General features: G+C 43.7%; 46 protein-coding genes and 1 pseudogene (2 of these 47 only partly in view). 33 read left to right on the top strand and 14 right to left on the bottom strand.

The window, feature by feature from the left end:
• The 21 genes from KUA46_RS09755 to KUA46_RS09655 form a co-directional block, all read left to right on the top strand.
• Nucleotides 1-1975, top strand: partial view of a PL29 family lyase N-terminal domain-containing protein gene (locus tag KUA46_RS09755; protein ID WP_218487592.1) — the 3' portion only. The gene continues 1580 nt to the left of window position 1, outside the view; the window shows 1975 of its 3555 coding nt (coding positions 1581-3555); its start codon lies off the left edge, out of view; the stop codon is at nt 1973-1975.
• Between the two features lie 96 nt (nt 1976-2071).
• Entirely contained in the window at nt 2072-2572 is a 501-nt protein-coding gene (locus tag KUA46_RS09750) for a hypothetical protein (protein WP_117695021.1), read from the top strand.
• 23 nt (nt 2573-2595) lie between these two features.
• A complete protein-coding gene (locus KUA46_RS09745) occupies nt 2596-3774 on the top strand; it encodes an Ig-like domain-containing protein (RefSeq protein WP_218487593.1) in 1179 nt (392 codons plus the stop codon).
• Between the two features lie 81 nt (nt 3775-3855).
• Nucleotides 3856-5433, top strand: a complete 1578-nt coding sequence (locus tag KUA46_RS09740; protein WP_218487981.1) for an IS1634 family transposase — start codon at nt 3856-3858, stop codon at nt 5431-5433.
• A gap of 148 nt (nt 5434-5581) precedes the next feature.
• Nucleotides 5582-7084, top strand: a complete 1503-nt coding sequence (locus tag KUA46_RS09735) for a hypothetical protein (protein WP_218487902.1) — start codon at nt 5582-5584, stop codon at nt 7082-7084.
• Nucleotides 7085-7102: 18 nt separating this feature from the next.
• Entirely contained in the window at nt 7103-8248 is a 1146-nt protein-coding gene (locus KUA46_RS09730; protein WP_218487901.1) for an OmpA family protein, read from the top strand.
• 182 nt (nt 8249-8430) lie between these two features.
• Entirely contained in the window at nt 8431-10182 is a 1752-nt protein-coding gene (locus tag KUA46_RS09725) for an ATP-binding protein (RefSeq protein WP_218487900.1), read from the top strand.
• Nucleotides 10183-10300: 118 nt separating this feature from the next.
• Nucleotides 10301-11386 carry a tryptophan--tRNA ligase gene (gene trpS, locus KUA46_RS09720; RefSeq protein ID WP_117695026.1) on the top strand — a complete coding sequence of 362 codons (1086 nt, stop codon included), beginning with the start codon at nt 10301-10303 and terminating at the stop codon, nt 11384-11386.
• A 188-nt stretch (nt 11387-11574) separates the two neighbouring features.
• Nucleotides 11575-13428 carry a transglutaminase domain-containing protein gene (locus KUA46_RS09715; RefSeq protein ID WP_434725790.1) on the top strand — a complete coding sequence of 618 codons (1854 nt, stop codon included), beginning with the start codon at nt 11575-11577 and terminating at the stop codon, nt 13426-13428.
• 35 nt (nt 13429-13463) lie between these two features.
• On the top strand, nt 13464-15614 hold the full coding sequence (locus KUA46_RS09710) for a DUF3857 domain-containing protein (RefSeq protein ID WP_218487898.1): 2151 nt from the start codon (nt 13464-13466) through the stop codon (nt 15612-15614).
• A 91-nt stretch (nt 15615-15705) separates the two neighbouring features.
• The gene (locus KUA46_RS09705) at nt 15706-17001 is read left to right on the top strand and encodes an MATE family efflux transporter (RefSeq protein ID WP_218487897.1); all 1296 of its coding nucleotides are present in this window, start codon (nt 15706-15708) and stop codon (nt 16999-17001) included.
• Between the two features lie 194 nt (nt 17002-17195).
• Nucleotides 17196-17375 (top strand): tetratricopeptide repeat protein, encoded by a 180-nt coding sequence (locus KUA46_RS09700; protein WP_006848323.1) that lies wholly within the window; start codon nt 17196-17198, stop codon nt 17373-17375.
• A gap of 69 nt (nt 17376-17444) precedes the next feature.
• Nucleotides 17445-17675 (top strand): 4Fe-4S binding protein, encoded by a 231-nt coding sequence (locus KUA46_RS09695; RefSeq protein ID WP_006848322.1) that lies wholly within the window; start codon nt 17445-17447, stop codon nt 17673-17675.
• A 3-nt stretch (nt 17676-17678) separates the two neighbouring features.
• Nucleotides 17679-18761, top strand: a complete 1083-nt coding sequence (locus KUA46_RS09690; protein ID WP_218487896.1) for a 3-methyl-2-oxobutanoate dehydrogenase subunit VorB — start codon at nt 17679-17681, stop codon at nt 18759-18761.
• Nucleotides 18758-19522, top strand: coding sequence for a thiamine pyrophosphate-dependent enzyme (locus KUA46_RS09685; RefSeq protein WP_006848320.1), 765 nt, complete (start codon nt 18758-18760; stop codon nt 19520-19522). The genes KUA46_RS09690 and KUA46_RS09685 overlap by 4 nt, the downstream gene beginning before the upstream one ends.
• Nucleotides 19523-19576: 54 nt before the next feature.
• The gene (locus KUA46_RS09680; RefSeq protein WP_153139913.1) at nt 19577-20122 is read left to right on the top strand and encodes a 2-oxoacid:acceptor oxidoreductase family protein; all 546 of its coding nucleotides are present in this window, start codon (nt 19577-19579) and stop codon (nt 20120-20122) included.
• A gap of 258 nt (nt 20123-20380) precedes the next feature.
• Nucleotides 20381-20662 (top strand): hypothetical protein, encoded by a 282-nt coding sequence (locus tag KUA46_RS09675; protein WP_218487895.1) that lies wholly within the window; start codon nt 20381-20383, stop codon nt 20660-20662.
• A 1-nt stretch (nt 20663) separates the two neighbouring features.
• On the top strand, nt 20664-21005 hold the full coding sequence (locus tag KUA46_RS09670; protein WP_118063927.1) for an addiction module toxin RelE: 342 nt from the start codon (nt 20664-20666) through the stop codon (nt 21003-21005).
• A gap of 296 nt (nt 21006-21301) precedes the next feature.
• Nucleotides 21302-21739 carry a transposase gene (locus KUA46_RS09665; RefSeq protein WP_089543290.1) on the top strand — a complete coding sequence of 146 codons (438 nt, stop codon included), beginning with the start codon at nt 21302-21304 and terminating at the stop codon, nt 21737-21739.
• Between the two features lie 2 nt (nt 21740-21741).
• Complete coding sequence (locus KUA46_RS09660; protein WP_153083943.1) at nt 21742-22644, top strand: IS3 family transposase; 903 nt, start codon at nt 21742-21744, stop codon at nt 22642-22644.
• A gap of 327 nt (nt 22645-22971) precedes the next feature.
• Nucleotides 22972-24312 carry an ATP-binding protein gene (locus KUA46_RS09655; RefSeq protein WP_218487894.1) on the top strand — a complete coding sequence of 447 codons (1341 nt, stop codon included), beginning with the start codon at nt 22972-22974 and terminating at the stop codon, nt 24310-24312.
• A 91-nt stretch (nt 24313-24403) separates the two neighbouring features.
• Here the strand turns inward: KUA46_RS09655 and KUA46_RS09650 are convergent, their stop codons facing one another.
• The 9 genes from KUA46_RS09650 to KUA46_RS09610 form a co-directional block, all read right to left on the bottom strand.
• A complete protein-coding gene (locus KUA46_RS09650; RefSeq protein ID WP_022121559.1) occupies nt 24404-25177 on the bottom strand; it encodes a glycerophosphodiester phosphodiesterase family protein in 774 nt (257 codons plus the stop codon).
• A 63-nt stretch (nt 25178-25240) separates the two neighbouring features.
• Nucleotides 25241-28417 (bottom strand): TonB-dependent receptor, encoded by a 3177-nt coding sequence (locus KUA46_RS09645; RefSeq protein ID WP_218487893.1) that lies wholly within the window; start codon nt 28415-28417, stop codon nt 25241-25243.
• A 111-nt stretch (nt 28418-28528) separates the two neighbouring features.
• Nucleotides 28529-29203, bottom strand: coding sequence for a hypothetical protein (locus KUA46_RS09640; RefSeq protein ID WP_022121557.1), 675 nt, complete (start codon nt 29201-29203; stop codon nt 28529-28531).
• A 184-nt stretch (nt 29204-29387) separates the two neighbouring features.
• A complete protein-coding gene (locus KUA46_RS09635; RefSeq protein ID WP_153073108.1) occupies nt 29388-30230 on the bottom strand; it encodes a CvfB family protein in 843 nt (280 codons plus the stop codon).
• Nucleotides 30227-30973, bottom strand: coding sequence for an ABC transporter ATP-binding protein (locus KUA46_RS09630; RefSeq protein WP_022121555.1), 747 nt, complete (start codon nt 30971-30973; stop codon nt 30227-30229). The genes KUA46_RS09635 and KUA46_RS09630 overlap by 4 nt, the downstream gene beginning before the upstream one ends.
• A 129-nt stretch (nt 30974-31102) precedes the next feature.
• Entirely contained in the window at nt 31103-33235 is a 2133-nt protein-coding gene (locus KUA46_RS09625) for a cation:proton antiporter domain-containing protein (protein WP_218487892.1), read from the bottom strand.
• 232 nt (nt 33236-33467) lie between these two features.
• Nucleotides 33468-36650 (bottom strand): efflux RND transporter permease subunit, encoded by a 3183-nt coding sequence (locus tag KUA46_RS09620; protein ID WP_218487891.1) that lies wholly within the window; start codon nt 36648-36650, stop codon nt 33468-33470.
• 19 nt (nt 36651-36669) lie between these two features.
• Entirely contained in the window at nt 36670-37725 is a 1056-nt protein-coding gene (locus KUA46_RS09615; protein WP_218487890.1) for an efflux RND transporter periplasmic adaptor subunit, read from the bottom strand.
• A 447-nt stretch (nt 37726-38172) separates the two neighbouring features.
• A complete protein-coding gene (locus KUA46_RS09610; RefSeq protein WP_256625107.1) occupies nt 38173-39453 on the bottom strand; it encodes a dicarboxylate/amino acid:cation symporter in 1281 nt (426 codons plus the stop codon).
• Nucleotides 39454-39630: 177 nt separating this feature from the next.
• On the opposite strand from KUA46_RS09610, the gene KUA46_RS09605 reads away from it, so the two are divergent.
• The 11 genes from KUA46_RS09605 (at nt 39631) to KUA46_RS09555 (ending at nt 51258) form a co-directional block, all read left to right on the top strand.
• Nucleotides 39631-41217: an ATP-binding protein gene (locus KUA46_RS09605; protein ID WP_218487888.1), complete on the top strand. Its 1587-nt coding sequence runs from the start codon at nt 39631-39633 to the stop codon at nt 41215-41217.
• Between the two features lie 475 nt (nt 41218-41692).
• Nucleotides 41693-41836 carry a protein tyrosine phosphatase gene (locus KUA46_RS09600; protein WP_218487887.1) on the top strand — a complete coding sequence of 48 codons (144 nt, stop codon included), beginning with the start codon at nt 41693-41695 and terminating at the stop codon, nt 41834-41836.
• Between the two features lie 3 nt (nt 41837-41839).
• Nucleotides 41840-42028, top strand: coding sequence for a type II toxin-antitoxin system HicB family antitoxin (locus KUA46_RS09595; RefSeq protein ID WP_218487886.1), 189 nt, complete (start codon nt 41840-41842; stop codon nt 42026-42028).
• A gap of 406 nt (nt 42029-42434) precedes the next feature.
• Nucleotides 42435-43577, top strand: coding sequence for an ISAs1 family transposase (locus tag KUA46_RS09590; RefSeq protein ID WP_211421283.1), 1143 nt, complete (start codon nt 42435-42437; stop codon nt 43575-43577).
• Nucleotides 43578-43824: 247 nt separating this feature from the next.
• Complete coding sequence (locus KUA46_RS09585) at nt 43825-44166, top strand: hypothetical protein (protein WP_218487939.1); 342 nt, start codon at nt 43825-43827, stop codon at nt 44164-44166.
• Nucleotides 44167-44687: 521 nt separating this feature from the next.
• The gene (locus KUA46_RS09580; protein WP_434725789.1) at nt 44688-45083 is read left to right on the top strand and encodes a hypothetical protein; all 396 of its coding nucleotides are present in this window, start codon (nt 44688-44690) and stop codon (nt 45081-45083) included.
• A gap of 426 nt (nt 45084-45509) precedes the next feature.
• Complete coding sequence (locus KUA46_RS09575; RefSeq protein WP_218487941.1) at nt 45510-46091, top strand: type IV toxin-antitoxin system AbiEi family antitoxin domain-containing protein; 582 nt, start codon at nt 45510-45512, stop codon at nt 46089-46091.
• 1 nt (nt 46092) lies between these two features.
• Nucleotides 46093-46959 (top strand): nucleotidyl transferase AbiEii/AbiGii toxin family protein, encoded by an 867-nt coding sequence (locus KUA46_RS09570; RefSeq protein ID WP_218487942.1) that lies wholly within the window; start codon nt 46093-46095, stop codon nt 46957-46959.
• Nucleotides 46960-47017: 58 nt separating this feature from the next.
• Nucleotides 47018-47809 (top strand): leucine-rich repeat domain-containing protein, encoded by a 792-nt coding sequence (locus KUA46_RS09565; RefSeq protein WP_022253092.1) that lies wholly within the window; start codon nt 47018-47020, stop codon nt 47807-47809.
• Between the two features lie 29 nt (nt 47810-47838).
• Nucleotides 47839-48669: a GLPGLI family protein gene (locus tag KUA46_RS09560; protein ID WP_218487943.1), complete on the top strand. Its 831-nt coding sequence runs from the start codon at nt 47839-47841 to the stop codon at nt 48667-48669.
• Nucleotides 48670-48687: 18 nt separating this feature from the next.
• On the top strand, nt 48688-51258 hold the full coding sequence (locus KUA46_RS09555) for a carboxypeptidase-like regulatory domain-containing protein (protein ID WP_256625112.1): 2571 nt from the start codon (nt 48688-48690) through the stop codon (nt 51256-51258).
• 544 nt (nt 51259-51802) lie between these two features.
• On the opposite strand, the gene KUA46_RS09550 is transcribed toward KUA46_RS09555, so the two are convergent.
• The 5 genes and pseudogenes from KUA46_RS09550 to KUA46_RS09530 all read right to left on the bottom strand — a co-directional run bounded on the left by KUA46_RS09550 (nt 51803) and on the right by KUA46_RS09530 (nt 56581).
• Nucleotides 51803-52153 carry a hypothetical protein gene (locus KUA46_RS09550; RefSeq protein WP_218487944.1) on the bottom strand — a complete coding sequence of 117 codons (351 nt, stop codon included), beginning with the start codon at nt 52151-52153 and terminating at the stop codon, nt 51803-51805.
• A complete protein-coding gene (locus KUA46_RS09545; protein ID WP_118163903.1) occupies nt 52150-53373 on the bottom strand; it encodes a site-specific integrase in 1224 nt (407 codons plus the stop codon). Before KUA46_RS09545 ends, KUA46_RS09550 begins: the two co-directional genes overlap by 4 nt.
• A 124-nt stretch (nt 53374-53497) precedes the next feature.
• Nucleotides 53498-54265, bottom strand: a pseudogene (locus tag KUA46_RS09540) (IS66 family transposase); the annotation flags it as partial.
• A gap of 21 nt (nt 54266-54286) precedes the next feature.
• Nucleotides 54287-55726 carry an IS4 family transposase gene (locus tag KUA46_RS09535; RefSeq protein ID WP_420377651.1) on the bottom strand — a complete coding sequence of 480 codons (1440 nt, stop codon included), beginning with the start codon at nt 55724-55726 and terminating at the stop codon, nt 54287-54289.
• Between the two features lie 132 nt (nt 55727-55858).
• Complete coding sequence (locus KUA46_RS09530; protein ID WP_434725788.1) at nt 55859-56581, bottom strand: hypothetical protein; 723 nt, start codon at nt 56579-56581, stop codon at nt 55859-55861.
• A gap of 652 nt (nt 56582-57233) precedes the next feature.
• On the opposite strand from KUA46_RS09530, the gene KUA46_RS09525 reads away from it, so the two are divergent.
• Nucleotides 57234-57671, top strand: partial view of a hypothetical protein gene (locus KUA46_RS09525; protein ID WP_153119525.1) — the 5' portion only. The gene runs 21 nt beyond the window's last position; the window shows 438 of its 459 coding nt (coding positions 1-438); its start codon is at nt 57234-57236; its stop codon lies off the right edge, out of view.

Genomic DNA, 57671 nt, shown 5'->3' with positions numbered 1-57671 from the left:
TGTTAACCTGAAGGAGATGTCATTAGAAGAAGGTAAGGATTGGGGCTTGACCTATCAGTTCAACCTCGTTGAATACAAGGTAGACGGTAACGCAACAATTGATAGCCGTTATGCTAAGTGGGTTAACAAGGATGCTGGTGTCCTCCGTGCATGGAATGTTGATGCAGACGGTAACCCTACTACCACAGAATCTTCTACAGCTATCGACCGTGAGCCATTGGTTCAGGTACTCGTTAAGCGTGGTGACCAGGTGGTTTTGGATGGTTACATCTTGATTCACATTACACGTCAGAACCCTGAGGTTGCTCCTAATAAGGCAATTGATTTGTTGACAAAGGATGCTAAGTTCGACCTCTGCAATGGTATTGATGATTTGAAGACTACATGGGCTCAGTTCTCTGCAACTGTATTGACAGAGGGTCTTGAGAATATGACAAAGAAGGACTTCGATGAGCAGTATACTATTGATGATAAGGGTAATTTCGGTTCTGATGCTGCTGGTAATACTACTAAGGATCTGAAGATGTTCAAGGCTGCTCCTGAGAAGGGTGGTACATACGACGCTGCTGATGATCTTGGTCATATTGAGTACTTCGCTAATACAGAGGGTACAACTAACCATGCGTTTAAGTGGCATTTGTCTGCTGAAGATCTTGAGAAGTTGACTCATGATCAGGCTAATCCTGTTCCTGTAGTTCGCTATGTACGTTACGTAGGTAATGCAAAGGCTAAGTATCCTTACATCTATGTTAAGTTGACTTACAACTTGTCACGTATCAATAAGAACCAGACATTCGGTGAGTTGATTCCTGAGTACTGGAAGGGACTTGATGGTTCTATAAATGGTAAGGAAGCAGTTATCTTCGATGTTAAGGAACCTACAAATGGTGGCGATATCCTTGGTATTAGCCGCAAGGTTACTTCTACTTTGAAGGGTAATGTTGCTAAGTTAGTAGGTCCTCACAAGTATTACTTCGTTCCTGAGCCTGTTGTAGTTGGTGGTTATACAATCACTCCACAGAGAAGTGCTGCTGATACCAAGTGGAACAAGTTGTTCTGCAAGTATATCATTGGTGACTCTCACGTATTCAGCAAGGCTAAGTTGCAGGAAACTCTTGAGGGTTGTGCTATTGACTACGCAGATGGTGCATTCATGAATGAAGATCTCTATGCAGTAAAGGGTACTTCTTATGTTAAAATTGCAACATTGGATCCTGCTACTAGTGAGATTACATTGATAAAGAATGAAACAACAAAGGCTGTCTTGAATGCGATTGGTTATGAACCAGCGAATGCTAATATCCAGAAGGAGCTTCGCTCTTGGGTAGGTGTTGTAACTGAGAATACTTGTGGTGTTGCTGAGTTTGTTAAGGATGGTATCTTCCTGACATCTTGGGAGCGTCCAATCAACTTGATTGATGTTGCTACAGAACCACGTATCGATGCTAACACCAATGGTAACGTTATCTACGCTCTTGATCTCTTCAAGTTGTACGACTGGCGTGGTTGGAATACTGCTACTGTTTCTGAGGCAGGTTGTGTAGCTAACCAGAGTAATATGTGGGGTGACCACCTCTGGTTCTGGGGTTACTACAATGTGAAGTCTATTACGATCGATACTACACCTGCTAACGTTGAGACAACTCTTGGCGGCGGTCATTGGACTACAATGGATAAGATTAGTGGAGACGTTGAACTCAGATGCGGTAATAGAAGTGGTGTTGCTACAGATTCTAAGACTAAGGGTAAGGTAACTTACACCAACGATTTGACTTCTTACAACTCTGCAAGTCAGAATGCTGCTTTGGCAACCTTCATGGAGGCTAATAAGGCTAAGTTCGGTACTATCTGGTACTACAACAATGGTGGTAACGTAGAAACCTTCAAGGTAAGAGTTCCTATCACTATCGCTTACGAGTGGGGTGAGTTTACTACTAAGGTTGAGTTCACAATCAACGGTACAATCGGTGATTAAGACATTTATTGAAAAGGAAATTAATAATTAAGCTCTAATTAGAGGGTGTGCCTAAAAGAGCGGCGCACCCTCTTTTTATTTAAAAATGTGACGGGTATGAAAAAAACTATATTATATTCTCTCTTGGCTATATTGGTCTTCTCATTATGTTCATGCGGTGAGAAAAAGAAAAGTCGCGAACAGCAGGTTGATGAATTCAGAAGCGAATTGACAGAAGAAGATACGGCTGCTATGTTGAAACTGTGTGATGATGCCATGGCGCAACTCAAGGCAAAGGATTATAACGCAGTGCTTGCCAATTTGCATGAATATACCGATTCTACGCAAGAAGTAAAACCTCTCACAGAAGAAACAAGACAAAGATATCTTAACAAGTTTAAGATGTTCCCTGTATTGGATTATACACGCGTATATTACTCATTCCAGTTGCAAGGCTGCAATGATGTGAAATATGATGTTACCTTTGCAACGGCAAAACAGGCTGGAACCGCTGAACCGGCAAAGACTGCTTATATGTTCAATCCGGTGAAAGTAGACGGCACTTGGAAACTGTGTGTAAAGACGGCTACTGACGAAATAGATATGAACATGCGCTAATAAAACATTTAAACTTACCTATTATGAAGAAATCATTGTTTGTCATATTACTGGCTTGTGTGTCTGCACCCGGTTGGGCTCAGATACAGCGCACTGCTGTATTTGATTTCAGTCAGCCACTCAGCCTTACTCCTTCCATAACTCCACCTGAAGGTAATAGTAATGAAGTTCCCGTTACTGATAATGTTTTCTCTAATGGCGACATTACTATTGATTTTGAGTGGGGTAATCAGGGATTGGGTACAGCCATCGTAAACTTTACTAATCGCTATACTCATGATATCTCCTATTATCTCAAAGTCAGTCAGCAGGCTTTGATGAAAGTGCATGCACCTGATATCGGACGTCTTGACAGAGTATCTTTCTCCGAAGGTAGTACTGTAGGTGATCTTCGAGTGACAGACGATGAATTAGGAAGTCAGGAAGATGGATACAAGACATGGATTAATGATAAAAAGCAGGATATCCATGACTTAATATATAAAAACAGTTTTTCGAATGCTCAATTAAAAAAGATTACGGTACTCTATACCATGCCGTCTACCATTTTGACTGCTACTAGTGATTTGGTGAATGGCAGTGTTTTAGAGTACTTTGAAAACATGCATCTTACATTCGACCGCAACATGCTGGTAAAAGATGCATCCAAAATCACACTCTCTGATGGAACGAGCAGCCAGACGCTTTCGGCTACTGTAAAAGACAATGTGGTAACCTTATCTGCTGCTAGCCAGATAGCAAAGAATGGTACATATACACTTACGGTTCCTGCAAAGAGTTTTGTTGATAAGGAAGGCTTTGAGAACAAGGAAATGAAATTCACTTTTGTCATCAAGGCTCCTTTTAGTCCTGTTTCGATTACTCCTGCAGCGGGAACCGTTGAAACTTTACCTCTTACTATTGCCGTAGACTTTGGAGAGAAGGTTGGATATGTAGATGAGGCTGCTAGCGTGAAATTACTGAAAGATGGTAACGACTATCTGACAGCAAAGGCTGTCAAGGCATCTGATACGAAAGTTAATTTTGAAATACAGGGCGCTGCAGGTGCTATTTCAAAGAAGGGTACTTATAAACTTATTGTTCCTGCTAATGTAGTTTGCAACGACAAGAAGGGCGATGCCGAATGGGAACGCTACAATAAGGCTTTTGATGTAGAATATGTTGTTGTCCTGACTTTGACAAAATGTGTACCTATAAAATAACATATCCTAATTTTCAGGCATTTAGCAAAAATAATCTCTGTAAATGGGTGACGCAACGACTATTTTTTGTATCTTTGCACCATGTTTGTACGTAAGAAGAAGCACCGCAGTGGGCATATCGGAGTGCTTGTGGTGGACAAGAGCAATGGCAAGTTCCGTGAAATCAAGAGTTTCGGTGTTGCGAAGACAGATGCCGAAGCGGATGCTCTGTGCCTAGAAGCGAACAAATGGATAAGAACTTATGGTGGACAGCAAGAGATTAACTTCACAGAACCAGACATCAAGCAAAACGAAGAGGAAGAGACAGAACGAGTACTGTCTAACATAGACTCCCTGCTTCTAAATGGACACCAAATTATCCTAAACCAAGTATATGACAGCATAGGTTTCAACCAAATTCAAGATTCCATACTTCGCCATTTGGTTATCGCTCGCATCTCTCAACCCATGAGCAAACACGCAACAGTAGATTACCTGAAGTCATACTTTGATGAAGATGTCGAGTTGTATAAGCTTTATCGCTACATGGACAAGTTGTACTATACCCAAAAAGAAGAGGTACAACGCATCAGTGTAGAGCACACCAAGCGCATACTCGGTGGACATGTAGGTCTGATGTTCTATGATGTGACCACACTGTATTTTGAGACCAGTAGAACAGATGTGCTGCGAGAGTCTGGTTTTTCAAAGGATGGCAAGACATCAGAGTCGCAGATAGTGCTAGGCCTCTTGGTCAGCCGTGATGGCTATCCTCTGTCGTATTGTATTTTCAATGGAAGCCAATACGAGGGATACACCATGCTACCTATCATAGATGATTTCATACAACGCTTCTTTCTGGACGATTTTGTAGTGGTGGCTGATGCAGGGCTCATGAGTAAGCGCAATGTAAAGTTACTGGAGGATGCAGGATACAAATATATAATAGGTGCTCGTATTCATACAGAGTCTGAGCAGATAAAAGAATGGATCTTGCAGCAAGACAAGATGCCTGGAAAATTTCACGAATACAGATATGGTGACAATGCAAGATTGATCCTCGGCTATTCCGAAGAACGAGCAAAGAAGGATGCACATAATCGTGATAAGGGAGTGGCAAGGCTCAAGAAGGCATATGCAAATGGAAAAATCACAAAAGCCTCCGTAAATAAGCGTGGCTATAATAAATTCTTGGAAATCAGCAAAGACATAGATGTAGTTATCAGCGAAGACAAAATCAAGGAAGATTCACAGTGGGATGGCTTGAAAGGTTATATAACCAATACTTCCATCACACCAAAGGAAGTTGTCGAACAATACCACGGTCTATGGGTCGTGGAACGAGCCTTTCGTGTAACCAAAGGGAACTTGGAGGCACGCCCCATCTTTCATTTCACAGAGAAAAGAATAGAGGCACATATCTGCATATGCTTCATTGCATACAAGGTGTATAAAGAACTGGAGCGTATCTTAAAAATTGCCAAGATAAACAAAAGTGTAGATTCAGTTTTGAAAATTGCTAAGACCATAGCTACTATCAGAATCAACATGCCGAATAATGGGAAGGTCAGGCAAGAAACATTGCTGCTGACTCCTGCCCAACACTCTATCAAGCCCTTGTTTGATGTTCAAAAGATACTAGACGGGGGCAAAAGTGACGATTCTGCCCCCGAAAAATAGAAAAATCCAAGATGGGTGACGCATAGTCAAAGTCAGGAAGAAGGGCGATGCCGAATGGGAACGCTACAATAAGGCTTTTGATGTAGAATATGTTGTTGTCGGTTCTGCGGCTTACCTGAAAGCCCAAGAACTGTTGCAAAACAAATCGGTGGGTTATCCTAAGGTCACAAGCGCGGCTTACGTAGCATTGGACAATGTTGTAAAGAATGAAGCATCAACAGATGCTGAATTCAAGGCTGCTATTGATGCTTATTATAATGAAACCGATGTTCTTCTTCCTGAAAACAAGAAGTGGTATAAGATAGCCAGTGTAAATAAGAAGAATGAACGGAAGTATCTTGCTGTAAAAGAAAAGCAGGTTCTATTGGTAGACAATATTGATGAAGCTTCAGCTTTTGAGGCGTTAGACCATAGTGGAGTGTTCACCTTGGGTGATGCTGATGACAATATGCTGAATGTCAATGGAGTGACAGTTGATGCAGGTGCAGAAGTAAGCAAGCTTACAATTGCCAAACTGGATGGCTCTGCTGTACAACTCGAATCGGGTGATGTCTTTGATGCAGACAAAGCATTGGGTACTTTCTCTTTCAAGGGATCTTATCCATCTGTAACGGGAAGCTCTAGCGTTGCTTATGCTTTGTGCAATCATGCAGACAAGAAATATCAGACAGAAGCAGCTGTTGCTGCTCCATATTGGCAAAGCAGTCTGACCAGTGCCTTCGCATTCGTTGAGGTTGAAAAACCGGCTGCTGCTATCAAGACCGTAGAGACAGCTTACAAGTTGACACCTGCAATAGTAGGAAGCAATGCCGATCTCCTGACTCTTTCTTTCGATGGATTGACTCATGTTACTGTAATGAGTGATGCTGATGCCTACATCACTGATGAGAAGGGTGAGCGTGTGAAGAACGTTACCTTTACTCCGGTAACAGGAAAAGACAATCAGTTTACTGTTGCGTTGACTGACCTGGCAAAGGCTAGCTATCAGCTGGTAATCCCAGAAGGAACCTTCCATTATGAAAAGAATAATAAGGAAGTAAAGACACAAGCTATCAAGGAAAGCTTTACGATAGGAAAGGGCGGCTCTCCTGATGATCCAAATCTTAAATCAGATTATTCAATATACCAGATGTTGCCTGATATATCAGGTTTTGTCAAGGATGTTGCATTGAATGGATTTATGATTAAAAACATTGGATACTATGATGGTTTGGTTGCTAATCCTGATAGAGAAGTGAGACTTGCAGTTTACGACAACAACAAGACGATTCGTACAGGACACTTTGAAAGCTATGTAGATCCGGAAGATCCGACAACGCCGACATTGCTGTTAGTTTTTGATACTCCTATTAGAGAAGGTGAATTGAAAGCCAATAGTTACGCTATCGTAATTTTGCAGGGAACCTTCGGAGATACAAACTTTGGAAAGTTCCTTGAGGACAAGACCACAACCCAAGCCAGTGACTGTCATACAAACCCAAGAATGACGATTACAATCGAAGTAGACAATGATAAGGCTACTGGTATCGAACATGTTGTGAATTCTACTGAGAAGAACAATGTAATCTATGATGTCCAGGGACGTAAGGTAAAGCAGATGAACCGTTCTGGTATCTACATTGTGAATGGAAAGAAATTCGTAAAGAAATAAAATTTAATGTAGAAAGTTATGAAATCAATTAAACTGCTCATGGCAACGGCCATGTTAGCCATCGGCTCTACAGCCGCTATGGCACAAGCATCCTATACAGACAAGGATGGAAACGAATATCAGTTTAAACGTCACTGGTTTCTGGATGTTCAGGCTGGTGGGCAATATACTGTAGGTGAGGCAAGCTTCTCAGACTTGCTTTCTCCTAACTTCCAGGGTGCCATCGGCTACCAGTTCTCTCCTGTTTTCGGACTCCGTGGTCAGATAAACGGTATCTGGAGCAAGGGCGGATGGAACGGATACAAGGCTACCAAGGACGGTACTCCGTATACCGCCAGCTACAAATGGAAATATGTAGCGCCTGGTGTGGACTTTATGTTCAACCTCTCTAACCTCTTCTGTGGCTGGAACCCGAACCGCATGTTCAACGCTACAGCCTTCGTAGGTGGTGGTATCAACTGGGCTGGAGCTAACCAGGAGGTAAACGACCTGGCTGCCAACATCAAGAATCAGAGCAACTATCTGCTGGAATATCTCTGGCAGGGAAAGAAGGTTCGCCCTTACGGCAGAGCCGGTATCGACCTGGAATTCAAGGTAAGCAAGGTTGTGAGCATCATGCTCGAAGGCAATGCCAACATGATTTCAGACAAGTACAACTCTAAGAAGGCAGATAACCCTGACTGGTACTTCAATGCACTGGCAGGTGTACGCATCAATCTGGGCAAGAGCTATACCAAGAAGGCTAAGCCGGTAGAGGAACCTGCTCCGGCACCAGCTCCTAAGCAGGAATATGTAGCTCCTAAGCCAGAGCCTAAGCCAGCTCCTGTAGAGAAGAAGATAGAGGAGATTCGCCGTGACATCTTCTTCACCATCAATTCTTACAAGATTGCTCCTGCTGAGGATGCTAAGATCCGTGAGGTGGTTGACTTCCTGAACAAGAACACAGAGGCAAAGGTTGTAGTAACCGGCTATGCTGACAAGGGTACAGGCAATGACGTCATCAACGACCGCATCGCTGCCAAGCGAGCAGCAGCTGTGGTTTGGATGCTGACAAAGAAATATAATATACCTTCAGAGCGCATTACAGAAGAATCTAAGGGTGCACGTGTGCAGCCTTTTGCAGAAAACGCAGAGAACCGTGTAACGATCATGATCGCTAAGTAGTACGGTAAGTTTATAATGCGACAATCAATTATTTTAATTGGTGGCGGGGCATCCTCAGGGGTGCCCCGTTTTTCGTTCTGATATCCTTTCCTTCTCCCGCTCATTTTGTTATTTTTTCACCATTTCTTGCAGTTTCTCAATATTTTGTTGTACCTTTGCAACGTATTAAAAAATAAGCGATTATGGGACGAGCTAAAAGAATACCTTACGGAGTGTCTGACTTCATCGACATCATTGAGAGAAATCAATATTATGTCGATAAGACTATGTATATACCTAAGTTAGAGGATGAGCCTGATGCCTTGTTCTTTATTCGCCCTCGCCGTTTTGGCAAGAGCTTGTTTATCAGTATGCTGAGGGCTTATTATGACATCAAACGTAAAGATAAGTTTGATAAGTTGTTTGGCAACCTTTGGATAGGTTCGCATCCTACAGAAAATCAGGGAAAGTATCAAGTCTTGTTTCTTGATTTCTCCAAGATAGGAGGTTCGATAGACCAATTGGAAGAAAACTTCAATGCCTATTGCAATGAATGTATTGATAGCTTTATCGAAACTTATCAGGAGTATTATCCCGAACGAGTAGTGGAAAGTGTGTTGAAGGCAAAAACCGCTGCCAGAAAGTTGAATGCCATTGGGATTGCTGCAGAGAAAAAGAATCTTCCACTTTATCTTATAGTAGATGAGTATGACAACTTTACCAATGTTGTGCTCAATGAGCAGGGGGAGGAAGTGTATACGGCTCTTACCCATGCCAGTGGTTTTTATCGGGAGATTTTCAAGGTGTTTAAGGGAATGTTCTCTAAAATCTTTATGACAGGCGTAAGTCCTGTTACACTGGATGATTTGACCAGTGGATTCAACATCGGATGGCATATCTCTACCAAGCCTGCCTTTAATCAAATGCTTGGTTTCTCTACCGAAGATGTAAGAGAACTCTTCACTTATTATAAGGAGAATGGGGAAATTCGACCGGATAGTGATGTGGAGGCTATTATAAAAGAGATGAAACCATGGTATGACAACTATTGTTTCTCGGAAAGTGCCTTGAAAACTCAGAGTAAAGTTTTCAACAGCGATATGGTATTCTATTACTTACGCAATTATCGTGAGACTGGTGAATCTCCTAAGCTGATGGTGGATCCTAATACCAAGACAGATTATGGCAAGATGAAGAAATTGCTGCAGCTTGATAAACTGGATGGCGACCGTAAGGGTGTGCTGCGCACTATCATCGAGAATGGAGATATAATAGGTAATATTGAGGAAAGTTTTCCTGCCAAATTGTTGGTAAGACCACAGATATTTATCAGTCTTCTGTTCTATTATGGAATGTTAACAATAAAGGGAACACGCGGAGACCAGCTGGTGCTTGGCATTCCAAATAATAATGTTCGCAAGCAATACTATACCTATCTGCTGGAGCAATATGACGAAGTCTGTGCGGTAGACGAAATGAGTCTTAAGTCTTTGTTTACCGATATGGCTTTTGATGGTCAATGGAAACCTGCGCTGGAGTTTATGGCACAGGCTTATGCCAAGGTCTCTTCCGTTAGAGATAGCATAGAGGGTGAACGTAATCTGCAAGGTTTCTTTATGGCATATTTGAATCTGAACAGTTACTATTATACGATGCCCGAATTGGAATTGAATCATGGATATTGTGACTTTTTCCTGTTGCCAGACTTGACTCATTACGATACCAAGCACAGCTATATTATCGAACTGAAGATGCTGTCAAAGAAAGATTTTGGAGCTATGGCTGATAACGGCAGACAAACCAAGGCGGAAGAGCAATGGGAGCAAGCTGTGGAACAAATAAACCGATATGCCGATGCTCCAAGAGTGGAAGCCTTGCGTCAAGGTACCAAACTCCATAAGATAATTATGCAGTTTGAGGGGTATCAGTTGAGGAAGATAGATGAAATTGATTAAAGAAGATAAGCATTTTGTCTCTTAAACTCTGGGTTTTGGTTAATTTTACATCTTTTTTTCCTCATTCTCATTATTTTGTTGTACCTTTGCAGCTAAAATAATAATAAATTGCAAGAAAATGGGAAAGATTATATTGACGGGCGACCGTCCTACAGGTAAACTTCACCTGGGTCATTACATCGGCTCTCTGCAGCGCCGAGTACAACTTCAGAACGCTGGCGACTTTGACAGAATGTTCGTTTTCATGGCAGATGTTCAGGCTTTGACTGATAATGCCGACAATCCTGAGAAGATTCGCCAGAACATTACAGAGGTGGCTCTTGACTATCTCTCTGCGGGCCTCGACCCACAGAAGTGTACACTCTATATCCAGAGTATGATTCCAGAGTTGGCTGAGTTGACTACCTATCTGATGAACCTCATCTCTGTATCTCGTGTTCAGCGTAACCCAACCGTGAAGACTGAGATCAAGATGCGTAACTTCGAGGCAAACATTCCGCTCGGTTTCTTCTGCTATCCTGTGAGTCAGGCTGCCGACATCACCGCTTTCAAGGCTACAACCGTGCCTGCCGGTGAGGACCAGGAGCCTATGCTGGAGGTAACCCGCGAGTTGGTTCGCCGCTTCAACCAGACTTATGCACCTGTATTGGTAGAGCCGGAGATTCTGCTTCCAGAGATTGCCTGCTGCCGTCGTCTTCCAGGAACTGACGGTAAGGAGAAGATGAGTAAGAGTCTCGGCAACTGCATCTACATGAGCGACGATGAGAAGACCGTTTGGAAGAAGGTGAAGAAGATGTCTAACGGTGAGCCACGCATGAGCATGGAAGAGCCTGGACATCTGGAAGGCAATGCCGTGTTCACCTATCTTGAGGCATTCTCTACACCAGAGGACTTCGCTGAATTCTGGCCAGAGTTCAAGACTTTGGATGAGTTGAAGGAGCAGTATGTGAAGGGTGGTATCGGTGACGGTACCTGCAAGAAGTTCCTGAACAGCGTCATCAACAAGATGCTTGACCCAATCCGTGCCCGCCGTCATGAGTTTGAGCAGGATATTCCTGAGGTATTCAACATCCTGAAGAAGGGTAGCGAGGATGCCCGCGAGTTTGCAGCCCAGACCATGGATGAGGTTCGCAAGGCTATGCGTATCGACTATTTCAGCGATGCTGCCTATATTGAGGAGCAGGCTGCGAAATTTAAGGTTTGATAATGATATAAAAGATAGAAATATAAAGTGAAAAGGCAAAAGTTATCGTCAGCTGGTAACTTTTGTCTTTTTTATATTATGATGATATGTTTTTAACGCAAAAAACAAAATAATTTCTTTTCTTATCCTTTGTTCTCGTTTTTTTTTCTTATTTTTGCAAACAGAATAAATAAAAGAAGCAGAGTATAATGAAAATGAGAAAAATGCTCCAATACAGACTTGCTGATTTAGATAGTATGCTGGTATTGCTCTTCGCTTTTTTGCAACCCATCTCGGCTCAAAAAGCTGATGACAATGTGCATATATTGCAATGCAATGATAGATACGTCTTCAAAACTGATGACGCAGGTAAGACTATTGTTGTTAACACTACGGATTATGAGTATGGTGTAACCCAATATTCCGCTCTAGTTCAACCATGTGCTTATTACGGAGAGTTTATTCGTTTGGACAAGGCACAGTGTAAGGGGTATGCGCAATACAAGTCAGCCATTCCTCGTAATGTCTTTTACGATGATACCAAGATTTGCTACTTTAGCTATCAGATTCCAAAGGTTGGCAAGACTCTGAAGGCTTCTTTTACTCGAACCTATCTCAATCCTATTTATTTCACAACTATTCCTTTGTGTGAAGCTAATTATGTAGAGCATAAGAAGATAGAGGTAATCAAGCCAAAAGCCTTCCAGCAGTTTCGGATAAAAGAATATAATCTTCCTGCTGGTATAGAGAAAAGTACTACATGTAATGCAGAGGGAGATTCCGTTTTTACTTATGTGATTCATTCCTTACCTGCACAGCTGATAGAACCTAATTCTCCATCTTGGGGATATAGTGCTCCTCATCTCTTGGTGTTGGGAGCATTCCAAAGTCTGCAAGATATGTTTGTCTGGTCTCATCAGTTGGCTAATGTGGATTGCTCTATTCCTAATCAGGAAGAAATACTAAGAGAGATACAGAAAGGGGCAAAAAACGATTATGACAAGATAGCCAATACTTATGCCTGGGTACAGCAGAATATCAGATATTTGGCTTTTGAGGCAGGCATTTCTGCCCATCAACCGGCAACACCTGCTGAAACTATTCGTAAGCGTTATGGTGATTGCAAGGCTATGGCTCTTTTGCTCAAAACCTTGCTCAAGGCGCAAGGCTTTGATGCTCGTCAAACGGATATAGGGACATGGGATGTACCTTATTCTTTGCAGAAAAATCCTTCTATTGCATCTATTGATCATGCGATATGTACGGTTTTCTATCAGGGAAAGCCATATTATCTGGATGCTACGAATCCATATGTTCCTCTAGGCTATGTGCCAGATAATATACAAGGAAGGATGGCTTTGATAGAAGACGCAGATAGCTTTCGTATGAATAAGTTACCTGAGCTGGCTGCTGATTCTTGCTTTTCTTCTATAACATATCAGGCAACCTTAGAATCTGGGGATGATGGAAACTACGATATAAAGGGAAAATTGTACTCTAAATGGAAGGGCGATATGAAGTCTTGGATACTAGTGGGGAATGACGCTACGGCACAAGATGAAAAAGAGAAGGCCTTGGTGGCAGCGATGGGGGCTGGTGAACGATTGGATAAGATTGGGGATATAGTGATGACGGGAAATCGTCCTCGGGATGAGTCTTTGAATATCACTGCTTTTTTTATGAAAAAGGGAGCTGGGCAACTGGTTGACGGTAGTGTTTATTTAGATGCCAATCTCGATGAGAGCCTTTTTCTGACTCCAGTGGATACAACCAAACGGGTTTCCGATTACATGATAGACTTGCGGTCTAAGGAAGTACGTGATGTAAAGATTTTGATTCCAGAGAAAATGGAGGTCAGTAGTCTCCCCGCACCTTATCAGATTCATACAGCATGGGTTGATTTTTGTCGCACTTATTCTCAAACAGGCAATCAGATTGTTATGCATAAGGAGTGTGTAATACACCACAGACGTGTTCCGCGAAGCGAAATCCCTGCTTGGAATAAGATTGTAAGTGATTGGGGAGCAGCTTGTAATGAGCAAGTAGTATTAAAGGAAAAATGAGTTAAATGTATTATTCATAGTCAAAAAGTTGAATTATGGCAAAGATTAAAGTAATCCGAGTTGTCTTCAGTATTCTGTTGGTACAGCTCTTGACGTTGTCAGTGAATGCTGACGAGAAAGCTGATTATTTGAAGTTGGCGCAAAAGGTGCGGCAAGAAGTTTGGAGCAGTACGCCTGCTGACTTTCAAAAACGAACGGTTCCCGACAGATACAAGAATGCTTCGGCCGTCATACTATCTTATTATCGGGAGTTGAGTACGGATTATTATCGTAAGGCAACGGCTGATCTGGTGCTCAATCTTCGCCTTACTCGTCAGATAGACTGTACGGATATGGAGCGTATGTTAATTCAAATCAATGACAAAAAGGCGTTGAAGGATTATTCTGAGTTTACTTTCAAGACGAAAAGTAGAAAGTGGACCTGGGGATATCATCATAAAACGCAAACGGTGCTTGGCATTCGTGTTATAAAGAAGAATGGTAACGTACAGGAAGTAAGTTTAGATGACTATGTAGATGTCAAGGAAGGCAAAAATGACAAGGACTTGAGTCAGAAGATAGCTGTGCCTGGTTTGGAAGTGGGAGATTGTATTGATGTCTTTTCTCTAGACCAAATAGATACACAGGAACAACAGCTGGATCCTTTCTATTTTGTTCTTCGTCAAGACGAACCTGTCCTTTATACCAAGGTTCACTGTGTGCTAGACCAAAGTCTTGCCACCGTCTATCGGACGATGAATGGTGCCCCTGATTTTACTCAGACCACAGACAAGGACAAAAATGCAGTGCTTGATATGGTTATGGATAAGCCGATAGATGCAGAATCATCCATTTGGTATAATTCTTTGGAGCAGTCACCTTTTATAGAGATGTATATTACCCCGACCAAGGCTAAAGTGGCAGTAGTAGAGAAGGCTATGCGCAAAAAAGGTGTTCGAGGCAATCCTGATGTAACACCAATCCTGCAAGACGATTGGAAATTGCTGAAATCTTATGTGTCTAAGGGGGGATATTCTCCTGCTGGTCTTCCTAGTACGTATAAGAGCGTCTTCAAGTCTGCCAAAAAAGAGGGGATGTCTGCCGAGGAGAAAGCTGACCGTATTTATTCTTTTGAGTATGTTAGTAGTGGATCTTCTCAGAGGGCTTTTAATACAGTGGCTAATTATTTGCGTAAATTGGGCGTGGAAATAGAAATGGGCATTACCACTCCGTTTGGTGCATTGCCTGTTGATAAACTGATTAATTATAATTCTACATCTTGGTTCTTCCGCCTTAAGGGAACTGATGTGTATTACTTCCCTGGGACTTATCCTAAGGTTGCTTCCGAGATACCTTATATATATCAAGGAAGAAAGGCGTATATGCAAGATTCCGAGGAACAAATAATGATACCTGTGAGTCAAGCTGAAGACAATAAGTCGGTTACAGATATGGTGGTTAAACTTGATGGTACTAAACTTGATATCAGTAGGAAGGTAACTTATTCGGGTGAACAGAAAATGTACGGTCAGTCTTTGGTGAGTCCTGATAACACGCTTTTTGGATCAAGCCAACTTGAAGCTTATTGGCGATATTTGAAATACGACGACAAAGATCCGTACTCTTGTTATACTAAGAAGGAATCTGCTGAATTAAAAGGAGCTTTCAATGAATATCGGAAAAATGCCATAGATCCGTTTAAGGCTGAAATCAGTAGTTATCACGATGCTGATCCTGTGCAAGTCGGTGGCTATGGAGTAGATTGCGTGGGAATCCGTCGAGATAGTTCTAACTTTGTTTATCATGTAGATTATGTGATGGATGGAATGGTGAAACGCGCTGGAAATAACTATTTGTTGTCGGTAGGTAAGTTAATAGGAAGTTCGTTGAAACTAGAAGGCAAGGATCGAGAGCGTATCGATGATGTTTGGCGCAAGATGGCGTTTGTTGATGAATGGAATATAGAGATTCCGTTGCCGCAAGGATATAAGGTCTCTGCTGAAGCATTAAAGAAGATTGAGACTTCGGTGGCTAATGAGTGTGGAGAATTCACGGTTAAGGCTACCGCTGGAAATGAAAGTGTAAAAGTGTATGTGCGCAAATGTTTTGCTCATAGAGTGGAACCTGTCTCAAACTGGAGCAAACTGTTGGCTTTGGTTGACGCTTGTAGCGCTTTCGCTGATAAGCAGATGGTAATAGCGAAATGAATGTAAGTTTATTGAGTATATTTTTTAATTCTAAAAGAGGTGGTTACTGCTTGAAGTTCATATACCGGTAAAACTAAATGAGGTTTAAGAATTGAAAAAGGTGAATAAACGAATATTACAATTAGCGGTGCCGTCGATAATATCCAATATCACGGTACCGCTTTTGGGTTTGGTGGATGTCGCTATCGTCGGGCATATCGGCGATGCGGCTTACATCGGAGCCATTGCTGTGGGGTCGATGCTATTCAATGTCATCTACTGGCTTTTCGGATTCCTGAGAATGGGAACCAGCGGAATGACTTCGCAGGCTTTGGGAAGGAGAGATTTGGCTGAGGTGCTGAGGCTCCTGGTGCGCTCTCTCAGTATCGGTGTGGGGATAGGAGTGCTGTTCTTCGTTCTCCAGAAATTGCTGATAGGCTGCGGACTCTGGGCGATGTCGCCGGAAGCGGATGTCGTGGAACTGGCACGGAGATACTGTTATGTCTGTATCTGGGGAGCCCCGGCAGTGCTCGGACTCTACGGATTTACGGGCTGGTTTATCGGTATGCAGAACACGCGCATTCCGATGATGGTATCGCTGACACAGAATGTGGTGAACATCGTAGCCTCCCTGCTGCTGGTCTTTGTCTGCGGGATGACGGTAGAAGGCGTGGCGCTCGGAACGGTTATTGCCCAATGGTGGGGATTCCTGATGGCATGTCTGTTCTATCGTATCTGTTATCGCCGGTTAAGCAAGTATGACTATCGCCGGCATCTCTTTGCTGCCGAACCGCTGAAGCAGTTTTTCTCGCTCAATAAGGATATCTTTCTCCGCACCCTATGTCTGGTGGCGGTCAACCTCTTCTTTACGGCAGCAGGTTCCAGGGAGAGTACCATCGTGCTGGCTGTGAATACGCTGCTGATGACGCTCTTTACCATCTTCTCTTATTTTATGGATGGTTTTGCCTATGCGGCAGAGGCGTTGAGCGGCAAGTATTATGGAGCCCGCAACATGGGGGCATTCCGCGAGGTGGTTAGAAGAACGATGGGTTTTGGAGCTGTTGTGGCAGTAGTTTTCACCTTGTTATATATAGTGGGTGGCGAGAATTTCCTCTCTTTGCTCACGAGCGATAAGCAGGTGATAGCTGCATCGGGCGAATATTTCTGGTGGGCTGTGCTGATTCCGCTGTCTGGCATGTCGGCATTCGTCTTCGATGGCATCTTTGTAGGCATCACCCAGTCTAAGTCGATGCTCTGTTCTACCGCCGTAGCCTCGGCTTCGTTCTTCGTTCTGTTCTTCGGCTTGCATCCTTTCCTGGGCAATCATGCCCTGTGGTTGGCCTTCATTCTCTACCTTCTGTTAAGGGGAATCGTACTGTTCGTCATTTATCGTAAAAAACTGCGGTAAATGACGAATTGTGTTTTTATAGAATATTTTAGTAGAAATAATGTACATCTTTCATAAAAATTGCACACTGAATTCTAGTGTGCGCATTTTTGTGAAAAACTACATTAATATAGTTTAAATCTTAGGCTTATATTCTTTTTCTTAGCCGAAAATTAGTAATTTCGCAGAGCAAAACTTAAAAAGGAGAAGAGTAAATGACAGCAGAAGAATATTATCAGCAAGGTAACGCCTGGCGCAAGCAGGGTGACTTTAAGCGTGCCCTCGACTGCTATATGGAGGCCATTGCCCTCGATCCGGAGAGCCCTGCCGTAGCAGCCAAGGAGATGTTGGATGATATCATGAGCTTTTATTGCAAAGACTACTACAATCCATAACAACCGACATGTGGACAGCAGGAGCTTTGTTTACTCCAATGGTAAAGATAATTAGTAAGAAATTAGAATATGAGTAAGATTAAAGGGGCTATTGTAGTCGACACCGGGCGTTGCAAGGGATGCTCGCTCTGTGTGGAGGCTTGTCCTCAGCATGTCATCGCATTGGCAGAGAAAAAAGTCAATGTGCATGGTTACCGTTATGTAGAGGCAGCTGTACCTGATGCGTGTGTTGGTTGCACTTCGTGCGCCATCGTGTGTCCGGACGGCTGTATCACTGTTTATCGTAAGAAGGAGGACTAAATAATGGCAAATCAGGAAGTTACATTAATGAAAGGCAATGAGGCGATAGCCCATGCCTGTATCAGATGTGGTGCGGATGGTTTCTTCGGCTATCCTATCACACCTCAAAGTGAGATTATAGAGACGCTGGCTCTGCTCAAGCCATGGGAAACATCAGGTATGGTGGTTCTGCAGGCTGAGAGTGAGGTGGCGGCTATCAACATGGTTTATGGTGGCGCCGGTGCCGGTAAGCGTGTCATTACCACTTCTTCAAGTCCGGGTGTGGCTTTGATGCAAGAGGGTATCTCTTACATGGCAGGTGCTGAGATTCCGGGCGTTATCGTCAATGTGCAGCGTGGCGGTCCGGGTCTGGGTACCATCCAGCCATCCCAGAGTGATTATTTCCAGGCTACCCGCGGTGGTGGTAACGGCGACTATAATGTGATTGTGCTGGCTCCTGCTTCTGTTCAGGAGATGGCTGATTTCGTTGATCTCGCCTTTACGCTTGCCTTTAAGTATCGCAATCCTGCGATGATTCTGAGCGATGGTGTCATTGGTCAGATGATGGAGAAGGTGGTTCTGCCTCCTGTCAAGCCTCGACGTACCGAGGAGGAGATTGCCAGGGAGTGTCCTTGGGCTACCATCGGCCGTCCGAAGAATCGTCCAGTCAACATCATGACCTCTCTGGAACTCAAGCCTGAGGTGATGGAGGAGCGCAATATTGCTCTTCAGGAGAAATACAGAAAAATCCGTGAAACCGAGGTTCGTTATGAAACCGAGCAGATGGATGATGCCGACTATGTTATCGTAGCCTTCGGTAGTGCGGCACGTATTGCCGAGAAGAGCATCGAGAGTGCGCGTGAGCAGGGCATCAAGGTAGGATTGTTCCGTCCTATCACCCTCTGGCCTTTCCCTGAAAAGGAGATTCATGAACTCGCCAAGACCAAGAAGGGTATTCTGGTTGTAGAAATCAATGCCGGTCAGATGGTTCAGGATGTGCGACTGGCTGTGAATGGTCAGACTCCTGTGGAGCACTTTGGTCGTCTGGGCGGTATCGTACCAGAGCCAGAGGAAATCGTTGAAGCATTAAAGAAGTTAATAAAATGAATGATATAATTTCACCAGAGAATCTGGTATATAAGAAGCCTACGCTGATGAACGATACCCCGATGCACTATTGTCCGGGGTGTTCGCATGGCGTAGTTCATAAGCTCGTTGCCGAGGTTATCGAGGAGATGGGCATGGAGGATAAGACGGTAGGCGTATGTCCGGTGGGCTGCGCTGTCTTTGCTTATCGCTATTTGGATATTGACTGGCAGGAGGCTGCTCATGGTCGTGCACCTGCTGTAGCTACGGGTATCAAGCGCTTGTGGCCTGATCGTCTCGTCTTCACTTATCAGGGCGATGGCGACTTGGCGTGCATCGGTACCTGCGAAACTATCCACGCCCTGAACCGTGGTGAGCATATCGCCATCATCTTCATCAATAATGCCATCTATGGTATGACCGGCGGACAGATGGCGCCAACCACCCTGTTGGGTCAGAAGACTGCTACCTGTCCTTATGGTAGAGAGGCTGATCTTCATGGTTATCCACTTAATATTACCGAGTTGGCAAGCCATCTGCAGGGTACTTGTTATGTAACCCGCCAGAGTGTGGAGACCGTGGCAAGCATCAAGAAGGCAAAGAAGGCTATCCGCAAGGCGTTCGAGGCAAGCATGCAGGGCAAGGGCTCCAGCCTGGTAGAGATTGTTTCTACCTGCAACAGCGGTTGGAAACTCTCACCTGTTGAGGCTAACAAGTGGATGGAAGAGAACATGTTTAAGCAGTATCCTAAGGGTGACCTGAAGGATACAACGAACATGTAATGTTGAATGTTGAATGTTGAATGTTGAATTTGGCATTTACAAAAGATTAGAACAATGAAGACAGAAATCATTATATCCGGTTTTGGCGGTCAGGGCGTTCTCTCTATGGGAAAGATTCTGGCTTATTCAGGACTGATGGAGGATAAGGAGGTAACCTGGATGCCTGCTTACGGACCAGAGCAGCGTGGCGGTACAGCCAATGTAACGGTCATTGTGAGCGACAGTCGCATCTCTTCGCCTATCCTGAGCCATTATGATGTAGCCATCGTGCTCAACCAGCCGTCGCTCGACAAGTTTGAGCCGAAGATTAAGCCAGGCGGCATCCTGATTTATGATGGCTATGGTGTGATGAATCCTCCACAGCGCAAGGACATCACCATTTATCGCATTGATGCGATGGACAAGGCTGCCGAGATGAAAAACTCCAAGGTGTTCAATATGATTGTTTTGGGCGGTCTGCTGAAGGTTTGTCCTGTTGTGAGCACCGATGGTTTGAACAAAGCGCTTTACAAGTCATTGCCAGAGCGCCATCATGGTTTGATTCCGCTGAACATGCAGGCAGTGGAAGAGGGAATGAAGATTATCAAAAAGGTAGATTAAATTCAATCATCTGTATAGATAAGGGAGCGGGCTGCGTTGCGATGCAGTTCGCTCCCTTGTTTTATTAGGCTGGGTTGAAAAGGAAAAAATGATGCATCTTGCAGATTATATATTTAATTTGCATCATGTAGTTTGCTACATTCAAAAACTGTTGTTGAATGTTTTTCATATCTAAAACTAAAGAAAGTCGTTCTTTTCTTTGGCATTTCCAATTCTTTTCGCTAATTTTGTGGCGTTAATTTAAAAGAAAGGAATAAGATGGAAACGATTAATATTCAGTTTCAAGTACCTTCTACTGGTCAATATACGCTTGACGAATTTGTCGCTAAGCTCAAAGACTATGCTGAAAAATTAGCCAGTTCTATCTCCAAGTCTGGAAACAGTTACCAGGAAACTTATATGAGCCAGGCAGAGCAGGAAGCCTATGTGGCAGAAAGTCTCAACCGTGCTCTTGATGAAATGGAAGCTCATAAGAAGAATGGGACTAAACCGATGGATGCTCGTGATTTGTTGAGAAGACTTCGGGAAGAGGAGGCGTAGTATGAAGGTTAAAATTTATACGGAAAAAGAATTTGAGCGACAACTTAGAAAACTTTCCAAGAAATATCGTTCAATGCTTGATGATTACGATGCTTTTCTTACAGGCTTAGAACAGGATCCTTATCAAGGTACTAGTCTTGGCAAAGGTGTCAGAAAGGTAAGAATGGCAATAGCTAGTAAGGGTAAAGGCAAAAGTGGTGGTGCAAGGGTCATCACTTATAATCTTTATCAGGAAGGAGATTCCGTTATCATTGATTTGTTGACAATCTATGATAAAGGAGAAATCTCTAATATCTCTGATGAGTTTATCAGTTTTTTGCTTGATAAACGTGAAAATGGATAATACGCAGAATTTGTAGATTGTGTAATTTCGGAACTTCATAGTATTTCATAACGTATAGTTATGAATATTGTTTTGGATACCAATTGCCTTGTTATTGCAATTTCAAGGCAAAGCGAATACCATCAAGTATGGTAAGATTTTCTTGCTGGTAAATTGATTATCAAGGATCATACGATGGCTGCCCTTGGTTTGGGCGGTAAACCGTATAAGAAAATAAAGGTGACGCATCTTTGGGGAACTGCTACAATTGTACTTCCCTGAAAAAGGTTGTCACTTAGGAACAAACAGAAGTGACAATGAAACGTAAGACAAGAATTGAACGTGTGTATAATGAGGACACAGGTTGGTTTGAGACCCGTGAGGTAGAGTTGAATAGCTACTCTTTTACAGATGATGATCGTATCATGATAGTTCGAGAGTATATGGAGAGTGGGCTCCCAGCAGAAGAAATCATCAAGAAATACTATATAAGCAGTCGTACAGTGCTATTTTCTTGGATGGATAAGTTCTTAAATGAAAAAGATTTGTTATCTTTGCCGCCAGAAGACCAAAACCGTGACGATATGGCAAAGACAACAAATGAACAGTTGAAAGAGAAAGATGCAGAGATTAAGCGTCTCCGCAAGGCTTTGGAGTTAGAGAAGCTTCGCTCTAAGGCATTCTCCACCATGATTGACCTCGCAGAAGAAACCTTCAATATTCCTGTGAGAAAAAAATCTGGTACCAAACAGTAAGCTTGCTCCGCACAGAGTGCCAGAGCCAAGGTTTAGGCACTCTATGCGGGCTGTTTGGTTTCACCCGGCAAGCATATAATAAGCGCAATGTCTCTGACGGCTTTGCTGAAGAGGCCATTGAGTCTATCATCATTGAAAAGGCACGTGAGTATCGTAAGTCGAATCCTGGCTTAGGAGCTGCAAAGTTGCATGCCATATTGAAACAGATGTTTGAGGATACTGGCTGCTTCCCTGGTCGTGACGCATTTATTGAGATGCTGCGTAAGCATGGACTCATGGTACGTATAAAGCGCCGTAGGCGCTATAAGACAACAGATTCCGACCATAATTATCGCAAATACCCAAACCTGATTAAGGGAGTAGTTCCTACCCATCCGAACCAGATTTGGGCAAGTGACATCACCTATGTTGAAACCAATGAAGGTGTGTGCTATCTCTCGCTTATAACAGACCTGTATTCCCATAAAATCGTTGGATGGGCTGTTGGTCCAACATTAGAAACTGTATATCCATTAGAAGCGCTTAAAATGGCATATAAAAGCATTGATGAAGAAACTGCAAAAGGACTCATTCATCACTCTGACAGAGGAAGCCAGTATTGCAGTCAGAATTATGTATCTATCCTAAAAAGTCATGGCTCACAAATAAGTATGACTCAAACAGGAGATCCTTTGGAGAATGCTATAGCAGAACGTGCAAACGGCATTTTAAAAACAGAATGGCTTTATAGGATGACAATTCCTACTCGTAAAGTATGTAAGAAGGAACTGACCAGGATTATTGCGTTTTATAACGACGAAAGACCGCATATGAGTATCGGTAATCAAACACCATCAGTTGCACATACTCAAGTGGGGCCACAGCAGAAAATGTGGAAAAATCCTTGGGAAAATTCTTCTAATTAGTTGAAAATGTGTATCTTTGCATTTGAAAGAATATCATCACCGTAACCTTTCTAGGGATAGCTCCTTAAAAAGAGTAACCTAGTTAGGTATAATGGGTATCCGCTGACAACCCATATAGTGATAAAAATAAAAATGCGTAACTCATTTAGTGATAAGAAAAATAGATAGTAACAAATTTAGTTTAACCATCCTAAAGGTGACAACTTTTTCACGTATAAGACAAATTATATGCCTAGTTGCCCCTGATTTACAACAAACTTTAACGCTATTGCCGCTGATTTGCGACAAAAAAGTAGTATCTTTGCCCCTGATTTGAAACAAATGCGTATGTTTAGACGAAATATCATCAGTAAACTGGAGGCTTGGAAGCAAGACAAAAAGCATAAGCCCCTTATCCTGAGAGGAGCTCGACAGGTTGGTAAGACAACTGTGGTCAATGAGTTTGGCTCTCAGTTTGATAATTATCTATATTTCAATCTGGAAAGAAATGAGAATGCCAAGTTGTTCGAGATGGAGATTCCTTTAGACGACCTGGTGAATATGCTGTATGCCAGTGTCGGTAAGGTTAAGAAAGAAGGAACTACCCTTGTTTTCATCGACGAGATTCAGAATTCTCCTAAAACCATAGCACTTCTTAGGTATTTCTATGAACAGAGACCTGATTTGTATGTTATTGCAGCTGGCAGTCTGTTGGAGAATCTGGTGGATGTTAAAGTCAGTTTCCCTGTGGGAAGAGTACAGTATCTGGCTTTGCGACCTTGTTCGTTTTCTGAGTTCCTGGGGGCTATCGGCAAGTATAATCTGCTTGCCGTACTCTCGCAGAAGGCAGAATATACGGTTGCCTTCCATGAACAGTTGATGCATCTTTTCAATCAATATACTATTGTGGGAGGGATGCCTGAAGCAGTGCAGCAGTATGCTGAAACCCAAGATGTCATTGGTATCGAAGATGTTTATGAAACTCTGGTGCAAGCCTATAAGGATGATTCTGAAAAATACGTCAGAGGCAATAAGCTGACGGATGTGGTGAGATTTATCCTCTCTTATGGTTGGGCTTTTTCGGGTGAGACCATTACGTTAGGTAACTTTGCCAATTCTGGCTATAAGTCAAGAGAGGTGGGCGAGGCATTTAGATTGCTGGAGAAGGCAATGCTTCTGGAGCTGGTTTACCCAGTGTCTTCTACCCAGTTGCCGATTATTCCTGAGACCAAACGAATGCCAAAACTCATCTGGTTTGATACGGGATTGGTGAACTATCAGGCGGGAATCAGAAAGGAAATCATTGGCTCTACCGATATGGTGGACAGTTGGCGTGGGCATATTGCAGAACAAATAACGGCTCAGGAGTTATTGGCTTTGGAAGATAGGGTGGGACAGCATCGCTCGTTTTGGGCAAAGCCGAATAACGGTGCAGAGATTGATTTCATTTTTACTCATAACTCCAAGCTTTATCCGATAGAGGTAAAGAGTGGAACCAATGCCCATCTCCGTTCTCTCCAAGTATTTATGGATAGTTCGGAAGTTAATATAGCCATCCGTATCTGGTCAAAGCCTTATTCTATAGATAAGGTCAAGACCATTCATGGCAAGGAGTTTACGTTGATTAATCTTCCGTTTTATCTGATAGGTAATTTGCGGAACGTATTGGATGCTGTAGTAGAAGAATGAGTGATAGATACAAAAACAAAAGAATTCAGCAAATTAGCATCTTGGCTATTTGCTGAATTCTCAATTCATATTCTATTTTTCCTTTTATTCTTTACTTGAAGCTGAGCTTGCCTTCGGCAATCTTCTTGGCTTCTTCTGGCTTGTTGGTGGTTATGAAGTCAACGCCGGAATCTACGCATTTCTGAATCTCCTTCATCTGGTCGATGGTCCATACATTCACCTTCATGCCCAGGTCGTGACTCTCTTTAATCCAGTTCGGATTTTTGAGGAGGGCACCACCATAGTAGTCGATGCCGGCAAAGCCTTTCTGTTTGATGACTTTGGGAGCCACGTCGCTGCCCAGATAGTAAACCCGGGCTTGTGGGTTCAGCTTTACGAGTTCCTCGCAGGCATGCATGCTGAAGGAGATGTAATCCACCTGCTTCTCCATGCCGGTTGCCTTTACCAAATCAAGGCAAGCCTTTACGCATCTGTCTTCACGCTCAGGAGTCTGATGGGCCTTGATTTCCAGAATCAGCTGCATGGGAGCAAGCTTCTTGCCTGCCTCCAGATAACTCTTCAGCGTGGCGATAGGCTCACCGTTGGCAAGTTTCAGATTCTTGATGTCGGCATACTTGGCGTTCTCGATGATTATGCCATGGATGTCGTCGTCATGGTTTACCACCACGGTGCCGTCTGTGGTGATGTGTACGTCAAACTCGCTTCCCCAAACATCAGCCTTCTTGGCATTCTGCATGGCAGCGATGGAGTTCTGGGCTGCACCCTGACTGTTCCAATGGCCACGATGGGCTATCACCTTTACTTGAGCCATGGCGGAAGATGCCAAAAGCATCATTCCGCACAATATCATACTAGTCTTCTTCATATTCTTCTTTAAAAAACTTCTAATAACGTCTGAAAACGTCTGAGATAACTTCTAAAAATCTGTTTAAAATCTGTATCTTATACCCAACTGGCACTGGTAAGGATTACCATTGCCACCAGCTACGCCGGCGTTGGTATTTACGGCATACTTATACTGCTTCTTCTCCTGGTCGAAACCTGTGATGTAATAGAGAGGAACGTTAGAGAGGTTCTTGCCTACACCCCAGTCTTTGTTGAGAAGGTTGGCCACATTGAATACATCCAGTGAAACTTCCAGGGCATGGGTCTTGTAAAGCTTGAATGCCTTCTCCAAGTGAAGGTCGAAGGTGCCGTAGAAGCCATTTACGCCGCCATTGCGCTCAGCCATCTTGCCATAGTTGCTCTGCAAATACTCCTTGAACTTCTTCTCCACCTTAGGGTTAGCCATCAGGGTTTCGAAGCCCTTGCGGATGCATGCATCGGTGTTAGGGTCGTTAGGGTCGAAGATATAGGCGAGGTCGTTGGTTGCCACGAAGTCACCATTCACGTTGCCACCTACGATGGTAGAGTAGCGGGTGCCGCCGATGCCAGAGAAGCGGATACCTGCCTGGATGCCCCAGAAGGTTGGTGCTGTTCCGTAAACCACCAGCTTGTGGCGGAACTGACCGTTACCATAGCTCAGCTGACTCATGTCGCGTGGGTCATCCTTCACCATCTTTACCAGTGTTGAGGTGTTTGCCACGTCGCCATTATAGGTGTTGTTGTCCTTTACGCTGTTCCATGTATAGCTGAATGAGAGGAATCCATCCTTGAAGTATCTCCAGCTACCGTCGATGACGAAGGCAAACTGGTTTACCTTTCCGATGGTGTTAAGCTCCAGTACACGACCTATCTCCTTGGTCTTTCTGCCTTCCAGCCAGTTGGTGTTGCCCTTGGCATCGATGGTGTTGGCAGGCACATAGACGCCACGTCCACCTTCGTTTTCCAATCTGAAGTAAGGCTCATCCACCATGTTCTTGTCGATATAGAGATAGTTGTGGCGAGCCAGAGTCATGTATCCTGCTACGCCCATCTTGAATCGGTCGCTGAAGTAGTGGGTATACGATAGGTTTGCCTTGTAGATGGTTGGCACCTTGGAGCCCTCCTTGTTGCAGTTGATGGTGACGAGCTTCTCTACATTTGGATTCTTCAGCAGATCAGCACCCGGAGTTGTGGCTGGGTTCTGACGATAGCTTGGGAAGTTAGGAGTAGGGATGAGGCTCGCATCCTGGGTATCGATGGTTACGATGCGGCTTCCGTCGAACACCTGACTGTTTACCGTGGCGTAGTTGTTGATGTCTGATGCAAAGATACCGCCACCAAGCTTCAGAATATCGGTATGCTTGTTGTTGATATCCCACTGCAACTGTAATCTTGGCTGTACCAGGAAGAGACCGATGCCCTTGTCGGTTCTTACACCGAGAAGACGGTCGGCTGGCTCGTAGTAGTTGCCGTGGTCAAGATAGGAAGCGTTGTCGATGCGTACGCCGGCTGTGAGGTCGAAGCCCTCGAAGAGCTGGGTGTGCAACTGACCGTAGATACCTGCGTTTACGATGCGCTGGGTTACCTTCTGGTTCTTTTCGCCTTCTACCATATATACGTCGCGGGCATATCGGTAAGGGGTCATGTTGTTGAAACTGTCAAGTCCCTTGAAGTAGAAACGTCCGTTGGTTTCGCTGCCATAGAGTGAGGAGAGGTGAGAATACATCACGTCCAAGCCCAGGGTATAGTTGATCTTGCCTGCATTGATGAGCAGGTTATCTACAAACTGATATACGTTGTCGTGGAAATTCTCTGGGGTGAATCGCTGTCCGCCTATCTGGATGTTGGTCATCAAGGTCTTTCCATCTACTTCCGATGCTACGTTCTGCACGATGGCACGTGGGATGGTGCCGTTAGGCAGGAGACTGTTTGCCTTGGTCTCTTCCATCGAATACATCCATTGCACTTTCGCCTCGTTGGTAATCTTTGGTCCGAATACGCTGCGGAGAGATGCCATCAAGCTGTTGTCTGCGGTGTTGCAGTCGGAGTAAGACTCCAGGAAGTTGATGGTGGTATTGTCACCTTGGCTATATGGCTGCTTGTTGATGTTCAGGTTGTTGCGAACACTGAGCAGATTGGTTGGGTTGATCTGCCAGTCGATGCGTGCGAACACGGAGTTGGTGTTTGATTTCTTGTCAAACGAACCGTACTCCGGCTGGTTAGGCAGCCCGTATTTATCTTTTGCTATCTGGGTGAAGGCATCAAGTGTAGCTTGCGACAGATTGTATCTGCTTTCATCCGATACTCCATGAATGTCGGCGATGCGCAATGGCTTGGTGTCCTGCTGATGATCCCATGCCACGAAGAAATGCAGGCGGTCTTTGATGATAGGTCCACCCAGCGAGAAACCATACTGATAGGTGGAGAAATCAGAGGTACGCTTGTTGCCGAGGATGTCGTACTGGCTGGCGAGCCAGTCGGTGCGGAGATAGGAGAATGCCGAACCCTTGAGGGTGTTGGTACCCGATTGGGTTACGGCGTTAATGAGTCCGCCACCTGCACGGCCATAGGTTACATCATAGGCATTGGTTACCACCTTAAACTCTCTCACGGCCTCCATGGTCATGGCGTAAGGACTGCCTTTTCTGGTATTGGCAGCACCGCCGGAGATAGGGTTCTTGGATGACATGCCATCGATGTTGAAACCGGTGGAAGAGGCAAGCTGACCGCTGAGGTTCATGCCGTTGCTCAGCGGAGAGAGGTCGATGAGCGAAGTGAAGTTACGTCCGTTTACAGGCAGTTTCTTGATGTCCTGCGCTGTAACGCTGGTTGATGCTCCCTCGTTATCCACGTTCTTCTTCAGAGAGTTTGCCACCACTTCAATCTCTTTCAATTCCTGGCTCTGGTCGCTCATGGTGAAGTCAACACGCAGCATATCGCCCTGGTTGAGCGAATAGCCTGTGCGCTTCTGGTCACCATAACCGATGTATTTGGCGGTGATGGTGTAAGGCGAACCGAGTGGAATTTCTCGGATGGTATAGTTTCCGTTGGCATCAGTGGCAGCGGAAACGGTGAAACCTGTAGACTCGTTCTTTACGGTTACCAAGGCACCGATTACAGGTTCTTTGGTGTTATCCACAATCTTTCCAGTAACGGTGGCACGGGTGTTCTGTGCTAAGAGGCACGTGGTGCTACCAGCCGCCAACAGCGCTGCTGTGGCGACAAATCGAATTGAATTCATAAAATACAATCTTTGGTTTATAAAAGTTTATCGTGATTCTGCCGAATATCATAGAATTCTTCTATTCCTATTTCCTAAAAGAATTCTTCTGCTATTTCCTGAATACGTTTTTTACTTTCTCATAGCTGTGAGTGTACTCTCCACGTCGTTGAGCATTTTTGCAGTACTCTTGCGGCTAGCCTTGAGCATCTGCTGTTCCGACTGTGGGTTGATGGATGTGAAGTAATTGCTACCCTGTGCCAATTTCTTCTTGTTGCCATCATAGAGTGAATAGTTCACGTAGTGGAAGATGGTCTTGAAAGGCTCTTCCTGATACTTGAGATAGTGATTGTCGAGGAGGAGGAGATAATCGGCTCCTGCCTGGTCGAGCATGCCACGGAGTTGGGTGGCATTGACGAATGTAAGGTCAGATGACTGGTTCTCGCCTTCGCCTGTGGTCTTGATATCCTCCAGAATGTCGTGGTAGGTGCCCTGAATAGCATTACCGTCTACATAGGTGAAGTTTGCCTTTGATTTCTGGGCAAGTTGTGCGAGGTTGTCTTCTATCACCTTATTATATATGTAGCATACGCTGTCTGGGTTGATCTGCGTATCCTCTGCCAGCATATCAGTAACGAAATAGTTTGATTTCACGTTGTCTTGAGCGCCTATCACGAGTACGCGATGGGCTTTTACTGCGTTGCTGGTGGCATTGCTTTCCAATTCTGGTGTGCCAGCCATCATGTTGCTGCTAACGAGCATGGTCATCATCAGCAAACTACCTTTTGTAAATGTTTTCTTTCTCATTCTTCTTCTTCTTTTCTATGATAATCTTTTCTGGTTGCAAAGGTAGGGGTATTAGATTACAGGAGAAATGCAATGGTGATACAATGCTTTGAATAAATTGTTTCAAAAAAATGAAGGTGGAACATCGGGTTCGATGCTCCACCTTTTATATATATACCTTATTATATATACATCTAAAATATCTTTATTCTGCCAATCGGATGCTCATAGGGCTTACGGTGATGAGGCGCTTCTTGTAGAGGTCGCCAATGGCACGCTTGTAAACCTTCTTGCTCACGTGGAAACGCTCGTAGATGTCGTCGGCCTCGCTCTTGTCGCCAAGGTTGCACTCGCCGTCGTTGTCCAGGAGATACTGGTAGAGGGTTTCGGCGAAATCGGCTGTCTGCTGGATGCCGGTCTTCTGCAGGGTGACATCTATCTTTCCGTCAGGACGGACTCTTCCGATGTAGCCCTTCATCTTGTCACCCGTATGGATGTACTGGAAGATTTGGTCCTGATAGAGAAGACCCGGATACTGGTTGTCGATGATAACCTTGAAGCCGAGGTCGGTCTTCTGCCAGATGAGGAGATCCACCTCATCACCATGCTTGTAGTGAGGATGGTCTTCGTTGAGATAACGCTCAATCTTGGCAGAGGCAACGATGCGATAGCTCTCCTCATCAATGTGGATATGTACGATGTAGGAGTTGCCGAGCACCATACGCTTCTTCTGTTCGCGGAATGGGCAGAAGATGTCCTTCATCAGCCCCCAGCCCAGAAAGGCTCCGTATTCGTTGACCCATTTCACTTCGAGATAGGCGAAATCGCCCACCTTTGCCAAAGGGGTTTCGGTGGTTGCTATGAGGCGCTCTTCCTGGTCGAGATAGATGAAGACATCCAACTCGTCGCCGATGCCTGCGTCTTCAGGTACGTAGCGGGATGGAAGGAGGATTTCTCCCTCGTCACCACCATCGAGATACAGACCGAAATCAACTTTCTTTACGATGCGAAGGCGATTGTAATCGCCGAGTTTTATCTTTTTGCTCATATAATATTATCTTCAGTTTTTTCTTCTGTTGTTGGGGCTTCTGCAACTTCTGCAGTTTCTTCCTGGCTATCAGCAGCTCCTGCTTCCACCGTCTTCTCAATCATTCCATCCTTGAGATGGATGGTGCGGTCGGTGATGGCAGCAAGGCCCTCATCATGAGTTACGATGACGAAAGTCTGACCGAACTTGTCTCTGAGGTCGAAGAAGAGCTGGTGAAGCTCAGCCTTGTTCTTGGTGTCGAGACTTCCTGATGGCTCATCGGCAAGGATGACGGCAGGATTATTGACCAAAGCTCTCGCCACGGCTACACGCTGTTTCTCACCACCGGATAACTCGGCAGGCTTGTGACTGGCTCTATCGCTCAAGCCCATGAACGCCAGTAACTCCTCGGCACGTTCCTTGGCTTCTTTTCGGCTCTTGCCTGCAATGAAGGCAGGAATCATGATGTTCTCCAGGGCGGTGAACTCAGGGAGAAGTTGGTGGAACTGGAAGACGAAACCGAGATGCTGGTTGCGGAAATCGCTCAGCTTCTTGGTGCTGAGGCTGCTTACATCGATGCCATCAACCATGATGCTGCCACTATCAGGCTTGTCGAGGGTACCGATAATCTGGAGGAGTGTAGTCTTGCCGGCACCACTAGGACCGACGATACTTACCACCTCGCCCTTGTCAATATGCAGGTCGATGCCCTTAAGCACCTGCAGGGAGCCGAAGCTCTTGGTTATACCTTTTATATCTATCATTTTCTTACTCAAAATTATTTTGCAGGCAAAATTAAGCAAAATATTTGGAAATGCCTAATTTTAAGAGATAAAAAGAAAAAAAGAGCCTTATTTTATGTAATAAAACTCTTTTTGATAAAAACAAATTTGTTATTTTCTGAACTTCTTCTTAAACCATTGCAGGAATGATTCGTAAGCACTGATCTCTTCCTGATGCTGAGGCTCAGCGAAGGTAAGCTGGTCGCCGTAGGAATCACCATGCTGGTCGGGGAAGATAATCATCAGGTTGGTACCTGAGAAATATTTCGTTATTTCCTCCGGCAGACGCTCCAGTGCTGTCTTGTAAGATACGGTTCCCTTACGAGCGGTTACAACCACGAACAGGTGGTCTGGAGATATCTGCGAAGCCAGCTGTGGCAACTCGTTCCAGTGAATCATCTGGGTATAATCGGCACGCACTTCCGAATGCCGGTTCTTGATATATTCATTGATGAGCGCCAGACTCTCTTCTCTGCCATGAAACTGGATGCGGCAGTCGAGATTGCCGGCAAGTCGGGCTAGTCGTTCCAACCAGCGGTAGAAACCCGGCTCAAACTCTGCTCTCGAAGGTACGGCTACCTGTATTCTTCTCAATGTATTCAACGGCTGTCTGATGCGTGCCATGATGATCTGTCGGCTCAATCCGTTGAAGAGACTCTGGTGGAATTCTCCCCAGAACTTCGGCGAAACCTCAGGATGCATGTGCATTCCGATGATAATCTCAGAACATTGGAACTCGTTGAAGGCATGCTTGATGCCGTTGGCGATGTTGGCTGCAATACGAACCTGGGTCTGCGTCATCACATCGGTGGCAGCAGCCAGCTGACTGCAATGTTCCAGAATCCGTCTTCCCTGTTCCTGGTTGTATCGCATATCCTTGTCTTCATATACCACATTCAGGCAGATGAGTCCCCTGTTCAGTTTCTGGTTTCTCACCAGAAACGCCAGACTCATCAGGTTGTCGGCATATTCAGGATATTTCACCGGAACCAGAATCTTCTCATCGCTCACCTTCTTGTCGTCTTCCGCATCAGGCAGTTCCTTGTCTCTCAGGATAATCTTCTGCGAAGACCGGTCGGTAAGGATGGATGAGATGATGCAGGTAATCAGAATCATCATAACCACACCATTGAGCATATCATCGTTGACGAGATAAGTGCCCGGTGCTACGAGCAGATGCATACCCACCATCACCATGGCGATACTTCCGGCAGCATGAGCCGAAGTGAGTCCGAACATCATGTGACCCGAAGAAAGTGGCAATCGGAAACCCAGACAGGCGATATAGGCTGCGATGGCTTTGCCCAGGGTTCCGAAGAAGGCGATGCAGAACACGACCCATAGAATATGACTGCCCTGAAACAGCAGATTAATATTGATCAGCATGCCCACACCTATCAGAAAATAAGGAATGAAGAGGGCATTGCCGATAAACTCGAGGCGGTTCATCAGTGGCGAAACATGCGGAATATATCTGTTTAATATCAGACCGGCGAAGAAAGCACCGAAAACGCCCTCGATGCCCACTATCTGCGAAAGTGCCGCACTCATAAAGAGCATTGAGAGTACGAAGATAAACTGCATCACCGCATCGCTGTATCTTCGCAAGAACCATCTTGTAAGTCGGGGAATCAGTATGATCATCACGCCACAATAGGCGGCAAACTTGAGGGTGAAGAATACCCAGAACAGTACGCCGTCATGCTTGCTGAACGATGCTACCAGTCCGGCAAGCATTATCAGGGCTATGAGCAGCGAAATCATGCTCGACCCCACACTCAGCGTAACGCTCGGTTTCTGTTGCAGTCCGTATCTCGAAACGATAGGATAGGCAATCAGCGTATTGGATGCCATGATGCAGCTCAGCAGGAAGGAAGCCTTGGCAGAGTAGTGGAGCAGCCAGATGCTCATGCCATAGGTGAGGAAGAACGGTATAAAACAGGTGAGCAGGCCATAGATAAGCAGTCGCGACTTGTTCTTTTTCATGCCTTCCATATCCATCTCCAGTGCGGCGAGGAACATGATGTAATAGAGTCCCACCTTTCCGAAAAGCTCAAACGAAGAGTCGCGCTCCAGGATATTCAGTCCGTATTTGCCTATGAGTACACCTGCCAGCACCATACCGATGATGTGCGGGATACGGAGTTTACCCATGATGATAGGGGCAAAGAGGATGATGAGGAGCACTACGAAGAATATCAACGTAGGGTCTGTGATAGGGAAGTATTGAGCGATATGGAACATAGGCTTTCTTCTTTTTTGTTATACTTAAAGAGGGATTTCTGCATCTGCATTCATCCCTCCCTTTCTGTTTTTGACTGCAAAAGTACGAATAAATCTTGAAAGCACAAAGTTTTTCTGTCCTTATCCTACAATCATGGTGATATTTTTGCAATTTGTGAACCCGAAAACGGGTGCACCGATGCCTATTGGCATCACAACCGATGAGAACGAAGTGTTTAATACACAGGGGTGGTTACTGCTTCCTCAAACTATACTTGCCGTGCTTGTCGAACACGAGCCAATAGAGCACTGGCAGGATGGTGGCGATGAGTACCATCGAGATAAGCGTACCGAAGAAGATAACGGCTCCCATTGGCGACCACAGCGTATTGTTCTCTACCATCATAGGCAGTACGCCTACCGAGGCGGCTGCCGATGTAAGGAAGATAGGGCGCATGCGGCGCTCGCCAGCCTGGAAGGCGGCTTCCTTTACCGATAACCCCTTGTCGCGGCGCAGTTCCTCGGCATAGTCGAGCATGATGATGCCGTTTCTTACCAGGATACCCATCAGGCTCACAATGCCCAATATGCAGGTAAGACTCACGTCGAAACCCGTAACCAGAAGGCCTATCGCTGCACCGAAGATGCAGAGCGACATGGACGAGAGATTCACCAGTGCCAGACTGATGCGCTTGAAATGGAAGAGCAGGATGAAGAAGATAATCAAGGCTGCTATCATCACGCCCGATGTAACCTGAGGAAGGGTTTCGGCATCCTTTTCTGCCATACCGCCAATCTCCCAATCAAGACTGGAATCTAGCGGGAGTTTGGATACTTCCTGCTTCAGTTCGTTGGCCAATCGGTTGGCATTGAATCCCCTTAAAGGTTCACCTATGATAGAGATGGTACGCACGCCGTTTCTGCGTATGATGCTGCCGTCGTGCCAGTCGGGCGAAATCTTAGCCAGCTGGCGGAGTGGAACGCTCGATGTTCCTCCCATCACGGGGATGTATTCATTGGCAAGGTCGCTGTCGTTTTCCGATTTCAGAACCATCTTCACCGGATAGTCGCCTTCCCAAAGGGTGGCCATCGGGATGCCATCGCCAAAATGAATGGCAAGGTCGGCAGAGAGTATGGTCTTGTTCACACCCAGCCGGTTGGCCTCGGTGGCATCTGGAGTTACCCTGATGCCAGGCTGGGGCTCTTCGTAGTTGGTACGAATCAGGTTGATGCCTTCTATCTTGTGCATGCAGGCTTCTATCTTCCTGGCGGCAGCCTTCAGGTCGCCCATGCTGTCGCCGCTCACTCTTACTTCGATAGGGTAGGTGGCGTTGTTGTAATCCATCTGCTTGAAGCGGATGTAGCAGTCGGGAAAATAGTTGGAGTATCGGTCGGCATATCGGTCGAGTACCTCTTCTGTGGCATCGTTATCTACCGTATTCACGATAAACTGTGCAAAGTTCTCACCGCCAATCTGTGGCGCATAGGTGGTGTGGAAACGGGGTGAACCCTGGCCAACAAACGTGGTTACGGCTGTTACCTGCGGGTCGCGCTGCAGAATGTGGGCCATAGAATCTGCCACCTGTGCGGTTCTTGCAGCGGTGGTTCCGCTAGGCAGATAGAACTCTACGGCAAACTGGTTTCTCTCGGCGATAGGCATCATTCTCTGCGGAAGATGTACGAAGATGATGGCTCCGGTGCTCACCAGCATGATGCCCACGGCGAGGGTGGTGCGTGGAAAGGCGAAACAGCGTTTCAGCAACCAGGTGTACCCCATCTGCAGATAGTCGAGCGGCTTTTTGCGGGCGTTGGGCTTGTGCTGGCTGCTGATGCCCTGGTGAATCACCATATACTGTAAATAAGGTGTGAGCAGCAGCGAAACCATGAGCGAGATGCTCAGGATGATGAACATGGCCCAGGGAAATGATTTTACGAAATCGCCCATGTCGCCATGCATGGTAAAGAGGAATGGGAAGAAGGTGAGCGAGATGCTGAGCGTGGCAGAAAGCACCGACATGAAGAACTCTCTAGGAGCGGCGATGGCTGCATGCCAGCGCGACATGCCATGGCCCAGCTTCTCCATGTAGTTGTCAATGATAACCACGGAATCATCCACCACCATACCCAGTGTTACGATGAGGGCAGCCAGTGTAACGGTGTTCAGCTCCATGCCGAAAAGATAGAATATGCCCAACGACGAGAAGATGGTGATAGGGATGCTGAGGGCTGATACCTCTGCCACGCGGCGCGGCATGAGCAGGATGACCACGATGATGACGGAGATGACCGATATGAGCAGCTCGCGCAGGAAGTTTAGCACCGATTCGCTTACCACCTTGCTCTGGTCGGTAATGGTATTGATGTGTACATCGCCTGGCAGGGACTGTTCAAAATCATCCATCATCTTGTGTACGTCTCTTCCCATCTTCACGATGTCGTTTCCCGGTCGCATTTCAATGGATAGGAGCACGCATTTGTTGCCGTTGCTCTTGATGTATTTATTCAGTTTCGGATATTCTCTTTTAATCTGTGCGATGTCCTTCAGGCGCACGATGTTGCCCTTGGGGTCGGAATATACGATTTGTTCTGCCACATCCCGCTCGTTGTTGTAGGAGTCGGTGATGTGGATGGGCAGGTTGAGGTTGCCCATCTTCAGGTTTCCGCTCACGGTGGTGAAGCCCTGCAGGGCAAGGTCGTTCAGAATCTTATAGGGGCCGATGCCGTATTTGGCCAGTTTGTTCTGGTCCAGGCAGATGCTTATTTGTTCGTTTTCCAGTCCGTAGGTTCGCAGGTTCGAGATGGCATCAATGCGGCGCAGTCTGTCCTTCAGCTGGTCTATGTATGTATTCAGTTCCCTATAGGTTTTCTGCTTGCTTTCCATCGTGATGAGCAGGGCAGAGGTATCGGCGATGTCATCCACAGCCTGCAGGGCAAGGACACCCGTAGGAAGGGAGCTCTTGAAGGCCTGCAGGCCATGCTTGAACTTGCTCCAGAAGGCATCCCGGTCCTCCACGTCGTCGTTGAGCTCCAGAAACACGATCAGCATGCCGTCCTTACTCTGGGTATAGGTCTTTTTCTTGTTCACCTCCTTGTATCCGAAGATGAAGTTCTCCAGCGGTTTAGCCACCCGTTCTTCCACCTCTCCGGATGTAGCGCCCGGATATACGGCTACGCAGGCACCCTGCCTGATGGTGAATTGCGGCATCTCCTGCTTGGGCATGATGCAGATGCCGAGTATGCCAAGAAATACGAGCATGCCCATCAGAAGCAGCACGATGTTGTGGTTGCACATCGCCGACTCGATGAACGAGCGCTTGATGATGCGGTTGGGCTTCCTGGTGATGCGTGCCTTGATGTGGTCGCGAAGGGCGGAGTCTCTCTCCGGCTTTTTGGAATCCCCCGGTTTGTTTGTCTCTAGCCTTGTCTCTTGATTCATATCTTTTCCCTCCACTTTTTTATCGGTTATCGCTTTTTGCTGTATCTACATTCATTCCTTCAGAAACTTTCTGCTGGCCATTGATGATAACCTGGTCGCCAGCCTTCAGTCCCGAAAGGATGACGATGCCATCGCCTTCGAAATCGCCGGTTGTTACGGGTTGCTGATGTGCCTTTCCGTTTACTACGGTCCATACGAATCGGGAGTTATCTACATCCAGTTCTACGCTTTGTGGCGGAACGGTGATGTGGGATGGGGTAGCAGCGCTACCCTGCACCTGGGCGTTGCATACCATGCCTGGGAGCAGACGGCCCTGCGGATTGGTGATGCCCACCTTGACATCGTAGGTATGCGAGATGGGGTTGGCATCGATGCCTTTTTCTGAAATCGTTCCCCAAAAAATGGCACCCGAAAGAGCGGCTACCGTCAGTTTCACCTTGTCGCCCACGTGCAGATGAGATATTTCAGCTTCGGGTACGGATACCTTGGCGTTGACTTGTGCCACATTGGCGAGTTTCAGCACAGGCTGTCCGGGGAGCACGTAGGTTCCCAAGTCCACGTTCTTGGCAGCGATGACGCCTGCAAAAGGAGCTGTGAGGGTAGAGTGGGAGAGTTGCTGGCGGGCGATGCTTTCAGCCGCCTTTGCCTGTTCCAGTTTGCTTTCTATCTCCACCCATTTCATATCCGAGATGGTTCCCGACTGGTGCAGGGGCAGGAATCTTCTGTAGGCATCCTGCGCCTGTTTCAGGGTGGTGAGTGTTGCCCGGTGAGCCTCCTTCACGGTGGTAGGGTTGATGGTGGCGAGCAGCTGTCCCTTGCTCACTCTATCTCCTTCTTCCACCCGTATGGAAGTGATGTTTCCGGCTATCTCGAAGCTGAGTGTAGATCCCATCTTTTCCTCGATGGTTCCCACATAGTCTTTCGTTCCCCCCAGGTTTGTATTCCCCACGGAGATTGTCTCAACTTTCACGTTTTTCTTCTCTAGCTTCCTGTTTTTTTCTGTGCATCCCGTCAGCATCATACAGCTGATAATGAATGCGACAAGCCATCCCGTTATAACATCTTTCTGTTTCATATTGATTACATTTTGTTGTTTCTTGAAAAGATAATGCAAAGGTATGAATTTTAGCTGAAAGCATGGGGAAAATAGGATTAAAAAAAATAAAAAAACAGTTCTCCTTCTTCTTTTACTACGATTTCCACGCTGTTCATAGTTTCAATCACGTCTTCCATGGAAACTACGTCTCTGATGCATCCAACCGAACAATCTACACCTTAGACCGAGGGTTGAGTCGACTTGCTCATAAAGCTCTTGGCGACTATGGACCACTTGGTGTAAAGGTAAGCAACGATGATTTCTTGCAGTAATGACCCCAAAGGTACAAAAAAAGGCTAGTCCATTACCAGGACTAGCCCTCCGTTTTAATTATTTTCTAGGGTGCAATGAAATGTCATCCAGAAAGCTGCTTAGCACGTTATGAGTGATTACTTTACCTCAATGTGCTTAACATCGTCTTTTTTTTCAAGTGGACTCTTTCTTCAAGTCCTTATCCACCATGGCACAGACACAGGAATCAGACCATACGTTTTCTGCCGTTTCAATCATGTCGATAATGGTATAGATTGGCAGGATGATGCCCATGATGCCGATAGGAGCATTGATACCGGACATCAGAGATAGGGTAAGGAAATAACATCCCATCGGTACTCCTGCATTACCCACTGCTGAGATAACTGAAATGAAGAGCCAGAGAATCATCGTAGTCCAAGGTAAAGGCATTCCTCCATTCTGCATCAGGAATAAGGAGGTTACGAGGATAAACGCAGCGCAGCCATTCATGTTGATGGTAGTACAGATAGGCAATACGAAGCGGGAAACCTGATTGGAAACTCCCAGTCTGTCTTCTGCTGTCTGCATCGTCACCGGCAACGTAGCAGCAGAACTCTTTGTAAACAGAGCCATTAATACTGCCGGCATCATCTTACCCAAAGTGCGCACTGGATTCAAGCCTCTAGCCAAGAGGAAGAGCGGAAGGATGATGAAGAATTGAATGACATTACCTCCCAGGATAACAGCTACGTACTTTCCTAGAGAAGCCATCACGATACCCGCAGAGAACTGGGCTGAGAGTTGTGCTGCAAAGGCAACGATACCCAGAGGCAGAGCCCAGATTAATCCATGAATCAGCATGAAAAGCAGATCCTGTAATCCAAACAATCCCTTCATCACGACTTCTTTTTTATCGCTTGATGGCATCTTGGCTAAAGCAATACCTGCTGCTGCCGCCAAAATCAGGATGGAGAGTACATTTCCTTCGGCAAACGGCTTGATGATGTTGTTGGGTATTACCCCAAGAATATGGTCATAATAGCTGGTTTCTCCCAGCTTTTGGGGAACATCTGCCATACCACTCTGTACCAAGGCTGTAGGTAAATTGCCTGGAGATACGATGTTGTAGAGCACCAGTCCCACTGCTGCAGCTGCTATCGTCGTGAGCAGGGTGTAGGTGATGGCGTGGCGGAATATCTTACCGGTATCTGCCTGGTTGCCCAAGGATGCCAGGGTTGTGATAACTGCCAAGGCTATGGTTGGTACTGCCAGAAGCTGGAATAAGCGGGTATAGACCGTGGCTATGAAGTTCATCAGACCATCCAGCCAGCTGATGCCGAATATACCTAAGACTGCGCCTACTATCAAAGCGCCAATCCATAGTACCAGCTGCCGGGTTTGCTTATTCTTCACTCCTTTTTGCTTACTGCAGCCAGCATTGCTATCCGGCTGTCTATTTCCAATATTATTCATTGTTTCTACCATGATTTTAAACTATTATTTTCAAAAGGCAAAGGTATTATTTTTTTTCCTTGTCAACAATCCCACAAATATGGTATTTTGCAATCTCGTTATTTTTTTTCGGGCTATTCTTTTGCTTGTATCATTATTTTTTGTAACTTTGCCGAAAGAATTTAAAAAGGCAGCAATATGAAATATCCTATAGGAATACAAGACTTCGAACAAATCATAGAAGGTGATTATGTTTATCTTGATAAGACGGCATTGGTCTATGACTTAGTGACTAATGGTAAAATATACTTTCTGTGTCGTCCTAGACGATTCGGAAAGTCGTTGCTTGTATCTACCTTGAAATACTATTTTGAGGGAAAAAAGGAGTTGTTCAAGGGGCTTGCCATCGACAAGCTGGAGAAGGAATGGAAGCAATATCCTGTGTTTCATTTAGACTTCAATGGCATTAATTTTACTGATGCAGGAATGTTGGATAAAACCCTGTTAGGTTTTGTTGAACGACAGGAAAAAATATATGGGAGGGATGAGTTTGCTGAAGGATTGGGAAGCCGATTTGTATCTGTCCTCAAAGCTGCCCATGAGAAAACTGGTCTTCGTGCTGTTGTCTTGATTGATGAATACGACAAGCCTTTGCTAGATGTCTTGGACCAAGATTTGAATATTACAATCAATGGTCAGAAGAGAAAGTTGGAGGAATGGAATAGAGAAGTTTTGAAAGGTTTTTATTCAGTTTTCAAGGCAGCCGATGCCGATTTGCAGTTCGTTTTGTTGACTGGCGTTACCAAGTTCTCTCAGGTGAGTGTGTTCAGTGGTTTTAACCAACCTGATGACATCAGTATGGATGAGCATTACGAGGCACTTTGCGGTATTACGGAAGAGGAGTTGTATTCCACATTCGAGGAACAGATTAAAGTGATGGCTGTGAGATATAAAACTACAGAGGAGGGGATGAAATACAAGTTGAAACGTAAGTTCGACGGTTATCATTTTAGCTCAGACATGCTCGATATCTATAATCCGTTTAGTATCTTGAATTCTTTGAGCAAGAAGAGACTAAGTGACTTTTGGTTTCGTACTGGTACACCAACTTATTTGGTTCGCTTGCTTTCCCATTTTAAGGAGAATTTGAATGAATTGACAGGCAAGTATTATCCAACAAGTAGTTTCGTGGATTATCGAGCAGATGTAGAAGCGCCATTGCCTATGATTTATCAGAGTGGCTATCTTACGATAAAGGATTGGAACATGAATATGGATTCCTATCTTTTGGATTTTCCGAATGATGAGGTGAAAAATGGATTCCTTACTTTGGTGGCTACTAGCTATTTGCAGCCAAAAGAATCGACAGATGCTTTTGTTTTACAAGTGGTGAGTGCTATGGACGTGGGCGATTGCCATCAGTTGGAGAATCTGATGACTTCCTTCTTTGCCAGCATTCCTTATAACCAGCGTCGCAAGGACGATGAGCGTGAGAAGGAACGTTATTTTCAATACACCTTCTATCTCGTATTGAGAATGATCAGCTGTTTCACGGTGTTCATCGAAAAGCAGCAAAGCGAAGGTAGGGTAGATTGTGTGGTTGAGACCCAGAACTATATCTACATCTTCGAATTCAAACGTGATGGTTCGGCTGAAGAAGCCCTGAAGCAGATAGAGGATATGGGCTATGCCAGGGAATATGCAGCAGATGGCAGAAAGATTTATCAGATAGGCTGCAACTTCTCATCGAAGACGGGAACCATTGATGGGTGGAAAATGAAGTAAGTACTCCGTAAGAATATCCCGAAGATGTAGTGATGTGGCGTTGTTAAGAATGAAACTTTTTTACATTAGATTGCCTGAGATTCTCGTATTTTCAGATGCTTATTATTCCTTTGAGAATATCGCAAATATGAAGAAGAATAGAAACTTACTGATAATCAGATGTTTGTGATTTCTTGACAAGATGATGCCGTTGAGGAAAATCTATAGTTGTACGACTATAACCCCTATAGTTGTACAACCATAACTCTACAGTTGTACAACCATAGCATGTATAGTCGTACAACTGTAACTTTATAGTCGTACAACTATAGGTCTTGTTCTTAATATAGAGCAGAAAAAAAGAATTCCCAGCCTCTCAATCCTCTTGTTTTTATCGCTAGATTCAAAACTTGTAGCTATATGAATTTTGGTTATAAATATTGACGGGAGGTATTTTTGCAATTTTAATTTGAACTAAAAAAAGGATGAATAAAGAATGAATACAACAAAGTTAACAAGAGAAGAAGCGTTGCGACGTTGGAATGCTTCTAAGGAGACCAAGCGTAAGATGGTTGAAAAGCTCGAAACCTTGGTAAGAAATAGCTGTCTTGAACGGGGAGATTTGGAAAATTTAAAGTAGTACATGATGGAAAAGGTTATTGTTGACGTTGCGTGGTGCGACAGAAATTATGGCGGTTCTTTTGGTAGTAATGTTCCAGGAGCGGTGGTTTTTACTGCACCAACCTTTGAAGCTTTGCAAAAGGAGGCAAAGGAAAGTCTGGAGTTTCATATAGAAGGCCTTATGGAAAATGGGGAAGATGTACCCGAATAGCTGAAGAATGGTGATTATGAGTTTGAGTATAATATTATAAGATAAGATCAGTTGTGTATCTGATTTAGCAAAGAGGGTGTGTCATAAGTAAATGATTCACCCTTTTTTGTTTGTTGGAATGTTACTGATATGTTGCTGGAAAACATAGTATAAGTTGTTAGAAAAGATAGTATATGTTTTTGAGTTAGTTAGTATCTCCGGTCGCACAACAGCTGTTGTGCGCTTGCATAGCAGCTGATATGCGCTTGCACAACAGGTGATGTCAGGGTAAACGCATCAAACTTTTTACCTTTTAACATATAGATATTAATGTTGTATCTTATTGAATATTAACTATTTATATTTGCTTGTACCAAAAATATTTTGTATCTTTGTAAAGAATAATTAAACACTTAAAAGTTACAAAATGAGCATAATTAAGTTATCTAAACAAATTCCAGACCCAAGAGTCACAGGACGAACTGTTCATAAAATGGAACATATTATCTATATTACCATAGCAGCAGTACTGGCTGGATGTCAAACATGGGATGATATTGCTGAGTTTGGAAGAACTAAGAAGGAGTTCTTCAAATCTCGTTTGGTAGGTTTGGAGCACATTCCAAGCCATGACACCTTCAATCGTTTCTTCTCTATATTTGACCCAAAGGGCTTTGAACAAATTTTTCGCGATTGGGTCAAGGAAATTGTTGGTGAGGTCAAAGGCATAGTAGCCATTGACGGCAAGTTAATGCGTGGCTCCAGCAAATGCGATTCAGAGCACACATTGGGCAAAGATGATTTTCGCATGTGGATTGTGTCGGCATGGTCTTCTGATAACAATATCTCTCTGGCTCAAGAGAAGGTGGGCGACAAGACTAACGAAATCACCGTTGTACCAAAGTTGCTTAGCGCAATAGACTTAAAAGACACCATTGTAACGATTGATGCCATGGGATGCCAAACCTCTATAACCAAGAAAATAAGAGAGGGAAACGGAGATTATATTATTGCATTGAAGAAAAATCAAAAGACAAGCTATGATTTTGCAAAGGATATCATAGCCGAATACACTGATCGTGACTATCAGGGTATAGTTTCAAAGCATACTTCCTTTGACAGAGGGCATGGCAGATTAGAAGAAAGGAAATGTATAGTGGTGAGTTATGGCAGCACTACTCAAAAAATGTTCAAGAACAAATTTGAAGGGCTAAAATCTATTGTTGGCATTCTGTCACGAAGAACTATCGTTTCAACAGGTGAAACTTCCGAGGAAAACAGGTACTACGTAACTTCCCTAGGAAATGAAAGGCCTGAGGGAATCGCCAATGCAATAAGAAAGCACTGGGGAATAGAGAATAATTTGCACTGGCAATTAGACTTTACCTTTAGAGAAGACGAAAGTAGAAAGGTGAAAAATGCAGCAAGGAACTTCTCTACTATTACTAAGATTGCTTTGTCCATCCTTAAAAAGGATAAAACGATCAAGGGAAGTCTCAACTTAAAAAGAATGAAAGCTGGCTGGGACGAAAATTACCTGTCAAAACTTTTGGAGGCGAACGCATTTTGATGCGTCCGCCCTGCAGGTGATGTGCATGCGTAGGTCAACTGTTATGCGCCAACTGTAATTTAGACTTATGACGCCTCCTCTTTGTCATTTGATACATATAGAATGGCATTTCATACAAGGTAGGTTTAGATATTTGGCTGATAGAAATAATCTTCTTACTTTTGCGCTCGTAATCGGGAAGCGGTAGAAAAGAAAAAATCGTGGAACGAGGAACATGAAGTATAACCCTTTTTATATATAATAAGGTATGAAGAAGATTATGATTTCGTTGATGATGGTAGTAGCTGTCACCACAACCAGTTTTGCAAAGAGTAACAACACCGATGTGGCAAATGCCGTAAAGAGCGTAGCCGAGCAGGTAAAGCAGGCACCATCCGGTACAGTGTATGGTGTAGTTGAAAACACCAAGCGCCACATCATCGTAGCTACTCCTTTCGGAAAGTACACCATTGAGAAGAAGGACGGCGGCGTCAGCTTTATGGGAATGTCGGCAAAGCTGGTGAGTGCCAAGAATGGTGTGTATCAGGTTAAGTCATCACTCGGTAATTTCTCTGTAAATACGAGAAAAGGAACGATAACTAAAAAATAATCGTAACTGGTTGTTTACCTTTTCGTAAGGGATGGTATATAGGTATAGGGCATTGAATTGTTGTCACGGAATAGAAATGTGGAAGTATTTTTCTCTCGGCAATGGCAGTGTTCAATGCCTTTTTTGTCCTTCGGGATAAAAAACATCGCTAAAAGTTTGGCAGTATCAAGAATATTGCTTACTTTTGCGGTCAGAGTTGGAGCAGACGGAAAAGAACGGCTGCGATGAAGACTCGAAAGAATGAGCGTATTGAGCGTTATCTTGCGAGATAGGAATGTGGAAGTTTCAAAGTCTGCAATGATAATATGCAATTCGGCTCACGCATATGGATTATTGTACCTTTCACTCAAGGGAAAGGTAGCGATATATCTTATGGCGTGGGCTATTGCTATATTACTTGCAGACGGGTCCTTCCACAACCTCTATCCCAGTAATAGGCAATAGTCCCACGCTTTTTTGCTTGTTCTTGAATGTTGAATTTAAAAAGAATAAGTATGATGTACAATGGGTTACAGAATGATATGACATCTTTTGCAAAGTTTGCCTTTATTTTTGAAAAAGAAATAAAGGCAAACGTGAAGAATGAAGAGTTTAAAAGCCGTTTTAAAGCAGCTTTTGAACTTTATGAGCATAAGGTGAAGTGCCATGTTAGATATGTAAAACAAAAAGATATAGCTACGATCACTGACTATGCTAAATTTACATTGTTTTTTACCAAGAAACGTTCACAGGTTTTAGACTTTTGTCGCCATTTACGAAACTCATTCGTACATGGTATTCTTATTAAAGAGGATAAGTTTTTGGTTATCAATGACAAGAATAATCGACAGAAAGTTTCTTCTAAAGGATATTTGGAATATAGACTTGTGAAGGAATTTGTAAAGGAGATTGTGAAAAGTTATGAGTATAATGACTAAATGAAATGATATGAAAAATCAGAAAGGTTCATTTGTTTTTGACTATTCCTTTAACTAAGTAAAGGGATGTGAAATGTATTTTTGGAAAAAATTACGCTAAAATCTGCCGAATAGCTTAGAATGAGCGATTTATGAGTTTTTCACCTCAATGGAGGTAATGATTTAGCAACGGTTCTAATTTCTACAATTTGCATACGTTTGATTGTCAAACAACTCTTTGTCATCTTGGTGGCAAAAATACAATTTTAAATTTAGAATACTGCATTGTTGCATGTTTTTTAGAGTTTATTATCATCTCAAATATAATTAGGACTCTGAAAATATGCAAAAATGTACGGCATTTTATGAAATTATCCGTAGAATCTTACCGTATTCTTGAAATTTATTGTATTTTTGCAGCTGTAATAACATTTAATAAGAGGTGAAATGAACAATATAATTTGCAAAGTAGCAGCACTTGGTGGCATTATCTCCACTACTGATATATCTCATCTGTCAGAGTATAAACGACTGTTGAGAGCTAAGGAGCGTGGCGACTTGATAAAGTTGCGTCATGGCATATATGCCGTTCCCGATGCTTTGCTTAATACAATGATTGATGTGGAGCGGATTGTACCCAATGGCATTGTATGTCTATATAACGCCTGGGCTTACCATCAGCTTTCAACAACAGTACCACCAGCCTTTTGCATTGCTATCGCCAACAAGCGGAAGGTGGTGATACCAGATATGCTTCCGATAGAGCTGTATTATTGGAAGAAGGAGAACTTGGAGTTCGGCATTATGGATGCAGAAATTTCAGGGTATCATGTTCGTATTACCGATATGGAGCGAAGTGTTTGCGATGCTGTAAAATACAGGAATAAATTGGGATTAGATATTTGTGCTGAAGTGATACGCTCCTATCTGAAAAAGCCAAACCGCAATCTCACTCGTTTGCAGGATTACGCCCAACGCCTCAGAGTGTTTAATACATTAAAAAATTATCTTGAAATAGCAATAGAATAAAATGGGAAGGAAAAACTACGGCAAGTCTGTAAAGACACGTTTGCTCAATCTAATGAATAAAACAGGTTATAAATATATGTATCTCTTGGCAAGATACTTTAACGAAAGGTTGCTTTACAGAGTATCTGTTAGTCAATACAAGGACAACTTCTTGTTGAAGGGAGGCTCTTTGCTTTATGCCATGAATGGACTTGAGGCACGTCCTACGGTAGATGTTGACTTTATGGCAGATAGAATCAGCCGTGACAGGGATTTCCTTGCGCATGTGTTCCAAGAAATCTTGGGTATTGTATGCGATGAGGATGGAGTGTCGTTTGACATTGACAGCATCCAGTTAGAACCTATCACTGTCGAAAAGAAATATCCTGGCACCAGATTCTACTTTACTGCCCACATGGATACCATTTCTTACAACATGTCTGTTGACATTGGTTTTGGTGATGTTGTTACTCCATATCCCACAACCATTGATTTCCCATTGCTTTTGCCAGACATTCCATCTGTGAACATACAGGCATATTCCTTGGAGACTGTTGTCGCCGAGAAATTTCATACGATGATAGACCGTGATGTGCTCAATAGTCGCATGAAAGATTTCTTCGACTGCTACCAACTCTTGACAAAGAGAGACTTGGATGATGATACGTTGTATGATGCTGTCAAGGCGACTTTCGACAATCGAGGTCTTACATACAATCCCGAATTGCAGTTGTTCACAGAAGGTTTTGCGACAGATGTAGCACGCATAACCCGTTGGAAAGCTTTCCTAAAAAAGATTCAATGGAAAGAGGCTCTTGATTTCGATACTGTAATGGAGGTGATAAGAGAAAGGCTACAGCCTATGGCTGAAAAATATTGGAAAAAGTAGTTTACCCTTTTATCATTCTTTCGTCTTTGAATATAAAGAACACTAAAAATAGAAGATTATGATAAAAAGTAAGATTTCTGTTGCTGTACTATTTCTGCTATGCCTTTGTTGGTTACCAACACTTTCATTGGCAAAAGGAAAGAGCCATTTTACGGTAGAAGATTCACAATATGGAACTCGCCTTGTGAAATGGGAAGGAAAAGACTCTGTTGTGGATTTCAATAACATCCAAGAGCTTAAGGATGTAAAAGTAATAGGAGAAATGGCTTTTGAAATGAATAAGTACATCAAGCAAGTCATCCTTCCCGACAATTTGCTGATTATAGAAAAACGAGCTTTCAATACTTGTGAGAATCTTCAAACCGTAAAGATGCCAAACACAGTGAGGTATATCGGCAATAGTGCATTCAATATGGACCATCAATTAGAGCTTAGCGTCTTGCCGGACAGTTTGCAAGAAATCGGTGAATGGACATTTTGGGATTGTAATAAGGTCTGCATATCCGTGATACCTGAACATGTGAGCAAAATAGGAAGACTGGCTTTCACTTGTTGCGAAGGCATAAAGGCCCTTGTATTCAAGAATCAACTAGAAGTAATTAACGACCGTGCATTTTCTGGTTGCAAGAACTTGGAACGCATAGTCTTTCCGAACAATTTGAGAGAGATCTCCGATTTTGCCTTTGCCCGATGCATTAACCTTAAAGGCATCAATCTCCCTGCATCTTTGCAGAAAATCGGATATAGAGCATTTGGAAACTGCGAGTCACTTTTATTCGTGAAGTATAATTCTAATCCCAAAGTTGACTCTTCCGCATTTATGAATTGCCCAATAAGCCAAGAGAAATAACATTAGTATCAACAATAAAGACAAAGGATATGAAAAAGATTGTTTTATTGATAACCGCCATCTGCCTAACATCAGAGACATTCGGGCAGAAAACGAGTTCCTCTTCCGTAGATGAATACGAATGCATCTACGAGTACCAAATGAAGAATGACAAAGGCTCTTCTGATGCCACTTCTACCATTCTTCAAATTGGCAGAAACTCAGCTATGTTCTCTGATTACACTGCGTTTCAAGCAGACTCAGCCATTGCTTGCAAAGCGCCAGAATCAGAGATTCAAAAGTTCAAGACACGGGAAAAGAGAAATGATTTGCTTTTCGACCAATCAGTCTCTCAAAATGTGCCTAAGGGCAAACTGACCGTTTATAGCGTAATCACGCCAAACTACTACAGCTATACGGAAAGTGCCAATCCCATAAATTGGAATCTGAGCGAGGGCATTGACACGATCTGTGGTTACACCTGTCAGAAAGCTGTTGGAGAATATGGTGGAAGAACTTGGACTGTTTGGTATTCCACGGAGATACCAACATCCTTTGGACCATGGAAACTTTGTGGTTTGCCAGGCTTGGTATTGGCAGCAAAGGATTCAGAAGGCATACATAAGTTCAATGCTATAACTTTCCGTAAATCAAGCACCCCTATGAACTTCAAGCCTTACACCAATACCATCAAGACTTCGAGGGAACAGTTTGTCAAGGCGAAGAATAAGTTTGAGCAAAATCCTATGGGCAACATTCCTGCAGAATCCATCAGCGAGATGACTATTCAGAAATATGAGGATGGTGGGCATAGTGCCTTGGTCAATGGTGTGGTACTGAGAGTGCGCCCTAATGGATATGTTCCTCTCGAATTGAAGTAAACAAAGAGATTGATAAATATGAGAAGATTTCTAATTTTGATGATGTTAGCTTGTCTCTGTAACTGCACTTTTGCCCAAAGTGTAGTTACAGGAATAGTGCGTGACACCATTGGCACGGCTTTGGAAGGTGTCATCGTAAGAGTAAATGCCGATAAGGCTACTCTTGGCTTTGCGAGAACATCAGAAAATGGAACTTATAAGATAACACTAAAGTCAGATGCCAAGCAGCTATTCATCACTGCCGAAGCCATCGGATACGAGAAAACCAAAAGAGAAATCAAGAATGTCTCACAAGAGTGCAACTTCAATCTAAAGGAAAAGACCACAGACCTAAAAGAGGTTGTTGTAAAAGCTCCAGCCATCTACCAACGAGGGGATACTTTGTCATACAACTTAGCCTCGTATATCGGAAAGAATGACTATACGCTGAAAGATGCCATGAAGAAACTCCCTGGCATTGAAGTAGGCGACAAAGGTTCTATCAAATATCTGGGCAAGGAGATTTCTAACTTCTATATCAATGGCATGGATTTGTTGGGTGGACGATACAACATTGCCACTACCAATATACCCGCTTCTTTTGTCAACTCTGTCCAAGTGTTGAGTAACCACCAAGCCGTAAAAGCCAACAAAGATGTATTCTCAGACAACGTGGCTATCAATGTGAACATGAGCAACAAGGCAAAGTTTAAGCCTGTAGGCTCTTATGGAGTGTCATTAGGGGCAGGCAAACACACCTTATATGAAATCAATGGTGCCGGTATGCTTTTCAAATCCAACTTTCAAATGATGGCTTCGCTAAAAGCAGGCAATATCAATCAGTTTGCATTGACTGATGGGACGAATCACTTTGACAACAAAGAGACATTATCTACGTTGTCTAATTTATTAGAGAACATTTCCGCTTCCACTCCTCCTATTGAAGTTGACAGATATGCCTCACCAACAGATAGATTATTGTCATTCAACATATTGAGAAAGATAAGAAAGGATGTTACCCTAAAAGGTAATATCGGGTATAGCTATGCCAAAAGTCAGTACGACTATAGCTTGACGAGAAGTTATGCGGATGCGGATAACAATGTCATTATCGCCCAAGAGTATTCTTCCCTATCAACCATACATCGCCCAAGCATCCAGTTGGAATACAAGGACAACTCAGAAAAGACTTATCTTAGCAACACACTGTCGAGCACAGGTTCTTTTCTGACATCAGAATTGCCTACTAAAGAGAACGGTTCTCTCTTTAACCAGAAGCAGACCATGAGAGAGTTTTATGTGAACAACAAGTTCTCTACCTTGTGGCATCACAAGGATTTGTGTTGGGCGGTTACGTCTATCATGTCGTATCAAGGTTCTCCTATGGGAAAGATAACTCTTAACAAGGAAATTACCGATAATGTGATACAAAATGCCAATGGAAGAAGTTTTCGTACAGAGAATACTCTCTCAATGTCTAAGAAGCATCTCTATTCTCGTATTTATTTACCAATATTGCTGAATTATTATATGGATAAGGTGCAAACAAGCCTGCACCCTACAGACGAGAGCAATGATGTGAATATGCAGAATCTCAGAATGGCTCTGGTACCACAATATGAGTACTCACATCCTCAATATAAATATGTCTTCCGATTGGAAATACCTATGCGCATAGACTATATAAGCCATAAGGACAACTTGGAAAGCGCATCGTCTGGTTCTTGGTATTATTCTGTTTGTCCTAGCGTATATTGCAACTATAAGGTAACTTCTCGCTCGGTACTTCGCACCAACATATTCTATGCTCGCACCTTTGGGGACATTTTGGATTTCTTGAAAACACCCGTCAGATTCAATGACACCTCGCTGAAGGTTGGCTCTGGTATCTTGGCGGACAACAAGAGTTTGAACGCCTCATTGCATTACGACTATAAGATACCACTGAAAATGTGGTTCTTCAATGCAGACTTTCTATATAATCAGGAAAAGAACAACTTACTGATGAGTCAAGATGCAAGTTCTACTCTCATCACGATGTCGAAGATATATGTCCCAAATACAGGTAGAAGTTTTATGGGGCAAGTTGGTGTCACTAAATTTATAGAACCCATCAAGACAAAGATTTCCTTGAATGGTGGCTACCAATGGAAACGACAAACGACTTTGCAGAATGATTTTCAGCAGGAATACACTTGGAAGAGTTGGGCATTCTCCCCATATCTGACTTCACAGCCTTGCAAGTATGTGGAGTTGGCTTATAACGGAATGTTTGCCAAAACTTATCTTTCCACGGAGTGTCAGAATAACAGCTATCTGAGCCAACAACACAAAGTGTCATTGAAACTCATGCCATTCGATGGCTTTACATTCGACACTTCTGCTGACATTGTAAAGAATGAATTGACGAAAGATGTGTCAAAGACAATGAGTTTGCTCGATATGGGGTTGTCATATAGGAAGAAAGCCATGAAGATTTCTTTTGACATCAGGAACATTTTGAATCAACGACAATATGCATACACTATCTATAATTCCGTCAACACCTTCACGTATAATTATCAACTGAGGGGAAGAGAGTGTGTTTGCTCAGTTAAATTAACAATGTAAACCTAACAAAACAGGTGTTATAAAATAAAGTTTTTATTATTTCTCAACTTTGGAGAGAAATACATCCATTTATGGCAAGGTCTTTGGGAGTAACCCAAAAGGTTTCGAGTAACTCGAAACATACCTTGCTGTGTCTTTATGGACACCATGTTTTGGCAAGAGTAAATCTAATACCATTGAAAACACTGCGGAGGTTCGCCCAGTGGCTGGAGGCGCAAAGCCTCCAAGGAACGGCTCATTTTCTTTATGCTAAAGGATGAAAACGAAAAAAATCCCGAAGAATGAGTTTTCCTTGAATGCCATTCCTCGGGATGAACAAAAATGTATTCCTGCATGTCATACGTTTTATATGTCATACGATAAAAATGTAAAACGTATGGCATCAATGCATATATGCTTACACACTTCTTTGCATGGATACTTCTTTATCAAATTGCAACTGCACTTCCATACGACAATGAATCAGTACGTCAATAAGTCAATACGACAGCGAATCATCGAAGCGTCAAAAAAGCGACCATTCTCAACTAAAGGAATTAGTCCCTCAATATAGTTGCAAGACAATGTTTGTTTTCTCTTTTGCTCCGTACAATCTCTTGATGATGGCATCACGAAGTTGTGCCGCACCATTAGAGTTTAGACGGAAGCAAATGGCAACAACCATAGGGAATCCATACAACGTTTGCCAAATACCCTTGGAAAGTTCTTCCCTTCGTTGGACTTCCGACATAGACAACATACCTTCTTTATATATAGCTCGTATCACAGCATTGAGTTTCGGGGCAGTGATATAAAGCATATCAATCAACTCACTCTCACTCATCCACAAGTCCTCCAAGTTGGACGGAATTGAAAGCCTTCCATTGCCATCCACGGTGATTACAGTCCGTTTCATGCCATTCCTCCCATTACAGGCAAATGCCCCTTGATTCGACTTTCAAAGACAGATATGTCATGGTCAAGTTTTGTGCTTGTCACCTTGGCGTATATCTGTGTTGTGGTGATATTCGTGTGACCAAGAATCTTGCTCACGCTCTCTATCGGCATACCATACTCCAAGGCTAAAACAGCCCAACTATGACGTGAGACATGAAATGATACATGCTTCTTTATACCACACATTGCAGCAACTTTCTTGATGCGCTTGTTAATGCTGTCAAGATTACCGATATTGAACAAGTGGTTGTCTTTTCTGAAAGACTTGTATCTCTCAACAATCTGCATGGGAATATCCATCAGCTTGATTTGGAACGGTACGCCTGTCTTCTGACGCTTGGACACTATCCAAGGAGCACCGTTTACCATGCTGATGTTATCTTCCGTCAAGTTCTTGATGTCGATGAAAGCTATACCTGTCCAACTGCCAAAGATAAAAAGGTCTCTCGCAAATGCCATGTTGGGGTCTTCCAACTTTATCTCAGTCATGGCGGTAAGCTCGTCCAAGGTCAAGAACTCACGTTCCTTGTGGTCTGGATCAACGTGGTACATGGCAAACGGATTTCTCGGTATCTTGCCGTTGTAGTGTGCCGCCGTGACGATATGTTTCAGAGGTATGGAGTAAATCCAAATGGAGGACTGCGCAAGCCCTACCACATTTTTCAAGTAAAGGCAATAGTCACGGATAAACTCCTCGGTAAGCTCATTCATGGACATATCGCTGCGCTTGTACTGATACTTGATGAACTCGGCAACGTACTTTCTCACCACAAGATACTTGTTGTAAGTGTTCTTGGCTCTGTCCTTGCCTACACGTTTGGCAAAGGCTGCGTTCTCCTTGTCGAAAGCTCTGAGCAAGGTCTCGTATTCGGTGCCTATGCCTTGATAGGCGTTTCTCACCATTTCAGCAGTAACGAACGCCTCACGGTCGGAAAGTCGCTGGTAATGCTTGGCGATTTGAGCCTTGATGTTGTCAAGCGCAAAGTTCACCTCCTTGGCTTCCTTGCTCTTGCCAATGGCTCTGTTGCCCTTGGCATCCCAGATAGCCTTGGTCACGCTCTGCTTGCAACTGAACTGTGCGATTGTTCCGTTGATTGTCACTCGCCCCATGATTGGGACAATTCCATTTCTCTCCTTGCTTCCATTTACATAGAAGACTGTCTTGAAAGTGCATCTCATAATTCTTACTTTTTTGTTCGGTGCAAAATTAAACTATGAGAGTTGCATGGCAAAACCAAAACTTACGCAGAATGGAGAAGATTGAAGTAACTACTCAGCACCCCTATGGGCATGAGTAATCGTCTTACTGTTGTACTACAGCAAGAATTGCATTGAATTTAGAATTTCCGTTCTTCATAGCAGTTTCAGCAATGGAGTGCAACTTGGCAAAATCATCGGCACCGCTGTCTGTTCGGAAGCAACCGCTGACTTTCTGCTTTATCTTGATTTTCCTAACTCCCCGCTCACTGGCATTGTTCTCGTAAGGCACACTTGGATTGGAGAGAAAGGTAAATAGGTAGTCTTTGACTTTAAGGATACCCCTCTTGAATTTCTCAAACTCGTTATCTAAATGCGTGAGGCTTTCACCCAAGAGGTTCTTCATCTTTGTCTTCAGTACCTTTATCTTTCTAGAGGTAATGTTGTCCTCTCTTCTGAGATTTATAGAGTGTTCTATCAGATGGATGAATCTCCGTGACCAGTTCTGGTTTGGATCCAGTTCGTTCAGATACTCTGCATTCCTAAGAAGATGAGCCAGGCAGACCTGATGGTCCTTAACATTCATCTTGAAGTAGCTCTGATGTCTGTCAGTCACAAGTGTCGAATAGGGAAGTCCCTTTGGAAACCTGGAATCTATGGCCTTCTGACCTCGCGATTCTGACTGGAACACGTATGTAAGCAGGTCGTTCTGGAATATCCAGTTCCAATGCAGATGCTTTCCTACCGTAGCACCAGTTTCATCGGCTCCTACGACAGACGCTGTTTCCAGCCTCTTGCGTATTTCCTCATATGCACAGTCTGCCTTGCCGCTATTCTCTTTGAGTATGTTCTGCACTGTACCCTCACTTACTGAAGTTTCGCAAGTGAATAAATATCAACTTGCTTGTTTATAAATATACATATTACGCAGCGTATGGGCAACAGGATTACTTTCGATGAAATCTGCCAGCAACTCTGTAGCATCTATAGAGTAACGCTCTGCTGCTTCCAGAACGAAGTCCAAAATGATAGCCCATATCTTGTCCGTTACGGACAACTCGAGAGTGTCATTGGTAACCTCTGTAAAGAGACCACCGATGGTTTCATACGCTTCAAATCTCTTCACTGTACACAAGATGTTATACTGCATCATTGTCAAAGTGAAGCTAGCAATTTGAGCGGCAAAATGTACAGACTGGCATTTACCAAAGTTCAGCAAGGTCTTGCAATCCTTGTATGCAACTTCGGTAGCCCATCGTCTGGCATAAATACGATACGCTTCAAGGAAGCTAAGAGAAAGGTCTGTGGTCAACAACCCATTCCAGTTTCCCTTGCGTCCTCGCTTGCAAAAGAACAAACGGACTGGCACACCATCCAACTTAACGTCCATTGTACAATAGGTACAGCGAAGTATTTTGTTGTGTTTGCATGCCTTCTCCTTTTGCAGGTGCTTGATGATTTGCTTGGCATTCATCTTGCCATGCTTCGTTGCATAGTTGGTTTTGCCCAGTTTAATCATGCCCAACAGGTGACACTTGATATGTCTGCTGGAAATGAAACGCACAAGCTTAGTGTTTGTAAACCAGCTATCTACGAGCAAGTAATCAAAGCGAACACCTCGCTTGATGGCATACTTGACCATATCTATGGCCTTGTCTGTCTTCTTCATCAGATATTCATCCACACGATCTTTTACCGCTTGCCCTTCGTGGTCCTCGGTATAGCGAGCTTTGCGTTGCTTAGCAGTAAGTCCCTGAACCTTTTGCTTGTCCTTTCCCTCCTCACCATGAAGAGAGAAATCGAGAAAGAGCTGGCTAACGCCATCGGACAACATCATGGTCAGACACTTATAACCAAGGATGCTCTTTTGATGAACATGAGACCAGATTCTTCCTATGAGTTCGGTCGTCATACCAGTCTTAGGTGCATCAGTATCATCAATAATCAAACAAACCGGCTTGTCATGATGAACAGTTGTGCTGCTTGATATCTTCTTTATCAGCTGAAGATTCATTGCATATAGTAACTTGCGCCACTTGACATTGCCATCATTCATAAAACGATAGAACATGTCTTTATCACAATTGAACAATTTACTCAAGGACGAGTTGGAGTATCGACTCGCATTCTTGACTACGAAGAACGGGAAGAGCATGAGGAGGTTGAGTACCTGCAAAGTGGTGAACTTGCAGTTCTCTTTCTTCTCTACTCCAATCTGGCTGGAGCGTATATTTATATGTTCCATCACACCCATAATGCACTTAATTGCACGATTATCGTCATTTTTTGCGAAAAAGCTTCGCAGATCTGAAATAATTTTTGTATCTTTGCTCACGGCTTTGAAGTTTTATCTTTATTGTTTAGCGATTATAAAGATACTCATTTTCTGTGAGTTATACAAACTTCAGAGCCTTTTTTATTCCAAAATTACGTTAAATCACGCTTGTGAATTTTCACTTGCGAAACTTTAGTCACTTATATTCTGGCCGGACAGGTCGGATATAAGTTCTGCAATCCTTTTGAACGGAATACACTGCACTACATTAAGGTATGTCACCAGTGCACGGAGGTTGTCACCATACTTGATACGACAGTTGGGAGCTTCGCAGTTGTTTACGCAACCGCATTCACAGACCTTCTCGTAATACTGTTCCTCGCAGGTCTCTACGACCACCTTGATATCAACAATTTGTGTCTTACGGATCTTCTGGCATGGTATATCAATCAAGAGCCGACCACAGCATTTACAATAGACTGGTTCGTGCTTTACAATTACGTCTGGTTCTGCTATAGTCTGCAGTGTGTGACCCTTGTGGCCAGGCTGTCCACCGCTCGGCTTTCCGCTTGGCTTGCGAAGAGACTTTGTCCTGCGCAGCTCACGGGAAGCGATACTTTCTTGGGATGGAGGGATACTGCTGTTACTGCTGTTTTTCTCGGGCTTTCCTGGTGTACTTGATGTATCGTCATCAGCTCCCTCGAGTTCCTTGATGCGCTCTTTAGCAACGGCAAGTTCTGCCTTTGTGGAAGCAAGTTCTGTCTTTAGATTATGTATCTCCACGTCCTTCTGGTTAATGACACGGTTGAGGCGTCCGATCTCCTCAGTCTTCTCGGAGTCGGACTTCTCAAGTTTGCGCAGACGCTGGTTTATCTGGCGCAAAACAACATCTATGTCAGTACAGTCGCTTGCCATTTTTTTGGTGCAAAGATAAGCATTTTTCTCCACATGGCAAAATCACGATTTACATCCATTAACGCAGACTTTTGACTTACGGGGAATGCAAAAACGCATCTCCTGGCAGATAATCTGTTGAAAGGCGATAATAGACAAAGGAGACATGTTGGAGGCATCATCGGAAAAGAACTCGTTAAATGAACTGTTTTAAACAGCCTACGTCCTCATCGACTCAATCATTAAAAAGTTTGTAATGATGAAGAAAATAAGCAAAATCAAGTTTATGCTTTATTAACGAGAAGTTTTCTATAGGGGTGCTGAGTAGTTACAGATTGAACCGCCACCGTTAAAAATGCTTATTAGGGCGTTTCCATTGGGTAATGATTTGAAAGCGTTTCTACTTCTCTAATCTGCTTTTTCCTCATTTCCTTGTCACTGCCAACTAAAGCCAACGACTGCCACAACCACTTGAAACTCAAACCAAATGCTCTATTTTGCTATTTTTTGCCTTTTTAGGCGTTCTTTTTGTGTAAAATATTAATATTATAATTTTATGAAGAAAATTTTGTTTATATTGAACTTGCTGTTCTGTTCTTTATGTATTAATGCTAGATGTCATACAAACCAGAATGCAATGCAACTAGCATTGCAAGCTTATATGTATAAAGTTATGAACACAAGACAGATTTGTGCTTATTTTGATGGCTATTGGAGTGAATGGCTATCACTGGGTGATGATGTAATATTCTCTGGTTCATATAGTAGTTTTGTTATATATCAACAAAATGAAGGACCTTGGGATTATTTCTTTAAGGTTTCTTTGGATGAATTTAAAAGCCCTGATAAAAAGTCTAAAAAAAAACATATAAAATCAGGAGAATGGTATGAATATACTGGTAAGGTAGAGTTTTATATTAGTGATGATTACTCTGATATCTATGAGATTTTTAAGAAAAGCAAAAGAGCAGCGTTTATTACGAAAAAAGCTATGGGAGAACGTCCTGTCAAAAGAATTGTAAGAAATGCTACCATTAGAGTTAAGCCTTATAAAAGGAAACCTCAAGTATATAATATTTTCTTTGATAAAGTAGGAGTTGGTATCAATTTT

Source organism: Segatella copri, assembly GCF_019249765.2.
Classification (GTDB): Bacteria; Bacteroidota; Bacteroidia; order Bacteroidales; family Bacteroidaceae; genus Prevotella; species Prevotella copri_K.
The sequence above is the reverse complement of the archived record's forward strand: the minus strand, read 5'-3'. Positions and strand labels throughout refer to the sequence as shown.

Bases quoted from the DNA above. Each gene is read 5' to 3' on its own strand.
- KUA46_RS09750 (WP_117695021.1), top strand. From the start codon at position 2,072: ATGAAAAAAACTATATTATATTCTCTCTTGGCTATATTGGTCTTCTCA.
- KUA46_RS09745 (WP_218487593.1), top strand. From the start codon at position 2,596: ATGAAGAAATCATTGTTTGTCATATTACTGGCTTGTGTGTCTGCACCC.
- KUA46_RS09740 (WP_218487981.1), top strand. From the start codon at position 3,856: ATGTTTGTACGTAAGAAGAAGCACCGCAGTGGGCATATCGGAGTGCTT.
- KUA46_RS09730 (WP_218487901.1), top strand. From the start codon at position 7,103: ATGAAATCAATTAAACTGCTCATGGCAACGGCCATGTTAGCCATCGGC.
- KUA46_RS09725 (WP_218487900.1), top strand. From the start codon at position 8,431: ATGGGACGAGCTAAAAGAATACCTTACGGAGTGTCTGACTTCATCGAC.
- trpS (WP_117695026.1), top strand. From the start codon at position 10,301: ATGGGAAAGATTATATTGACGGGCGACCGTCCTACAGGTAAACTTCAC.
- KUA46_RS09715 (WP_434725790.1), top strand. From the start codon at position 11,575: ATGAAAATGAGAAAAATGCTCCAATACAGACTTGCTGATTTAGATAGT.
- KUA46_RS09710 (WP_218487898.1), top strand. From the start codon at position 13,464: ATGGCAAAGATTAAAGTAATCCGAGTTGTCTTCAGTATTCTGTTGGTA.
- KUA46_RS09700 (WP_006848323.1), top strand. From the start codon at position 17,196: ATGACAGCAGAAGAATATTATCAGCAAGGTAACGCCTGGCGCAAGCAG.
- KUA46_RS09695 (WP_006848322.1), top strand. From the start codon at position 17,445: ATGAGTAAGATTAAAGGGGCTATTGTAGTCGACACCGGGCGTTGCAAG.
- KUA46_RS09690 (WP_218487896.1), top strand. From the start codon at position 17,679: ATGGCAAATCAGGAAGTTACATTAATGAAAGGCAATGAGGCGATAGCC.
- KUA46_RS09685 (WP_006848320.1), top strand. From the start codon at position 18,758: ATGAATGATATAATTTCACCAGAGAATCTGGTATATAAGAAGCCTACG.
- KUA46_RS09680 (WP_153139913.1), top strand. From the start codon at position 19,577: ATGAAGACAGAAATCATTATATCCGGTTTTGGCGGTCAGGGCGTTCTC.
- KUA46_RS09675 (WP_218487895.1), top strand. From the start codon at position 20,381: ATGGAAACGATTAATATTCAGTTTCAAGTACCTTCTACTGGTCAATAT.
- KUA46_RS09670 (WP_118063927.1), top strand. From the start codon at position 20,664: ATGAAGGTTAAAATTTATACGGAAAAAGAATTTGAGCGACAACTTAGA.
- KUA46_RS09665 (WP_089543290.1), top strand. From the start codon at position 21,302: ATGAAACGTAAGACAAGAATTGAACGTGTGTATAATGAGGACACAGGT.
- KUA46_RS09655 (WP_218487894.1), top strand. From the start codon at position 22,972: ATGTTTAGACGAAATATCATCAGTAAACTGGAGGCTTGGAAGCAAGAC.
- KUA46_RS09650 (WP_022121559.1), bottom strand. From the start codon at position 25,177: ATGAAGAAGACTAGTATGATATTGTGCGGAATGATGCTTTTGGCATCT.
- KUA46_RS09645 (WP_218487893.1), bottom strand. From the start codon at position 28,417: ATGAATTCAATTCGATTTGTCGCCACAGCAGCGCTGTTGGCGGCTGGT.
- KUA46_RS09640 (WP_022121557.1), bottom strand. From the start codon at position 29,203: ATGAGAAAGAAAACATTTACAAAAGGTAGTTTGCTGATGATGACCATG.
- KUA46_RS09635 (WP_153073108.1), bottom strand. From the start codon at position 30,230: ATGAGCAAAAAGATAAAACTCGGCGATTACAATCGCCTTCGCATCGTA.
- KUA46_RS09630 (WP_022121555.1), bottom strand. From the start codon at position 30,973: ATGATAGATATAAAAGGTATAACCAAGAGCTTCGGCTCCCTGCAGGTG.
- KUA46_RS09625 (WP_218487892.1), bottom strand. From the start codon at position 33,235: ATGTTCCATATCGCTCAATACTTCCCTATCACAGACCCTACGTTGATA.
- KUA46_RS09620 (WP_218487891.1), bottom strand. From the start codon at position 36,650: ATGAATCAAGAGACAAGGCTAGAGACAAACAAACCGGGGGATTCCAAA.
- KUA46_RS09615 (WP_218487890.1), bottom strand. From the start codon at position 37,725: ATGAAACAGAAAGATGTTATAACGGGATGGCTTGTCGCATTCATTATC.
- KUA46_RS09610 (WP_256625107.1), bottom strand. From the start codon at position 39,453: ATGAATAATATTGGAAATAGACAGCCGGATAGCAATGCTGGCTGCAGT.
- KUA46_RS09605 (WP_218487888.1), top strand. From the start codon at position 39,631: ATGAAATATCCTATAGGAATACAAGACTTCGAACAAATCATAGAAGGT.
- KUA46_RS09600 (WP_218487887.1), top strand. From the start codon at position 41,693: ATGAATACAACAAAGTTAACAAGAGAAGAAGCGTTGCGACGTTGGAAT.
- KUA46_RS09595 (WP_218487886.1), top strand. From the start codon at position 41,840: ATGATGGAAAAGGTTATTGTTGACGTTGCGTGGTGCGACAGAAATTAT.
- KUA46_RS09590 (WP_211421283.1), top strand. From the start codon at position 42,435: ATGAGCATAATTAAGTTATCTAAACAAATTCCAGACCCAAGAGTCACA.
- KUA46_RS09585 (WP_218487939.1), top strand. From the start codon at position 43,825: ATGAAGAAGATTATGATTTCGTTGATGATGGTAGTAGCTGTCACCACA.
- KUA46_RS09580 (WP_434725789.1), top strand. From the start codon at position 44,688: ATGACATCTTTTGCAAAGTTTGCCTTTATTTTTGAAAAAGAAATAAAG.
- KUA46_RS09575 (WP_218487941.1), top strand. From the start codon at position 45,510: ATGAACAATATAATTTGCAAAGTAGCAGCACTTGGTGGCATTATCTCC.
- KUA46_RS09570 (WP_218487942.1), top strand. From the start codon at position 46,093: ATGGGAAGGAAAAACTACGGCAAGTCTGTAAAGACACGTTTGCTCAAT.
- KUA46_RS09565 (WP_022253092.1), top strand. From the start codon at position 47,018: ATGATAAAAAGTAAGATTTCTGTTGCTGTACTATTTCTGCTATGCCTT.
- KUA46_RS09560 (WP_218487943.1), top strand. From the start codon at position 47,839: ATGAAAAAGATTGTTTTATTGATAACCGCCATCTGCCTAACATCAGAG.
- KUA46_RS09555 (WP_256625112.1), top strand. From the start codon at position 48,688: ATGAGAAGATTTCTAATTTTGATGATGTTAGCTTGTCTCTGTAACTGC.
- KUA46_RS09550 (WP_218487944.1), bottom strand. From the start codon at position 52,153: ATGAAACGGACTGTAATCACCGTGGATGGCAATGGAAGGCTTTCAATT.
- KUA46_RS09545 (WP_118163903.1), bottom strand. From the start codon at position 53,373: ATGAGATGCACTTTCAAGACAGTCTTCTATGTAAATGGAAGCAAGGAG.
- KUA46_RS09530 (WP_434725788.1), bottom strand. From the start codon at position 56,581: ATGGCAAGCGACTGTACTGACATAGATGTTGTTTTGCGCCAGATAAAC.